The 57,671-nt window shown below is 40.6% G+C and carries 54 protein-coding genes and 1 pseudogene (2 of these 55 running past the window's edge); 42 read left to right on the plus strand and 13 right to left on the minus strand.

From position 1 onward, the window contains the following. Positions 1 to 55, plus strand: the 3' portion of a protein-coding gene (locus K9B36_RS07815) for a HesB/IscA family protein (RefSeq protein WP_223701458.1). It extends 308 nt beyond the left edge of the window; the window shows 55 of its 363 coding nt (coding positions 309-363); its start codon lies beyond the left edge, outside the window; the stop codon is at positions 53 to 55. Positions 56 to 219: 164 nt separating this feature from the next. Here the strand turns inward: K9B36_RS07815 and K9B36_RS07820 are convergent, their stop codons facing one another. Then, positions 220 to 768: a hypothetical protein gene (locus K9B36_RS07820; protein ID WP_223701459.1), complete on the minus strand. Its 549-nt coding sequence runs from the start codon at positions 766 to 768 to the stop codon at positions 220 to 222. A 200-nt stretch (positions 769 to 968) separates the two neighbouring features. Then, complete coding sequence (locus K9B36_RS07825; RefSeq protein WP_223701460.1) at positions 969 to 1,961, minus strand: NAD(P)/FAD-dependent oxidoreductase; 993 nt, start codon at positions 1,959 to 1,961, stop codon at positions 969 to 971. Between the two features lie 430 nt (positions 1,962 to 2,391). On the opposite strand from K9B36_RS07825, the gene K9B36_RS07830 reads away from it, so the two are divergent. The 6 genes from K9B36_RS07830 (at position 2,392) to K9B36_RS07855 (ending at position 7,078) form a co-directional block, all read left to right on the plus strand. Next, positions 2,392 to 3,609 carry an NAD(P)/FAD-dependent oxidoreductase gene (locus tag K9B36_RS07830; RefSeq protein ID WP_223701461.1) on the plus strand — a complete coding sequence of 406 codons (1,218 nt, stop codon included), beginning with the start codon at positions 2,392 to 2,394 and terminating at the stop codon, positions 3,607 to 3,609. Between the two features lie 92 nt (positions 3,610 to 3,701). Further along, positions 3,702 to 4,181, plus strand: coding sequence for an NUDIX domain-containing protein (locus K9B36_RS07835; protein ID WP_223701462.1), 480 nt, complete (start codon positions 3,702 to 3,704; stop codon positions 4,179 to 4,181). Between the two features lie 174 nt (positions 4,182 to 4,355). Then, positions 4,356 to 4,478 (plus strand): YuiA family protein, encoded by a 123-nt coding sequence (locus K9B36_RS07840; protein ID WP_223701463.1) that lies wholly within the window; start codon positions 4,356 to 4,358, stop codon positions 4,476 to 4,478. A gap of 211 nt (positions 4,479 to 4,689) precedes the next feature. After that, positions 4,690 to 5,013, plus strand: a complete 324-nt coding sequence (locus tag K9B36_RS07845) for a YuiB family protein (protein WP_223701464.1) — start codon at positions 4,690 to 4,692, stop codon at positions 5,011 to 5,013. Positions 5,014 to 5,229: 216 nt separating this feature from the next. Then, entirely contained in the window at positions 5,230 to 5,949 is a 720-nt protein-coding gene (locus tag K9B36_RS07850) for a 3D domain-containing protein (RefSeq protein WP_223701465.1), read from the plus strand. A gap of 280 nt (positions 5,950 to 6,229) precedes the next feature. Then, complete coding sequence (locus K9B36_RS07855) at positions 6,230 to 7,078, plus strand: phosphotransferase (protein ID WP_223701466.1); 849 nt, start codon at positions 6,230 to 6,232, stop codon at positions 7,076 to 7,078. A gap of 188 nt (positions 7,079 to 7,266) precedes the next feature. Here the strand turns inward: K9B36_RS07855 and K9B36_RS07860 are convergent, their stop codons facing one another. Together K9B36_RS07860 and K9B36_RS07865 are read right to left on the minus strand one after the other, a co-directional pair. Next, entirely contained in the window at positions 7,267 to 8,076 is an 810-nt protein-coding gene (locus K9B36_RS07860) for an ABC transporter substrate-binding protein (RefSeq protein ID WP_223701467.1), read from the minus strand. A gap of 9 nt (positions 8,077 to 8,085) precedes the next feature. Beyond that, the gene (locus tag K9B36_RS07865; protein ID WP_223701468.1) at positions 8,086 to 8,568 is read right to left on the minus strand and encodes a divergent PAP2 family protein; all 483 of its coding nucleotides are present in this window, start codon (positions 8,566 to 8,568) and stop codon (positions 8,086 to 8,088) included. A 190-nt stretch (positions 8,569 to 8,758) separates the two neighbouring features. On the opposite strand from K9B36_RS07865, the gene K9B36_RS07870 reads away from it, so the two are divergent. The 3 genes from K9B36_RS07870 (at position 8,759) to K9B36_RS07880 (ending at position 12,813) form a co-directional block, all read left to right on the plus strand. Then, entirely contained in the window at positions 8,759 to 9,139 is a 381-nt protein-coding gene (locus K9B36_RS07870; protein ID WP_223701469.1) for a DUF309 domain-containing protein, read from the plus strand. Positions 9,140 to 9,202: 63 nt separating this feature from the next. Continuing rightward, complete coding sequence (locus K9B36_RS07875; RefSeq protein WP_223701470.1) at positions 9,203 to 10,711, plus strand: leucyl aminopeptidase; 1,509 nt, start codon at positions 9,203 to 9,205, stop codon at positions 10,709 to 10,711. 770 nt (positions 10,712 to 11,481) lie between these two features. Continuing rightward, positions 11,482 to 12,813, plus strand: coding sequence for a Na+/H+ antiporter family protein (locus K9B36_RS07880; protein ID WP_223701471.1), 1,332 nt, complete (start codon positions 11,482 to 11,484; stop codon positions 12,811 to 12,813). 47 nt (positions 12,814 to 12,860) lie between these two features. On the opposite strand, the gene K9B36_RS07885 is transcribed toward K9B36_RS07880, so the two are convergent. After that, positions 12,861 to 13,460, minus strand: coding sequence for a biotin transporter BioY (locus K9B36_RS07885; protein ID WP_223701472.1), 600 nt, complete (start codon positions 13,458 to 13,460; stop codon positions 12,861 to 12,863). A gap of 263 nt (positions 13,461 to 13,723) precedes the next feature. Between K9B36_RS07885 and K9B36_RS07890 the strand changes: the two genes are divergently transcribed. Both K9B36_RS07890 and K9B36_RS07895 read left to right on the plus strand, forming a co-directional pair. Beyond that, entirely contained in the window at positions 13,724 to 13,963 is a 240-nt protein-coding gene (locus K9B36_RS07890) for a YueH family protein (protein ID WP_223701473.1), read from the plus strand. A gap of 28 nt (positions 13,964 to 13,991) precedes the next feature. After that, positions 13,992 to 14,755, plus strand: a pseudogene (locus tag K9B36_RS07895) (SDR family oxidoreductase). A gap of 154 nt (positions 14,756 to 14,909) precedes the next feature. Here the strand turns inward: K9B36_RS07895 and rodA are convergent. Together rodA and ftsW are read right to left on the minus strand one after the other, a co-directional pair. Then, positions 14,910 to 16,076 (minus strand): rod shape-determining protein RodA, encoded by a 1,167-nt coding sequence (rodA, locus tag K9B36_RS07900; protein WP_223701474.1) that lies wholly within the window; start codon positions 16,074 to 16,076, stop codon positions 14,910 to 14,912. Next, a complete protein-coding gene (ftsW, locus tag K9B36_RS07905) occupies positions 16,052 to 17,206 on the minus strand; it encodes a putative lipid II flippase FtsW (protein WP_223701475.1) in 1,155 nt (384 codons plus the stop codon). The genes rodA and ftsW overlap by 25 nt, the downstream gene beginning before the upstream one ends. Positions 17,207 to 17,903: 697 nt before the next feature. On the opposite strand from ftsW, the gene K9B36_RS07910 reads away from it, so the two are divergent. The 3 genes from K9B36_RS07910 (at position 17,904) to K9B36_RS07920 (ending at position 22,003) form a co-directional block, all read left to right on the plus strand. Then, entirely contained in the window at positions 17,904 to 19,316 is a 1,413-nt protein-coding gene (locus K9B36_RS07910; RefSeq protein ID WP_223701476.1) for a glycoside hydrolase family 28 protein, read from the plus strand. Between the two features lie 27 nt (positions 19,317 to 19,343). After that, positions 19,344 to 20,093 (plus strand): NAD-dependent epimerase/dehydratase family protein, encoded by a 750-nt coding sequence (locus K9B36_RS07915; protein ID WP_223701477.1) that lies wholly within the window; start codon positions 19,344 to 19,346, stop codon positions 20,091 to 20,093. Positions 20,094 to 20,500: 407 nt separating this feature from the next. Continuing rightward, positions 20,501 to 22,003: an extracellular solute-binding protein gene (locus K9B36_RS07920; RefSeq protein ID WP_223701478.1), complete on the plus strand. Its 1,503-nt coding sequence runs from the start codon at positions 20,501 to 20,503 to the stop codon at positions 22,001 to 22,003. Between the two features lie 525 nt (positions 22,004 to 22,528). Here the strand turns inward: K9B36_RS07920 and K9B36_RS07925 are convergent. Next, the gene (locus K9B36_RS07925) at positions 22,529 to 23,434 is read right to left on the minus strand and encodes a pectinesterase family protein (RefSeq protein ID WP_223701479.1); all 906 of its coding nucleotides are present in this window, start codon (positions 23,432 to 23,434) and stop codon (positions 22,529 to 22,531) included. A 258-nt stretch (positions 23,435 to 23,692) separates the two neighbouring features. Here K9B36_RS07925 and K9B36_RS07930 point away from each other — a divergent pair, with 258 nt between their 5' ends. From K9B36_RS07930 to K9B36_RS07970, 9 genes are all read left to right on the plus strand, one after another. After that, positions 23,693 to 24,658 (plus strand): ABC transporter permease, encoded by a 966-nt coding sequence (locus K9B36_RS07930; protein ID WP_223701480.1) that lies wholly within the window; start codon positions 23,693 to 23,695, stop codon positions 24,656 to 24,658. A 22-nt stretch (positions 24,659 to 24,680) separates the two neighbouring features. Then, on the plus strand, positions 24,681 to 25,556 hold the full coding sequence (locus K9B36_RS07935; protein ID WP_223701481.1) for a carbohydrate ABC transporter permease: 876 nt from the start codon (positions 24,681 to 24,683) through the stop codon (positions 25,554 to 25,556). 47 nt (positions 25,557 to 25,603) lie between these two features. Continuing rightward, on the plus strand, positions 25,604 to 26,707 hold the full coding sequence (locus K9B36_RS07940) for a prenyltransferase/squalene oxidase repeat-containing protein (RefSeq protein ID WP_223701482.1): 1,104 nt from the start codon (positions 25,604 to 25,606) through the stop codon (positions 26,705 to 26,707). Between the two features lie 13 nt (positions 26,708 to 26,720). After that, positions 26,721 to 27,926, plus strand: a complete 1,206-nt coding sequence (locus K9B36_RS07945; RefSeq protein WP_223701483.1) for an MFS transporter — start codon at positions 26,721 to 26,723, stop codon at positions 27,924 to 27,926. A 14-nt stretch (positions 27,927 to 27,940) separates the two neighbouring features. After that, entirely contained in the window at positions 27,941 to 28,246 is a 306-nt protein-coding gene (locus K9B36_RS07950) for a cupin domain-containing protein (protein WP_223701484.1), read from the plus strand. Between the two features lie 115 nt (positions 28,247 to 28,361). Continuing rightward, positions 28,362 to 29,894 carry a glycoside hydrolase family 28 protein gene (locus K9B36_RS07955; RefSeq protein ID WP_223701485.1) on the plus strand — a complete coding sequence of 511 codons (1,533 nt, stop codon included), beginning with the start codon at positions 28,362 to 28,364 and terminating at the stop codon, positions 29,892 to 29,894. Positions 29,895 to 29,907: 13 nt separating this feature from the next. Next, positions 29,908 to 30,942: an alpha/beta hydrolase family protein gene (locus K9B36_RS07960; protein ID WP_223701486.1), complete on the plus strand. Its 1,035-nt coding sequence runs from the start codon at positions 29,908 to 29,910 to the stop codon at positions 30,940 to 30,942. A 5-nt stretch (positions 30,943 to 30,947) separates the two neighbouring features. Beyond that, a complete protein-coding gene (locus tag K9B36_RS07965) occupies positions 30,948 to 32,519 on the plus strand; it encodes a glycoside hydrolase family 43 protein (protein WP_223701487.1) in 1,572 nt (523 codons plus the stop codon). Then, entirely contained in the window at positions 32,516 to 34,093 is a 1,578-nt protein-coding gene (locus K9B36_RS07970) for a glycoside hydrolase family 43 protein (RefSeq protein WP_223701488.1), read from the plus strand. Before K9B36_RS07965 ends, K9B36_RS07970 begins: the two co-directional genes overlap by 4 nt. Before the next feature lie 203 nt (positions 34,094 to 34,296). Here the strand turns inward: K9B36_RS07970 and K9B36_RS07975 are convergent, their stop codons facing one another. Then, complete coding sequence (locus K9B36_RS07975) at positions 34,297 to 36,594, minus strand: helix-turn-helix domain-containing protein (protein ID WP_223701489.1); 2,298 nt, start codon at positions 36,592 to 36,594, stop codon at positions 34,297 to 34,299. A 309-nt stretch (positions 36,595 to 36,903) separates the two neighbouring features. Here K9B36_RS07975 and K9B36_RS07980 point away from each other — a divergent pair, with 309 nt between their 5' ends. The 12 genes from K9B36_RS07980 to K9B36_RS08035 all read left to right on the plus strand — a co-directional run bounded on the left by K9B36_RS07980 (position 36,904) and on the right by K9B36_RS08035 (position 49,516). Further along, complete coding sequence (locus tag K9B36_RS07980) at positions 36,904 to 38,004, plus strand: glycoside hydrolase family 88/105 protein (RefSeq protein ID WP_223701490.1); 1,101 nt, start codon at positions 36,904 to 36,906, stop codon at positions 38,002 to 38,004. Positions 38,005 to 38,032: 28 nt separating this feature from the next. Then, positions 38,033 to 38,584, plus strand: coding sequence for a hypothetical protein (locus K9B36_RS07985; RefSeq protein WP_223701491.1), 552 nt, complete (start codon positions 38,033 to 38,035; stop codon positions 38,582 to 38,584). Further along, positions 38,581 to 39,858, plus strand: a complete 1,278-nt coding sequence (locus tag K9B36_RS07990; protein ID WP_223701492.1) for a Gfo/Idh/MocA family protein — start codon at positions 38,581 to 38,583, stop codon at positions 39,856 to 39,858. Before K9B36_RS07985 ends, K9B36_RS07990 begins: the two co-directional genes overlap by 4 nt. A 205-nt stretch (positions 39,859 to 40,063) precedes the next feature. After that, positions 40,064 to 40,723 carry a YesL family protein gene (locus tag K9B36_RS07995; protein ID WP_223701493.1) on the plus strand — a complete coding sequence of 220 codons (660 nt, stop codon included), beginning with the start codon at positions 40,064 to 40,066 and terminating at the stop codon, positions 40,721 to 40,723. Between the two features lie 17 nt (positions 40,724 to 40,740). Then, the gene (gene kduD, locus K9B36_RS08000) at positions 40,741 to 41,505 is read left to right on the plus strand and encodes a 2-dehydro-3-deoxy-D-gluconate 5-dehydrogenase KduD (protein ID WP_223701494.1); all 765 of its coding nucleotides are present in this window, start codon (positions 40,741 to 40,743) and stop codon (positions 41,503 to 41,505) included. 190 nt (positions 41,506 to 41,695) lie between these two features. Then, a complete protein-coding gene (gene kduI / locus K9B36_RS08005; protein WP_223701495.1) occupies positions 41,696 to 42,526 on the plus strand; it encodes a 5-dehydro-4-deoxy-D-glucuronate isomerase in 831 nt (276 codons plus the stop codon). Between the two features lie 253 nt (positions 42,527 to 42,779). Beyond that, positions 42,780 to 43,733 carry a sugar kinase gene (locus tag K9B36_RS08010; RefSeq protein WP_223701496.1) on the plus strand — a complete coding sequence of 318 codons (954 nt, stop codon included), beginning with the start codon at positions 42,780 to 42,782 and terminating at the stop codon, positions 43,731 to 43,733. 28 nt (positions 43,734 to 43,761) lie between these two features. Next, on the plus strand, positions 43,762 to 45,258 hold the full coding sequence (locus K9B36_RS08015; RefSeq protein WP_223701497.1) for a UxaA family hydrolase: 1,497 nt from the start codon (positions 43,762 to 43,764) through the stop codon (positions 45,256 to 45,258). Positions 45,259 to 45,271: 13 nt separating this feature from the next. Then, the gene (locus K9B36_RS08020; protein ID WP_223701498.1) at positions 45,272 to 46,804 is read left to right on the plus strand and encodes a tagaturonate reductase; all 1,533 of its coding nucleotides are present in this window, start codon (positions 45,272 to 45,274) and stop codon (positions 46,802 to 46,804) included. A 12-nt stretch (positions 46,805 to 46,816) separates the two neighbouring features. Then, positions 46,817 to 48,082: a glucuronate isomerase gene (locus K9B36_RS08025; protein WP_223701499.1), complete on the plus strand. Its 1,266-nt coding sequence runs from the start codon at positions 46,817 to 46,819 to the stop codon at positions 48,080 to 48,082. A 116-nt stretch (positions 48,083 to 48,198) separates the two neighbouring features. Next, a complete protein-coding gene (locus K9B36_RS08030; RefSeq protein ID WP_223701500.1) occupies positions 48,199 to 48,855 on the plus strand; it encodes a bifunctional 4-hydroxy-2-oxoglutarate aldolase/2-dehydro-3-deoxy-phosphogluconate aldolase in 657 nt (218 codons plus the stop codon). Beyond that, positions 48,833 to 49,516 carry a rhamnogalacturonan acetylesterase gene (locus tag K9B36_RS08035; RefSeq protein ID WP_317889865.1) on the plus strand — a complete coding sequence of 228 codons (684 nt, stop codon included), beginning with the start codon at positions 48,833 to 48,835 and terminating at the stop codon, positions 49,514 to 49,516. Before K9B36_RS08030 ends, K9B36_RS08035 begins: the two co-directional genes overlap by 23 nt. A gap of 149 nt (positions 49,517 to 49,665) precedes the next feature. Here K9B36_RS08035 and K9B36_RS08040 read toward each other — a convergent pair whose 3' ends face one another. Both K9B36_RS08040 and K9B36_RS08045 read right to left on the minus strand, forming a co-directional pair. Beyond that, entirely contained in the window at positions 49,666 to 50,061 is a 396-nt protein-coding gene (locus K9B36_RS08040; RefSeq protein WP_223701502.1) for a hypothetical protein, read from the minus strand. 90 nt (positions 50,062 to 50,151) lie between these two features. After that, positions 50,152 to 51,003, minus strand: a complete 852-nt coding sequence (locus tag K9B36_RS08045) for an SDR family oxidoreductase (protein ID WP_223701503.1) — start codon at positions 51,001 to 51,003, stop codon at positions 50,152 to 50,154. Positions 51,004 to 51,191: 188 nt separating this feature from the next. Between K9B36_RS08045 and K9B36_RS08050 the strand changes: the two genes are divergently transcribed. Then, positions 51,192 to 51,812, plus strand: a complete 621-nt coding sequence (locus K9B36_RS08050; RefSeq protein WP_223701504.1) for an SIMPL domain-containing protein — start codon at positions 51,192 to 51,194, stop codon at positions 51,810 to 51,812. An 89-nt stretch (positions 51,813 to 51,901) separates the two neighbouring features. On the opposite strand, the gene K9B36_RS08055 is transcribed toward K9B36_RS08050, so the two are convergent. Further along, the gene (locus K9B36_RS08055) at positions 51,902 to 52,216 is read right to left on the minus strand and encodes an ArsR/SmtB family transcription factor (RefSeq protein WP_223701505.1); all 315 of its coding nucleotides are present in this window, start codon (positions 52,214 to 52,216) and stop codon (positions 51,902 to 51,904) included. Positions 52,217 to 52,585: 369 nt separating this feature from the next. Here K9B36_RS08055 and K9B36_RS08060 point away from each other — a divergent pair, with 369 nt between their 5' ends. The 5 genes from K9B36_RS08060 to K9B36_RS08080 all read left to right on the plus strand — a co-directional run bounded on the left by K9B36_RS08060 (position 52,586) and on the right by K9B36_RS08080 (position 56,199). Continuing rightward, on the plus strand, positions 52,586 to 53,008 hold the full coding sequence (locus tag K9B36_RS08060) for a hotdog fold thioesterase (protein ID WP_223701506.1): 423 nt from the start codon (positions 52,586 to 52,588) through the stop codon (positions 53,006 to 53,008). A gap of 697 nt (positions 53,009 to 53,705) precedes the next feature. Next, entirely contained in the window at positions 53,706 to 54,119 is a 414-nt protein-coding gene (locus tag K9B36_RS08065) for a DUF4262 domain-containing protein (RefSeq protein WP_223701507.1), read from the plus strand. Between the two features lie 165 nt (positions 54,120 to 54,284). Then, a complete protein-coding gene (locus tag K9B36_RS08070) occupies positions 54,285 to 54,878 on the plus strand; it encodes a hypothetical protein (RefSeq protein WP_223701508.1) in 594 nt (197 codons plus the stop codon). 117 nt (positions 54,879 to 54,995) lie between these two features. Next, a complete protein-coding gene (locus tag K9B36_RS08075) occupies positions 54,996 to 55,562 on the plus strand; it encodes a suppressor of fused domain protein (protein ID WP_223701509.1) in 567 nt (188 codons plus the stop codon). Positions 55,563 to 55,662: 100 nt separating this feature from the next. Beyond that, positions 55,663 to 56,199 (plus strand): hypothetical protein, encoded by a 537-nt coding sequence (locus tag K9B36_RS08080; protein WP_223701510.1) that lies wholly within the window; start codon positions 55,663 to 55,665, stop codon positions 56,197 to 56,199. 713 nt (positions 56,200 to 56,912) lie between these two features. Here the strand turns inward: K9B36_RS08080 and K9B36_RS08085 are convergent. Then, on the minus strand, positions 56,913 to 57,671 hold the 3' portion of the coding sequence (locus K9B36_RS08085) for an MFS transporter (RefSeq protein ID WP_263399294.1). 432 nt of this gene lie beyond the right edge of the window; 759 of the gene's 1,191 nt are visible here — the last part of the coding sequence; the start codon falls outside the window, past its right edge — the gene reads right to left on this strand; it ends in the stop codon at positions 56,913 to 56,915.

Raw genomic sequence — 57,671 nt, forward strand, 5'->3', positions numbered from 1 at the left:
GTGTGGCTCTTCGTTCCGTACAGCGACAGAAGCTGGGAAACCTGAAGATTGTTAAATAACAGGACTAGTCAAAGTATGAATTGGCATAGGAGCTAAATGCTAAAAAAGGTAGACAGGAAAAAGGCGATCCCTATTCCTGTCTTTTTTTATTGTGTGGCTTTTTACATACTGGATGAAAATTGCACTCGATAAACAATATAATCTTAGTTTTAGAAGAGCTTAATTTTTGATTTTCCAACGATAAAGAAAGCTACTTCCTAGAACGAGAACAACCCCCAATGTGCCAAATACAATGTTATCAGTGGTAGGGTCACGATCAGTGTTTTTGTTGTCTGCATCAGGGGATTGAACTGGACTATTTCCTTTACCAAGTTGCTGCAGATCCTCTTGAGCGTTTGCCAATTCAGCCGTTCGTGAGCATAGTGAGGAGGTATAAATTCCATCCTCAAGGTTTGCATATACGATATACTCCTTGCCTAGTTCAAAATTCACTCCGCAACCTGCTGAATCCTTGTATGTGTATACGTTGACTTCTGTTATATTTATACCTTTCCAAGTATCTTTTACTTTGATTTTGACTTTTTTCCGATTACTGCTCCATTTTTCATCTACGTTTATGATTTCTCCTGCGAATACTGCATCATATTTTTGGAGTTCTTCTAAGGGGGAACCAGGTTTCAAACAGGAACAAGCTGAACTTGATTGAACAAAAGAGAAGGAAATGGCAACAACCATAAAACCTAAGATAATGATCTTCAAATATTTCATTGGTGTATCACCTCATTTGAATAGTTATTATTTTAGACGAAAAGAAGCAGGAAATGTTACAGCTCAAATGTGTTGGAGAAATCACAGTTTAGTGGAAATTGAATACATCAAAGCCGCGAGTGAAATAAACGCAGAGTTAAGCCTAGCCAACACAAAAAACCAACCTCCAGTTTTGAAGAGGTTGGTTGTATCAGGGTATTTTAAAACAAGCTTGTACTGTGTAGCGGTTGGATCTTCGCTTTTGGATCAATATAAGATTTTGCGTTATTCACGGCTGTTGGCGCTTCACCAAAACCGCATGCAATTAATTTAACTTTACCTTCATACGTACAAATATCACCTGCAGCATAGATTCCAGGAATATTTGTTTCCATTTTAGAATTTACAACGATCGAGTTTTTCTCAATTTCAAGACCCCAGTCTTTAATAGGACCAAGAGAAGAAACGAATCCGTAGTTGACGATAACGTCGTCAATCTCCAGAACTTCTTTATCTTCTGATTTAACCTTTTCAAGAACAACTTGATTAATCGCGTTGTCATCTCCTATTAATTCCACAGGTACAAATGGAGTTTTGACTTCGACTTTCGAATTCATTAAGTTTTCAACACTATGCTCGTGTGCACGAAACTTGTCGCGGCGATGAACAAGTGTCACCTTTTCAGCTATGGACTCAAGCATAAGTGCCCAGTCTACAGCAGAATCTCCTCCACCAAATACGACTACTTTTTTGCCAGCAAATTTGTTCATATCATCTACAAAATAGTGGACGTTCTTATTTTCATATTCTGTAGCATTTTCAAGTTCTAGGCGTCGCGGTTGAAAAGCACCATTACCAGCAGTAATAATGACTGCTTTTGAATAATGAGTTTCTTTGTCCGTAGTTATCTTGAATGTACCATCGCCCATTTTTTCTAAGGTTTGAACTGATTGTTCTAAGGCAACAGTAGGTTCAAATTTAGACATCTGCTCCTTAAGGTTGTTGATTAATTCCTGTGCACGAATTTTTGGAAAGCCTGCAATGTCATATATGTACTTTTCTGGATAAAGTGCAGATAGTTGCCCGCCTAATTGTGGTAAGCTTTCAATAATCTTGACACTCGCTTGTCTCATTCCACCATAAAAGGCTGTAAACAGACCGGTTGGCCCTCCACCAATAATGGTAATGTCAAATACTTTTTGTTCTTCGTTCATCTCTGTCTATCCCCCCAAACAATTGATATAACTTCCTTTTATTATAATATCACAATTTCAATAACAGGGTAATAGCTGTCACCTTTACGGAAATATCCTGTACTATATTAATAAGGAAGAACTATTGAGTGATCTGATTTTTAAATATTCAAAAGGTTTAAAAACAATGATTTAATCTTGAAAAATGTCAAGAAAAAGAATATGATGATTAATAGACAAATACATTTTTTGTGACAAATTATGCACTTTTTCGCCGTTCTTATTCGTGAAGTGTTTCACAAGCCCTTTTTTCTTTCTATTTTAAAATAAAATTTAACTTTTCAGTGGATAGTAAGAAGTAAGAACAGAATAGTGAATTTGACATGTCTAGCGTATTAATTTTTTCTTCTATATTTATAAAAATTTTATCGATAAAGGTGGATGTGATTCTTTGAAAAAGCCAAATATTGTTATTTTAGGTGCGGGTTATGGTGGTTTAGTCACGGCGGTACGACTTCAAAAATTAGTAGGTGTAAATGAAGCGAATATTACCCTTGTGAATAAAAATGATTACCATTACGAATCAACATGGTTACATGAAGCTTCTGCAGGTACCCTTCCAGCAGATCGTACTCGTTACAAAGTTTCTGATGTTATTGATAGAAGCAAAGTTCATTTTTTACATGATACAGTTACTGCAATCAATCGTGAAGCTAAAACTGTCTCTTTAGCTAAAGATGGGGAAATATCTTATGATTACTTAGTAGTTGGTCTTGGATATGAAGCAGAAACATTTGGTATTAAAGGCTTAAAAGAGCACGCTTTTTCCATTGCTAACTTAAATGTAGCTCGTAAAATTCGAGAGCATATCGAATACCAATTTGCTACGTATAACACCGAGGTAAACCGTCGCGATGATCGTCTAACCATCGTTGTTGGTGGAGCTGGATTTACTGGTATTGAGTTCCTTGGCGAACTAGTAAACCGTGTTCCTGAACTGTGCAGTGAATTTGATGTTCCACAAGAAAAAGTACGTCTTGTGTGTGTGGAAGCTGCGCCAACTGTTCTACCAGGTTTTGATCCTGAATTAGTAGAATATGCAGTAGCTACACTTGAACGCAAGGGTGTGGAATTCAAGATTGGTACTGCAATTAAAGAAGCAACCGAAGAAGGCATCCTCGTTGCTAAAGACGAGCAAATGGAAGAAATCAAAGCAGGTACTGTTGTATGGGCTGCTGGTGTTCGTGGAAACCATTTGGTAGAAGATTCAGGTTTTGAAAATATGCGTGGCCGTGTAAAGGTGGATCCTTACTTACGTGCACCAGGACATGATGATGTGTTCATTATTGGTGACTGCGCGCTAATCATCAATGAAGAAATTAATCGTCCATACCCACCAACAGCGCAAATTGCGATGCAACAAGGTGAAGTATGTGCGAAAAATCTTGCTGTCCTAATTCGTGAGCAAGGCGACTTGCAAACATTTACTCCTGATCTAAAAGGAACGGTTTGTTCATTAGGTGAAGATGATGCAATTGGTGTAGTATTTGGACGTAAGGTCATGGGTTCCAAAGCTAGCTTCATGAAGAAAATGGTTGATAACCGCGCGCTTTACATGATTGGTGGCGCAGGGCTTGTAATGAAAAAAGGAAAATTTAATATCCTTTAAGCTATAGATTTTAAAAAAGCTGTTCCTGTAAAAAGGGGCAGCTTTTTCTTTTCTTTGATATCATAGAAAAAAGATCAAAAGGGGTTGATTGCATGTCAAAGAGAGGCCGAGTTTGGCTTGCGGTAGCTGGGATTGTAAAAACAGAAGATGGAAGATGGTTAGTAGTTAAAAAACGCTATGGCGGGTTAAAAGATAAGTGGTCTTTTCCAGCAGGTTTCGTAGAAGCAAATGAAACCGTAGACGAAGCCGTGAAAAGAGAGGTTATGGAGGAAACGGGTATTGAAGTAAATGTAGAAGGTCTAATGGGTGTTCGAACAGGTGTCATTAAAGAAGAAATAAGCGATAATATGCTTATTTTTGTATGTACTCCTCTGCATTCAAATGTTGTGTACCAAAAATGCGAACTTTCTGATGCAGCCTTTAAAACAGCAGAAGAGCTAGCAATGGATCCCGATACATCACTGCTAATTCACTATTGTATAAAGCAAGTGGATAGTTCTTTATTAAAGCCTACCTCTCCTATGAATCCAGGGGAAGTGTTTGGTTACTCCTCGTACAAGTTATTTTTCTAAAAATTATGAAAACTTATGAGAAAACGAGTTCCCACGTGATTATGGCTTATGTATCCGTTTACATGAAGGATGCCAGACTTATTCGTCCCTTTTCAAGCTTTCTAAAAGATGTTATATTATCAGAAAATTAAATTAATTTCTGTTTTAAGATAAAAACATCTGGAGGGATAAGAAATGAAAAATCAACTTCAAACAGAGAATAAAGCATGTGTATATTGTTCAGGAAAAGGCTACTTTCAACTTCTCTTAGGCGGATCTGAGACCTGCTCTTGCTGTGGAGGCAGTGGCAGAAAATAAGAAGAGGCTTGTTGCTTCTTGTACAGGGGCACCATAGTATGAAAAAAAGCCTATTTATACTAACACCAACACTTCAAGTTATCGTCTAATGTTGACATAATCTTGACAAAAGTGTTGGTGTTTTTTTTATTGATCTTCAAATTTAATTGACTCGTCTCATGCCATTCAGTACACTTAGAAAAGATGTGTTATGGAGGTGTATGACAGGGGTATGAATATACCAATTTTACTTATTTCCGTTGTGCTTTTTTTCGTATTATTTTTTGGAATTGGATTCCTTCTAAATATGCTATTACGTATGTCTTGGATTATGGCTATTATCTATCCATTGGTTTGTATCTGGATTATTGGGCAGGATGATGTTAAGCTTATCGACTTTTTCACAAAACCCGGAGTTGCATTTTCCACATTGGGGAATGAAATCACCTCATTACAAGTAGCAGATATCACGATACTAATCAGCGGTTTCATTGGGGCAATATTCTCTGGGATTGTAATTAGAATGCTTCGTAAAAATGGGTATCAAATGTTTTAACAGACTGATTTTGATATTCAAACACAGCAAAGAAATAAAATACAAATTTTTGTGAATCGACTTAATGTCGATTCTTTTTTTTTGCTATGGAAATATTACTAGATTGTTAACATTTACTGGTAAAAAATAAAGGTTTACTAGAGAAAACTAATAAAAAAGGAATAATTTTTAGTGAAAGAGGGAAAGAATATCAAGTGAGAGGAGTGAATGTATCATATGAATACAACAAAAAAATTATTCCGAAGGACGGTTACTGGGGTTTTCTTTTCGTTAGCCTTGTTAGTAACCTTTCAATCGTTGTCGGGTGTAGAGGCGACAACGATTCAAAAATGGCTGGAAGAGAATGAGATATATGCAATAGATGAAAAAGCGGGAGCGAATGAGAATGGCAGCTTCTTCAAAAAGATTGGCCTGGATTGGAAGACTCTAAATTTTTCACTTTCTACACCAACAATGGTGTCTTCCGAAGAGGCAATCGAAGAACCGAAATCATTAGAAGACTCAATCGATTGGAGTCAATATGAAACACATACGGTCTCAGCTACAGGATACACGGCTGGGGTAGAGTCTACAGGAAAATCGATTGATCATCCAGCATATGGGATTACATATTCAGGGCTCAAAGTTAGAAGAGACCTATATTCAACCATAGCAGCTGATCCTAGAGTCTTTCCAATAGGTACAATCCTTTTCATTCCAGAATATGGGTACGGGGTAGTTGCGGACACAGGGAGTGCAATCAAAGGAAATAAAATTGATTTATATTATCATACCGTAGATGAGGTATTCAATGAATGGGGCAAGAGAACCCTTGACGTGTATATTGTGAAAAAAGGTAATGGGGAACTAACAGAAGAAGAATTGAATTTACTGAATGAAGAAGAAAGCATGCAAGTGTTCCGTCAACAATATTTAAGCGATAATAATAGTAGATAAAAATTGGACAACTTCTAATTCCATAACGAGTATTTAAAAAGGTCAATCCCATCTTACATTATGAGGGATTGCCTTTTTTTTAACTTATTGCTTCTGATAAAGGTGTTGTTTGAGAAAATCAGCATTTGAGAAATATTGCCACTATGTAAGAAAGGTTATTACAGGAGATAAAATACAAGAACACATGATAAAATTAGGTGTTATTGAAATAGACATTTTTACTATCTTAAAAACAGAAGAATAGGCTTAAAAGTACTTATCTGACAAACGGGGATGAAATATGGATATTCAAAAAATTATTAAAGAGCTTATTAACAACAATATAATTCCATCTGAACCAGATTACGAACAATTAAAAGGCGGTACTAACAGTGAATTGTATCTTCTAAAAAGTAATGGACTTAAATGTGTGGTTAAGTTAAATGAACCACAGGTGATTGAATCAGAAGCAATTTTCCTTAACACTTATAAAGATATAAATTTATTGCCGAAACTGCTATTCGTTGAGCCGTCATTCCATGCAATGGTTTATTCATTCATAAATGGTTCTACAGATTATGTAGCGATAAATAAAAAGGAAATGCTAAGAATTCTTGTGGAAGAGCTACTAAATAAATATAAGGATGCACCTTCTGCTGTTGGTTGGGGGTGGCCTGAAGATCCTGTAGAATCTTGGCAACATTTTCTTATGAATGAAGTTGTGGAAACGAATAGAATTTTAGCTTCAAGATTAGATAAGGGTGACTATGAATACATATGTAATTTGGTTTTAAAAAATAACACTGATAGTAAACATTTCTTATTACATGGGGACTGTGGAGTTCATAATTTCATTTTTGATAAGGGACAATTTTGTGGTGTGATTGACTCAACTCCAGTTATAGGTGATCCTATGTATGACTTAACCTATGCTTTTTGTTCTTCACCAGATGATTTGACAAAAGATACTATAGATTCAGGGGCAAAGAATATGAGGATTTATAGAGAGGGAGATTGTTCAGATTTATACGAACAAGTAGTTATTAGTTTATACCTAAGATTAGGGGCATGTATTAAACATCACCCAAAAGATTTTGAGAAATATTTAAAAGCGTGGAACTATTGGAAGGGATTGGTTAAGAACAGGTGATATCAACGTTAACCATTAACAGATCACAGTTTCAATAGGGTCATACATAACCATAGCTGATCCGCTTTCTTAGGGGATGTGTTGGAGCCTCTCCTCGGCTAGCCAAACGAGGCTCCAATCATCAGTTGGGGAATCACTAGGTTCAATACTCACCTTTAACAGAGCCCCTTATAAGAAGAAAGTATCATCTACAATAATGGATCATCCTTTGTATTGGTAGGATATATGTCAGGATGCAAAAGATGGGCTACTTTCTTTAAGCCGTGTAATAGTCTAGGTGAAGGTCTGCAGAACAATGCTTCCTCTAGACAAAATATTTTGTTTTCCTTAACGGCTGCGACATTTTCTTCCCAGCCTGGCCTCTTTTTGACATGTGCAGGTTTCATTTTCGATTCTTTTACGCCAACCCATATCATGCAAATGACGTCAGGATTCTTTTCGGCAACTTCCTCCCAGTCGGTCTGGTGGCTTGCCACATTTTTATCGGCAAAAACATTGGTGGCACCGGCTAGTTCACTTATTTCCGTGAGCCAATTAATTTTACCTGGAGTAAAAACTGGTTTTGGCCACCATTCCCAATAAACCTTGGTTTTGGAAGGAATGGTGGCTGCTAATTCTTTATAGGTATGTATCAACTCGTTCATGCAATCTGTGACTTCCATTGCTTTAGCTTTGGTGTTCGTTATTTTTCCTAAAGAGAGAAGATCCTTTTCTATATCTTTTAACGATTGTGGATTTAATACGATATAAGGGATGTTTCTTTTCTTTAATTCTTCAATGTTTTTCTCCATTCCGGGTACACTTAAACTTGCTAGAACTAAATCAGGTTCTAGCTTTTCTACTTTATCCATATCGATTTGGAGGTCAGGACCTAATTTGGGCAGATTTTGTATTTCTTTTGGCCAGTCGGAAAAATCATCGACACCGACAAGCATATGGGTCAAACCAAGGTAATGCAGGAGTTCTGTATTACTTGGGCATATTGAAATCAAGCGCAAAAAAATCACCTACCAAATTTCTGTAAAATAGTGAAGAAAAAGGGTCAATAATATTCCAGTTAAGCCCCCAAAGAAAACTTCAATCGGCTTATGACCTAATAGTTCTTTAAGATCTTTGACCTTTTCTTGTTCATTCATTTTTGGCCATTTTTTCGTTTCTTCTACAAATCGGTTAAAATCTATTACCAATTTATTTAGTACGATGGCTTGTTCTCCTGCGTGCCGTCGAACGCCTGTTGCATCGAACATTACGATGATGGCAAATACTGTGGCTACAGAGAAGATAGGTGAACCTACTCCTACTTCAAGAGCGACACCAGTTGCCAAAGCCGTTACTGCAGCTGAGTGGGAACTCGGCATGCCGCCTGTACTTGTTATAAGGGTCCAGTCAATCTTTCTTGTGGCAATAAATTGAATGGGAACTTTGACAAATTGAGCAAAACCGATAGCTGCCAAAGCAGCTAATAAAGGAAAATTAGTAAATAAATCCATTCTAAACCTAACGTCCTTTCTTTTTCAATATTAGACTTATCCCTTACTATACCCTTTCTTTAGAGAAGTAGCACCCTTATTAGGAAGGTTTCTTATAAAAGAATATGAAATAATTTCTACTTAATTATGAATCATTTTTAGATATTTGTTAAGATGAATTCAGTACATTCTGATTAAAGGGGTAAAATAAATGGTGCTATATCCAGAAGAATATTATAGTTTCTTTATCTCCTTTAATGAAGGAGATTATTACACCTGCCATGATTTGTTAGAGGAAATTTGGATGACGGATAAAGAAAATTATTTTCTTAAAGGTCTGCTTCAAATGACAGTCGCCATCTACCACTATGAATATGGAAATGTAAAAGGTGCCAGAGCGATGATGCGTGCGGGTTATGTTTATTTACAAAAATATCGTCCGAGGTATTGGGGAGTTGATTTAGAAGACGTGAATGGCTTTATAGAATCGTGCTTATCCATCCTGCCTCAAGATATTGATCGTGTACCCTTCGATGAAGTTTCTTCATTACCCCCACTTCCAACGTTGGTTCTTTATCTGGAAGATGATTAGAAACTCGAAATAATTCTTATAATTCGTTATAATGGAATTAGAATAAGCTGGAGGTGCTAAAGAATGTTCACAGTTCAAAATCAAATGAATTTCACTGATCAACAAGCCGCTTTAATCATTGGTTTATCAGAAAAAAACAAAAAAGTAGAAGGTTTGCTTGGAGAATTGGATGATCAACTTGATGGTCAAATTACTTCTTTATTAAAAGAAGGGGATATATCAGCAAGAAAAAATAATATAGCAAAAATACATACGTTTGGCCAAACAGCTTTTAAAAGAATTTTTGTAGTAGGTTTGGGAAGAGAAGAACAACTTTCCTTTGAAGAATTGCGTAAGACATTTGGCAAGGTGGGTAAGGCCGTTCAAGAATCAAAATTAAAAAATGTAGCTGTTGCACTTGATACGTTTTTAACAGAGTCGTTAGAAATATTAGATGCTGCACATGCTTTAGGAGAAGCTATTCCTTTGGCAACGTATAAGTACACTGGTTACAAAAAGCAATCAAATGAGCTAGAGGTTACATTAGAAAATGTAACAGTTATAACAACTGGCGATGCTGACGAAGTTCAAGCTAGCTTACAAGTAGGCTACCATTATGGAACGGGAACCAATTCAGCGCGTACGTTAGTAAACTTGCCGGGTAATATGCTGACAGCAACTGATATGGCTAATTACGCTGCAGAATTATCATCTCGATACGGATTCGAGTTAGAAATCCTTGAAAAAGAAGACATGGAAAAGCTTGGAATGGGCGCCATGCTTGCAGTAAATCAAGGAAGTGTCGAGCCTCCTAAAATGATTGTCATGAAATATCAAGGTAAAGAAGAGTGGACGGATGTAATCGGACTAGTAGGTAAAGGGATTACCTTTGATACTGGCGGATATTCCATCAAACCTAAAGATGGAATTGTAGGCATGAAGTCTGATATGGGTGGAGCAGCATCTGTGCTTGGAGCTATGGAAGTGATCGGAGAGTTAAAGCCTGAACAAAATGTACTAGCGGTCATTGCCTCTACCGACAACATGATAAGTGGTACTGCATTTAAGCCTGATGATGTCATTACTTCCATGAGCGGGAAAACAATAGAGGTACTTAACACAGATGCAGAAGGTCGATTAGTATTGGCAGATGCTATTACTTATGCAAAACAGCATGGAGCAAATTACCTTGTTGACGTGGCAACTTTAACCGGTGGTGTAGTGGTTGCTCTCGGTCATCACACAACAGGTGCTATGACTAATAACGAGGCACTATTCGAACAGATCCTTGAAGCTTCATATGAAGCGGGAGAAGAAATGTGGCGTCTTCCAATTTTTGAACATGCAAAAGAAAGAGTCCGTAATAGTAAAGTCGCGGATCTGAATAATTCACCTGGACGCGATGGACATGCAATTTTTGCTGCAACATTTATTGGCGAGTTCGCGGAAGATACTCCATGGGTTCATTTAGATATCGCTGGTACAGCAACTACCACGTCTAACTATGATTTAGGGCCAGCAGGGGGTACTGGAGTGATGGTTCGTACTTTGGTAACATTCGTGTTGCGATTTGGTCAGTTGGAAGAGGTTTGAAAAATATAGATTAATTGTAGCGCACCCTTTGAGGGGTGCGTTATTTTTTTTGAGGTTGGAGGAAGCGTTTTGGCTTATTTGGGGTTGGGGCTTTTAGTTCTTTGCATTTTGGTTTGGGGGTGGGAGCGCTTAAGACCGAGGCCAGACCCCTTGTTTGGATGGGGGAGGATTTTGTGAGGGGCGCTTATGTTGGTTAGGGGTGGATGGAGGTGGGGGGGTGGGGTCAGGCCTCAGGCAGCGGTGGGGTGTTTAGGTTTGTTGGTTGTGTTTTTGTTGGGTGGAGGATGGTTTGAGGTGGTGTGAGGCGCTTTGGGTATTTTGGGTTTGAGGGTTTATAGTTCTTTGCATTTTGGTTTGGGGGTGGGAGCGCTTGTGACCGAGGCCAGACCCCTTGTTTGGGTTGGGGAGGATTTTGTGCGGTGCGCTTAGCTTGGTTTGGGGTGGATGGAGGTGGGGTTTGGGGTCAGGCCTCAGGCAGCGGTGGGGTGTTTAGGTGGAGATGGGTTAGATGTGTGTTGGTTGTGTTTGTGTTGGGGGGGAGAGGCTGGTTTGAGGTGGTGAGGAAAGCGAAGCGCTGGGGGCGCTTTGGCTTGTTGGGGGGAGGGGTTTTGAGGGTTTGGGATTTTGGTTGGTTGTTTTGGATTTAGTTTTTTTATTTTTATTTTTTTTTGACAGGCGGGGGGAGGGTGTGGTATTTTGGTTTTATGCTTTTTTACTCTAATAGTTTAATAGGGTAAAGTGAAAGTGATTTGTTGAAAGGGTGTTGTAGGATGAATGCGGTTATTATTGCTGTTTTAATTATGCTTGTTTTGAGTTTACTTAGAATAAATGTTGTTTTAGCGCTTGTTACGGGTGCTTTAGTTGGTGGTTTGGTAGGGGGCTTAGGGTTAGAAGCCACTATTAATTCTTTTACCGAAGGGTTAGGTGCAAATGCGGCGGTTGCTTTAAGTTATGCGTTGCTTGGTGCTTTTGCGGTAGCTCTCTCTAAAACTGGCTTGCCTGATGCGTTGGTGGAAGGTGCGATTAAGCTGGTAGGCTCTAAAGGAGATTCTCGCAAAAAAGCACTCTCAAAAGCACTTATTTTAATTATTATTCTAGCAGTATCTATTATGTCCCAGAATGTTATACCAGTGCACATAGCGTTTATTCCAATTTTAATTCCCCCATTATTAAAGGTCTTAAATGAACTTAATATCGATCGCAGGCTAACGGCTACTATCATTACATTCGGCTTGACGGCCCCATATATTTTGTTGCCAGTAGGATTTGGGGGGATTTTTCACGATATTCTACAAACCAATATGGGGGAAAGTGGTTTGAGTATAAATCTCTCCTCGATTCCAACTGCGATGATTATTCCTGTTATGGGAATGGTTTTAGGGTTACTTGTAGCTGTATTCTTCAGTTATCGAAAAGATCGTTTTTATGAGCAGAAAAATGTTGCAGGGCAAGAAACGGCCGGCTATACAACAAAGTCGCTACTCGTTGCGGTTGCCGCTGTCGTCTTATCCCTCGCTTCCCAGCTATACTTAACAGAGGTAGTGGAAGTCCAAGGGATGATTTATGGCTCCCTAATTGGAATATTGGTTCTTTATATCGGAGGGGCAATGAAATTCAGTGAAACAGACATTATTTTAACATCAGGTATGAGAATGATGGCATTTATAGGCTTTGTCATGATTTCAGCTTCTGGGTTTGCCAGTGTAATGCGTGCTACAGGGCATATCGAAACCTTAGTGGCCTCTTCAGCCCAATGGATTGGGTCCAATCAGTTGCTTGCTGCCTTTGCCATGCTGATGGTTGGGTTATTGATAACGATGGGAATTGGTTCCTCGTTTTCCACTATACCAATCATTGCAGCGATCTTTGTGCCACTCTGTATAGAACTTGGCTTTAGTCCGATGGCGACGATTGCCATTGTTGGAACAGCTGCAGCTCTTGGAGATGCAGGCTCACCAGCTTCAGACAGTACACTTGGACCAACAGCGGGATTAAATGCAGATGGTCAACATAACCATATTTGGGATACTTGTGTACCAACGTTTCTTCACTACAATATACCACTTATTATCTTTGGTACTATTGCAGCAGTTATTTTATAAAAAATGCCTGAACCGTAAAGGTTTCAGGCATTTTTTTTCGTAAACATTTAAGCTATTTTGCTATTAATAGTAGAGATTTTTGTTGATTTATTTAAAGCATTGTAAAGCCTTGGCGCAATCATGGCACATAAGACTGTAAAAACAATATCCTTAACGGAGAACCAAGCCATAATTTTCCAAGCTGCCAGATAAGTCATATCCGCTTCTACTACATAGTTCACAATAAAATACATATAGGTAGTTCCAATAAAATAGATTAAGATAATTCCTGCGAAGGAAGCAGTCATGAAAGTGGCAAGTCCTGGTTTTGCTTGTTTTTCAACAATCAACCCTACTACAAAAGCTGTAACAATATAAGAAAGAATGAATCCACCTGAAGAACCAAGTACAGCGCCCATACCAGAGCTAAATTGAGCAAATACAGGTGCGCCAGCAATCCCTACTAGTAAATAAACAAACATAGACATCGCTCCAAGTCGTGAACCAAGTAGAATTCCTGCTAGTACGCAGAAAAATGGTCCCATGGACAAAGGAATACCCGCCACTTCTAGAAATGGTAACCAGGAGGTGATATTCGCACCAATAGCCATTAATGCCACAAACATTGCGGCATACGTAATTTCAATTGTTTTAAATGAACGCTTCATAATGTAAACCCCTTTATATATATAGTTAACAATAAAAATGATAATCTATTATAGGTTCATATGTCAACATAAAATAAAAAACAGTTTACAATAGATGATGTTGAAACGAAACCATATTTTGTATAAAATCGATATAGGTTAATCAAAGGCAGTTTTCGTATAAAGATGCGAATGCTAATTCCCTATTTTAAAAGAATGGGCAGATTGTTTACAGGTATAGTGCAACTTATGAAAAGAGTTTAATCAAAAAAGGAGTGAGAGCAATGAAGATAAGAAAAGCCCATTTAGTGAAAAATACATTTAATGTTTATATACATGAAAATAAAAAGGAAGAGCAAACATTGGTTGCGATTCCTTTCATCAAGTGGTCCACGATTATCCCGTATGAAGAAGATAATACAACCCTTACAACACGGCTGGAAGAGGAATTTAAAGAGCACTTAGAGAATGAAGAACCAGAGCATCTTGCTTTGAAATTGGTGCAATGGGTTCGCGAGATGTAATTGGACATAGGTTTTAAAGAAAGGAGGGATGCCCATGTCTAAAATAGCAATTGTAACTGGAGCTAGTCGTCTAGAGGGTATTGGGGCGGAGATTTGCAGAGAACTTGCAGATGCCGGATATCATATATTTTTCACCTATTGGATGCCGTATGATCGTGAAATGCCCTGGAATGTCGATCAGGAGGAGCCATTAAAATTGAAGAACGAACTGCTTAAGGAGTTAAAGTAGTAGGGATGGAATTGGATCTTTCACAGGCTGATCAAGCAGAAAAGCTGATCAGCCATGTAATATCTCAGCTTGGTAAACCTGAAGTTCTTATCAACAATGCAGCTTACTCAACGAATAATGATTTTTCAAATTTAACATCTGAAGAACTGGATAAGCATTATATGGTAAACATTCGGGCAACTACTCTACTAAGCATACACTTTGCCCGGGTTTTTAATAAAGGTAGCGGGGGAAGAATCGTAAATTTAACTTCGGGACAGTCACAAGGTCCGATGCCTGGTGAATTAGCCTATGCCACCACAAAGGGGGCAGTAGATGCGTTAACCCTTACGCTTTCGGCAGAACTAGCTCCATTAGGTATAACGGTTAATGCGATTAATCCGGGACCAACCGATACAGGATGGATGACCGAATCTATTAAACAGGAGCTGCAACCGATGTTCCCTTTTGGTAGAGTAGGAGAACCAAAGGATGCAGCCAAAACAATCCGATTTTTAGTAAGTAACCAAGCGGACTGGATTACGGGACAAATCATCCACTCTGAGGGTGGCTTTAGACGTTAAAGAATAGGAAGGTTCCAAAGGGATGAGCAAGTGTGCCTAGTTGTAACAACTTACACTGAAACCACCATGTATACCCAAATACAAAAAATCTATAAAACTTAAACAAATAAAAGCGAGTTTCATCCTTGATGAAACTCGCTCCTCTAACTATATTCTAATCAAACATAAATTGTTTTGTCCGATATTTTACATTCATGACAATTCCCAATGCAATCATATTGGTTAACAGCGCGCTACCGCCATAACTCATGAAAGGCAGGGCTAATCCAGTAATAGGCATTAAGCCAAGGGTCATGCCGATGTTCTGAAAGATTTGGAACGCAAATAATCCTACGACACCTGTTACTAAATAGGTACCAAAAGGGTTATCACAGCTAATGGCAATAATGATTAATCTGTAAATCAAGATAAAATAAATAGAAATTACAAGTGTTGCTCCAACAAAACCAAACTCTTCACCAATTAGAGCGAAAATAAAATCTGTTTGAACCTCAGGAATTCGACCACTTTGGGATTGGACTCCTTCGAATAATCCCCTTCCAGCTACCTGTCCGGAACCAATACCTTTTAAGGCTTCTGTTAATTGAAAACCAAAGGAAGAGGCATATTCTTCTCTGCTTAGCCACCCATATATTCGCTCGAGTTGGTGAGGGGCAATGAAATTAGTAAACAAATCAAAATGCTTATTGTGCAAATAGACTAGAGTTCCCAATGCCGAGATAATTAACCCGGCTAATAGGGTAAGCACTCTCCAGGAAGTTCCGCTAATGAAAATCATCGTTACCATAACTGCTGCGATAACAAGTGCGGTTCCAAGATCAGGCTGCATTAGTATTAATAAAAAAGGAGGCATAGAATAGCCGATGATTTTTATTACGACAATAGGCGGCGTTTTCGTATCTAACTCGTGCTTTTCCTTTGCCCATTTATAAATTACCCCAGCAAGTAGGATAAGCAAAAATATCTTCATAAACTCGGATGGCTGTAGCATAAAGCCTCCGAGGTTAATCCAACGTTGCGAACCGTTCCTGATGGTGCCGACAAAATGGACGGCAACCAAAAGAATGAGTCCTAGTGAATAAAAAGGAAGGGCGAGGTTCTCCAACAGCTCGTAATCAAAGAACATGATGGCAACCATGATTCCAATCCCTATGATGTACCAAATTATCTGCCGTTTTACAAAATAATAGGGGTCATTTGGAAAATACTGACCCGATGCACTATAAACTGCTACTAAACTAATAATAAATAGTAAAAACAGCAGAAATAACAATGTATAATCAATGCGACTATACTCTAACTTGTTATTTTCTGTCCCCATGATGTATGTGTCTCCTCTCGAGCTTCAATAGCTAATTTCGCATGTTTCGATAGGTGGACTAATATACCAGCTGCAAAAATTGTGATGAGTAAGGAGGAACCCCCGTAACTGATGAAAGGTAACGTAATACCAGTGATAGGTAGAATCCCGCTTACTGCTCCTGCATTTAAAAACACTTGACTGCTTATTTGAAAAGTAATCCCGAAAGCCAAAAGCTTTGCAAAAGGATCTTTAATTGCTACCCCGATTCGAACTCCGCGTACGAGAACAATTAAATAAAGAACAAATAACAGCAAAACTCCAAAAATCCCTAATTCTTCCGAGATAACAGCAAGAATAAAATCGGTATGTGCTTCAGGTAAATAACCCAGTTTCTGGATTCCTTGAGAGAGTCCTCTTCCTAATAATCCACCTTCGCCAATGGCGATATAGGAATTAATTAACTGGTAGCCATCTCCGGCCGGATCTGCAAATGGGTCAACGAAGGAGGTGATACGTCTTAAGCGATAATTTGCTGAAGTTGCCAAAATACCTATACCAACTACTGCCACTGCACCGAGAAGCAATATATGTTTTAATCTTGCTCCAGAACAAATTAAAATCGCACCACATGCTGCAACAATAGTAGAGGCTGTACCTAAGTCTGGCTGTAAAACAATTAATCCAAAAACTAATCCCAGCACTAGTAATGGTGGAGAGACTCCTTCACCAAACTGATGTATGTAAGGTTGCTTTCGGGCATAAACCCTCGCAAAATAAATAATCATCCCTAACTTAGCGATTTCGGAAGGCTGAATGGTCGCATTTCCTATAGCAAACCAGCTTCGAGCCCCATTTACTTCTTTTCCGATACCAGGAATCAGGACTAATATTAATGCGATTATAATAACACCAAGCATTAGGGGAGTTAACTTATCGTAAAGTTTATAAGGAGTGATGATAGCAGCAATAAAAACAGGAACTCCTAAATAAAGCCAGATCAACTGCCTATTAAAGAAATATCCAGGGTCATCATAATCTTCTATCCCTAATAGCATCCCTGCACTATAAATCATTACCAACCCATATAAACATAACAGTATTATAGCTGTTATTAGAACCCAATCCAACTTCTTGAAATGTGTAATCATTTTATTAGCTCCTTTAAAAACAAAAGGCTTTTTTCGCATACTTTATATTTTATAACGTATCTTGAAACTAACCTTAACACCAATTATTACCGTGCTCTTTCTGTGAACCCAAGAACTTTCAACTAGATAGAACAGTAAAAAAACAGTTTTCATATCTTTTTGCAAGTTTACAAGAACAATACCCTAGGAGCAAATAAAAAAAGCTAAACAAAAAGAATATCCCAAAATAATTATACAATATATGCCCATTACAAAGATATGAAAAGAATATTACAAAAAGAAAAGCGGAAACTGGCTTATGACTCGAGGAGCTAGCCGTTGAAGCTGGACAAAGAAAAGCAAAAACGGCTCGTTCAGCTCCGACAATGGAAACTATGAAGAAAGACGGAAAATTCTTCTCCCTGAAGAGCTGACCTACAGGGAAATGGAAATTACTGTTCATAACCGAAGGGAATAAATTCGAGAAGTTGCCGAAGAATTGTTTATTGCTCATAAGATTTTCAAGGCCCTTGTAAGCAATATCCTAACTAAACTAAAAGAACAGGACTGGAATACGCGTCCATTTATGCATTCATTGTTTAACTAATTGGTGTTTTTTTGTGTAGAAACGAATAATACTAAGGAAATGATTATTAAGATATGGATATACCTCTTATATAATAATTGATAAGCGTGCTTATTGTTAGGAGGCAAGTCCATGAGAAGTAAATGTGAAGAAAATAAAAAAGTGATAAAACCAATCTTCCGCAATGCTCATTATGACATCCGAAGTTATGGTGCATTAGGGAATGGGCAAAAGATGAATACGGAGGCTTTTGCCCAGGCGATGGAAGCCTGTGCTTCTGATGGAGGAGGAAGGATTACCGTACCATATGGTGTTTGGCTTACCGGACCTATCCGTTTCAAAAGCAACGTGAATCTTCATCTCGAAGATGGTGCCATTATATTATTCAGCCAAAATATAGAGGACTATCAACTGATACTCTCATCTTTTGAAGGGGTACAAGCTGTAAGATGTCAATCCCCACTTGATGGAGAGGGTCTTGAGAATATTGCGATTACCGGCTTTGGTATATTCGATGGGGCAGGGGAAGTATGGCGGCCCGTAAAAAGATTCAAAATGACTGATAACCAGTGGGGTAAATTAATTCACTCATCCGGAGTTTTGGACAAAGAACAGGAAATTTGGTGGCCCTCTGAAAATGCTTGGAACGGTTCCAAGTTGGTCCCGAAGCTACAAAAAAAAGGTTCTATGAATTTCAGTGATTATGAGAACGTTAGACACTTCTTACGACCAAACCTGCTCAGTTTCAGAAAAAGCAAAAACATTCTGATAGATGGACCTACTTTCCAGAATTCGCCTGCTTGGTGTTTGCATCCCTGGCAATGTGAGCATGTGACCATCCGTAATATAACGGTTAGGAACCCTTGGTTTTCACAAAACGGTGATGGCTTGGATCTTGAATCATGTAGCCTTGTTAAGGTGGAAAATTGTACATTTGATGTTGGTGACGATGCAATCTGCATTAAGTCAGGTAAAAATGAAGAAGGAAGACGGCTTGCGAAGCCTTGCAAAGATATTGATATTAGAAATTGTAAAGTCTACAGTGGGCACGGAGGTTTCGTCATTGGTAGCGAAATGAGCGGTGGCGTGAAAAACGTAAAGATTTCTGGGTGTACATTTTTCGGAACTGATACCGGTTTGCGCTTTAAAAGTACAAGAGGGCGCGGTGGTACGGTGGAGAACATCAGTATTGATAAAATTAACATGGTAGATATTAAAAAGGAAGCGATTGTTTTTCATATGTTCTATGAACTTTCAGATGAGGACATGAAAGGGGATAACGTTCCTTTTTCTGAAGAAACTCCTATATTTCGGGATATACACATTCAGAACATTATCTGTAACGGAGCAGAAACTGCAATTTTATTAAAGGGACTTCCTGAGAAGCCATTACAGAACCTAACATTTCGGAACATTTTCATTCAGGCAATACACGGTATATATTGCTCCAACGTCCATTATGCGGAATTCATAAATGTAGAAGTTGAAACGGAAAAAGGGGAACCTATTATAATGGAGGACTGCCAAGAGATTTCGCGAAGGTAACATCATACTTTTGGAGGGAATGTATAAATGAAGAAAATCGTACTTATTGGTGGAAATGGCACTATAGGATCTGTTTTGAAAAATGGACTGAGAAATGAATATGAAGTCATCGTGTGTGATAAGCAAGAACAAACGGATGAGTCAGGTTATCTTCAACTTGATGCAACAAATTACGAAGAGCTCTACGAGAATATCCCTTTGGATGCAGACGTGTTGATAAATCTGCTTGCCACTGAGACCGATGAACATGTTGAGGATATTGAGCAGTTTGACAAAATGACCGAAGTATTCTTCAAGGCCGGGTATTACCTTTTAGATGTTGCGACAAAAAGGAACATCCCGAGAGTGATTATTGCAAGTAGTAACCATGTAACAGACGGTTATGAAAAAGATGGAGAGTCCCTCCTAGGGAGAAAAATAAATGTGCAGGATTATCCCTATTCCAAAGGACTATACGGAATTCTTAAATTGGCCTCGGAAAATGTGGGGAGATTGTTTTCGGATGAGAAGGAGGTTTCTGTTATCAATTTAAGGATCGCTTCGGTCCCAAAGGATGAAGTGGAGGACATAGAGGAGAATGACAGGCTAGTTCATACGTTGCTCTCAAGGGAAGATGTCGTTAATTTATTTGAAGCGGCAATCGAAGCTGATGTGAAATTTGGAACCTATTATGGTGTATCGGATAATCCTGGTGCTCCATGGGACACAAGTAATGCGAAGAAGGAACTTGGATTCAAATCCGAACAGAATTCAAAGGATATTATGGAGAAGAGCTGACAGAACCTTGTCAGCTTTTTTTCTGGGTAAACCCTCCTTTCCAGGTATCGATTGTTGGCTTACTTGAAGAAACTCATATATGATACCGTAATCATTTTATAAGTTCACACTAGACAAACCTTATGATATCAATGGTTCTCTGATATGATATGAGCAATTGATTATATTCTAATTGAAAATTCTGAATTAAATTAATGTTAGACGGATCAGGATGACGCTGAAGTGTTTTCAGGCGTTCGTCTCAATAAAAGAAGAAAGGGGGCAACTGGAACATCTTAAAATGAAAGCGCATTCTTTCTGAGTGGATTGTCGGAAAAATTCTCTAAGAGATAACTAGTTGTATACAAACAGGACTTTTGTAATCTATCATTAAAGTAGTTAAGAAATTAACGTGGGGGTAATCAAATATGAATGTAAAGAAAAAACCGTTTGCTTTTCTTCTTCTTTCCTTAATGTTGGTGTTCGTAAGTGCGTGTAGTGATGAAAGCGCTTCAAATACAGAAATAGACAGTGACGAGGAATTCACTATCTCAATTATGGCGAATCTTCATACACCAGAAGTACCACAAGAGAAAGTAGAAGAGCTGCTGGAAGAGAAGACGAATACTAAATTAGAATTCCAATGGGTTCCTGACAATAACTATGAAGAAAGATTGAATACTGCTTTTGCGACAGGATCTCTTCCTCAAGCGGTGTTTATGAAAAATCAGACAACATTCAACCAGTTCAAGGATGCCATCCGTGATGATCAATTCTGGGAGCTCGGCCCTTATTTGGATGAGTACGAAAACTTAAGCAATTTAAAAGAGCAAGTTCTTGAAAATACAAAGGTAGATGACAAAATCTATTCCTTATACCAGGGAAGACCACTGTCTCGTCAAGGTATCATTTATCGTAAGGATTGGGCGGACAACCTAGGTTTGTCAGCACCGACTACGACGGAAGAGTTTTTTGAAATGGCAAAGCAGTTCACAGAGAACGATCCTAATCAGAGCGGTAAAAAGGATACTATTGGTCTGACTGACCGCAGCGATTTAGTTTATGGTGCATTCTATACAGTTGCTTCTTGGTTTGGAACTCCGAATGAGTGGGGCGAAGATGAAGATGGCAAATTGAAGCCTGCATTCATGTTTCCTGAGTATATGCAGACATTGGATTATTTCAAAGACATGCATGAAAATGGCTATATGAACCAGGATTTCCCTGTGACAAGTAAGAATGACCAGCAAGCTTTATTCATCAATGGTACTGCTGGAATATATGTAGGGTCAATGGGAGACGTACTGACTCTTCATAATGACCTTTCCAAAGTACACCCTGATGCAGAGGTAGACGTCCATAACTATGTGGAAGGCCCGCATGGAGAATATGGAATCTGGAGCCTGCCAGGATACGGAAACGTTGTAATGTTCCCTAAATCCTCTGTAAAAACGGAAGCCGAGTTAAAGAGAATTTTGGCATTCTTTGATGATTTGATGACTCCTGAAGTATCGAACTTGATCTTCTGGGGAATTGAAGGAGAGCATTATAACGTTGAGAATGGAATGGGTATACCTACAGATGATACTGCGAAGAACGACCGTGAAGTAAAGCCGTTCCAGGCTATTGAAATCGGTGAACCTGAAAACAATGGCCGTTATGAAGGGTTCCATACTTTTGAACCGAAAGCGAAATCCGAAGAGTTGTTCATTGATAATGAGAAGTATTTAATCAATGATCCTACTCTAACTCTTGATTCTGACGCTTTCCTTGCTAATGGAGAAAGATTGAGAACCATCATTCAGGATGCGACATATCAGTATATTCTTCGCCAAATTGATAAGGATGGATTTGAAAGCGCAGTACAAAAATGGTTGGACCAAGGTGGTCAAGAAATCATCGACGAGTTTAACGAATCAGCTGGTAATTAAAAAATGATAAGAGGAACTGCCACTTCATTTGTGGCAGTTCCTTTTGTTTTTTAAAGGCTCTCTTCTTAAAGCTTGTTGCTATAGCCCCGTAATAAATTGGAATTTGGATTTTATACTGTCCTATTCACACATTAGTAAGAATTATTTTAGGATTAACAGGAAAAGAGCACGACAGCAACAAGGTTTTGGAACAGGAGCATAGTAAGTACATGAAAAGCAAGGAAGCCGAAGAATGATGTACCAACAAGAGCGAAGTAAGTACATGAAAAGCAAGATAGATCAAAAATGATGTATTGGAGTTTGCGCATAAACACACCAATAGCCCAGCACTGCAAAGATTCTCCATGAAGCTTAATAGAGGTTTAATACAAACTAACACATTCCTCACCGATATACTCTTTTTATATCACATGCAACCCAAATATCTATAAACAACTAAACTAAAAAAAGGACCGGGCGGTTTTTGCCCGGTTTTTGTTAAAACAGTCTTACATACATCAGTGGTTATATACTTTGAGTTTAGCTCTATAAAAAGTACCAGTTCGCCAGATCAGGAAAAAGTTTTTCAACAGTCAAGGATTCAGCTTCGTCACGTGTCAGTTGCTTAGCCCATCGTACACGCCGTTCCACCAAAGCGCCTGGTCCATATGAGTCATACTCCCCGTACCTTGCTGTCTTTTCATTAGCTTCGTCTCTCCAATTATCCCAGCCATCCTTTTTAATATGCTCACCCATCCATGTACGTACGAAAAATGTGTGAGCATAGGGTCTCCAAGGTCTGCCCAGATATACACTTTCGATATCGGCAGCACCTGTCAAGCGGCAGTCTAGAAAAATATAACCGAAACTCTGATCTTCTGGGGTAGAGGCAGCAGTGATATATCCTTTTCTTAAGCTATGAATCTCACATTGGTCGAAAATGGTGGATGCAGCTCCAAAAATGAAGTCGACATGCCCTTCTATATAACACTGCTGAAAGAGTTGTCTTCCTCTAGAGGTATAAAGTGTATCTTGGTTCCCAAGCAAGCTTACATTTTTAAAAATAGATCTATCACCTGCAACATACAATGCCAACGCCTGTCCAACGTCTTCCCCATATCCTGCCGTATTATGAATAGTAAGGCTCTCCATCTGAATACAATCTGCCAAGGCAGTGACAACAGGAGTCCGGAAAGTTCCAAGGGATTTTCCCGTTGAATCTTTCATCCTAGCAGATTCATGAAAGGAAATGATAGTCCCCTCCCTGCTTTCTCCTACTAGTTTTACATTATGCTTATTATCCGGAATAATGAGCTTTTCCTGATAGTTTCCGTTTTTGATAAAGATGGTGACTGGTTCCAGTGGGTGAACCCTCACATGATCGATGGCATCTTGGATACAGGTGAAATCTGATGTACCATCTTTTGAAACAGTAAAAGATTGAAACAACATAACTTCCTCCCTTCAAAAATGAAATAGTAGTAACCTCTCTTCAGTATAAGTTAATTTTCAGTATTTTCGAATAATCAATTTATTAGGTATTGCATTTAACCCCTTATCCATCAAGGAGTTTCCTTCCAATGTACTGTATTGATTATAGACGTAATGAAAGCGCTTTTTTACACTTGGAGTAATCGAATGGGAGGAACTAGCTATTTTCACAATGGAGAAAGGATTAAGAGAAAAACACAGGGGAGAGGTAGAGAGGCCATGAAAACGGAAAACAACTTAGCACTAAATAATAATCCGATACCACCTAAGGTCGATCGACGTGCAGAATTGAAAAAACAGATTTGGAAGAACAGAATGTTTTATTTAATGATTTTGCCGGGGTTATTGTACTTTTTTATCTATAAATACGTTCCGATGTACGGTTTGATTATTTCATTCCAGGATTATAAGCCTTATTTAGGAATCTTGGGAAGTGAGTGGGTGGGATTCGAGCATTTCAACAGACTTTTTTCAGACCCGGATTTTTGGAAGATTTTCCGAAACACGCTCATTTTATTCGCGCTGAATCTATTCATCTTCTTTCCAATACCGATAATCATTGCATTGATGCTTAATGAAGTGAGAATAGAGTTTTTCAAAAGAGGAGTACAGACACTTATCTATATCCCTCATTTCATGTCCTGGGTAGTTATTGTTTCCATTAGCTTTGTCATGCTGACCCTTGATGGGGGATTAGTCAACGGAATCATTGAATGGCTTGGTTTTAATAAAATAAATTTCCTATTGAATCCTGATTGGTTCAGGCCGATGTACATTCTTCAAGTAATCTGGAGAGAAGCGGGTTGGGGAACCATCATCTTTCTCGCAGCCATTGCAGCCGTCAATCCACAGTTATATGAAGCGGCAAGGATCGATGGAGCAAGCCGGCTTCAGATGATGTGGCATATTACGCTTCCTGCGATAAAGGGAGTCATCGTCGTATTGCTGATCCTTAAAATCGGTGATGTCCTTGAACTTGGGTTTGAGCATGTATATCTGCTCCTTAACGCATCCAATCGTGAGGTAGGGGAAATATTTGATACGTATGTATATCGCGTCGGTCTCCAGCAAGGGGAATTCAGCTACAGTACGGCAGTAGGGTTTTTCAAGGGTATAGTTGGCCTTATTCTGGTAATCGGAGCTAACTGGTTAGCGAAAAAGTCTGGAGAAGAAGGCGTTTATTAAAAGGCCAAAGGAGGCAAAAAAAATGGTGGATGATAAAACATTAGGAGGTCGTCTCTTTAACTATACGAACCTCTTTCTATTAGGACTCATTGCTTTAATAACAGTATTGCCATTTCTTCATGTTATTGCAGCATCCTTTGCTACCAATGCGGAGCTGGCGGAGAAGAAATTCCTCTTGTTTCCTACCGTGTTCAGTTTGGATGCTTACAGGTATATATTTTCGACCGATACCATCTTTAAAGCGATGGCTGTATCCATCGGTGTGACCGTATTAGGTACAGCATGGAGTATGTTTTTTTCCATCCTGACGGCATACGGTCTTTCCAAAAAGGACCTCGTAGGAAGAAGGTTTCTATTATTCTTCGTCGTATTTACGATGCTTTTCAACGGTGGAATGATTCCTACGTTTCTTATTGTCAAATATACCGGGTTGTTAGATACATTGGCTGCTTTGGTCATTCCGGTAACATTGAATGCGTTCAATCTGATCATCTTAAAGAGCTTTTTTCAGAATATGCCTGATTCATTGGAGGAAGCGGCCAGGATAGATGGTTGCAGTGATTTCGGCACGTTATTCCGTATCGTCATTCCATGTTCCATGCCTGCGATTGCAACGATTTCGTTGTTCTATGCTGTTACCTATTGGAACACGTACATGCATGCCATCCTTTATCTCAATGATGCCTCAAAATGGCCGGTACAGGTGCTATTGAGGCAAATTGTAGTATTGGCAACGGGTATCAACTATGACGGTTCAGAAATGATGAATGTTGCCCCACCGGAAATCACGGTGAAGATGGCGGTAATAGTAGTAGCGACGGTACCGGTTCTACTGGTATATCCGTTCCTTCAGAAGCATTTCACGAAGGGGGCATTGCTTGGGTCGGTAAAGGAGTAAAAGGATTAATTGTAAAGGAGTACCAAACTAACTAAGGAGGTGGATCAATGAATAGTACAAGGTTATTGGAGGGATTGGAGAAGATCGATGTCTTGTTTGATGGGTTTATTCCCTGGTTGGCAGGACAATACGATTCCACTACAGGTGGATTCTATTATGCACGCAGTTCCATGAACGACAGACATTTTGGTCCTGACATCGAATCGACTTCCCAGGCGTTGAATATTTTAATTCGGAACAATTTGCTTCAGCATATGCCTACAAATATGAAGCAGAGGATGATTTCCTTTTATCAACAAAAGCAGCATCCACAAACAGGCTATTTCTTTGATGACAATCCAGCAATGAAAAACGATGAGGTGATGGTGCACCGGGCATTAAGCTATACCACCGGCTCCCTGTTGAAGCTTGGGAGTGCTCCACTCCACCCGCTTCCCCTGGTATCCAATGCAGCACCGGAATATGTAAAGTCTCCTGAGAGTTATTTGGAGAAGTGGAGGAGCATTGATTTACGCAACAGCTGGCGTGGCTGTGACTTGCTAGCTACTTCTTGTGTGTACATCGAAGAGATGAAGGAGGAGGAAAGGCAACCTTTCCTTGATGAAGCAGTGAAGTATTTGGAGAGTATTCAAGATCCTTTTACAGGTTTATGGGGAGAAGGAAGTCTATATGTGAAAATTTCCGGAACCTTCAAGCTGCATACCTTTTATAGCAGATTTAATATCCCGATGCCAAATACAGATAAAATCTATCAAAGCATCTTAGCCTGCCTGCGGAGGGAAGAAGCTCACGATATGTGCTATATTCGCAACCCTATTAATCTGCTTTCCTATATCAAACCAGAAATACCACAAGAGGAACAAGAGGAAATCATCCGTATTACAGCAGCAAACATGAAAAAGCTTAAACGTCCTGATGGAGGATTTTCCAGAGAGTCTGAAAACTCCCCTACCGCCCCTAATGTTGCACAGGTTAAAGGGGAATATTACCCTGACATGCCTGAACCTGTCCATTTGAGCCAAGGGCTATATGAAGGGGATATGAACGCAAGTACACAAGCTGTACTGATAAGGATGCAGTGCTATGAACTGGCAGGTGAGACCTGTCTTCCGGTTTATGGATCAAGTAACTTTTATAAACTCTTAAGGTGAGAGAAGTGTTCAAATGAACATAGATAGATTTAAAGTTCCAAAGGAAAAAAGGTTTTCAGAACAGGCTGTCATCACACTTATGAATCAAAGCATCTTTCAGTTCGGAAACTCATTGTCCATGATTTTTATCAATTTATATTTATGGAGATTGACAAACAGTTTACTGATTAACGGATTATTCAACCTGATTGCCATCCTCTCGCAAGGAATCATGACCATTTTCTTAGGGAAGATGGCGAAGCAGCGGGACAGGTTAACCATGTATAGATATGGTATTTTTCTGACGGCGTTTTTCTATCTATGCATTGTGCTTACTCAGGAATTGATGGTCGAGTATTTTTATCTATTTGCCCTATTAAAGGGAGTGTCACAGGCGGCCTATTGGGTAGGCTACTTCACTCTTGTTTATGATGTATCAAACAACGATAACAGGCACCGTTACCTGGGATGGAACCAGATAACAATGAGTGGAGCCAATCTATTGGGGCCGGCATTGGCAGGGTTCATCATCACCTTATACACAGAATTGACCGGCTACATCATGGTCTTTTCACTGGCGTTCATGATGTTTCTATTTGCAGCCCTTGGAAGTTTAAGAATGAAAAAGGAAACGACCCATCACAAAACTTATTACATGAAATTCCTGCCGCTATTGTTGGCGAAGAAGCCCGGGTTCGCATTTGTGCTCGCCGGCTGGTTTATCATTGGTTTTCCGCAAGGGGTCCTAATGTATATACCGCATATTCTTCTTTATGACATTTTTCCCGATGAAAGCTTTGTCGGCTATATGAATGTGGTGTTTTTAAGTCTATCCATCCTTGCAAGCTATGTGATCTCACGCTTCGCCAGGCTGGATGCGACCAGGACCTATCTGTTTGTTGCAGCATTCGGAATGACATTCTCTACCGTCTTCCTTCTATGGGATATTTCCATCTGGACGGTCGTGCTGTTCATGTCGATCGGCTCTCTCTTCAAGCCGTTGCAGGCGAATACATACGCAGCCCATTACTATAAGTGGCTTGATTTGATTCCGCTGAAGGAGAATTTCCGGGTCGAATCGGTAGTGTTAAGAGAATCCATTATTAATGTAGGGCGTGGACTTGGTATTATTATTTTCATGATTTTTTCCACTGAAATCAATACAACAACCATTCCGTGGATCATTGTATCCCTTTTGGCGGTACAGTTGTTGATTCCATGGATGGCAAAAGAAAAATAAAAGGAGTGAGACGCATGGTTGGAATTTGGGAAGAAGTAGATCTAGGTGTTAAAAGAAAGATTCATCCACCAGGAAAGAGCTTGATGATGATGGAGGTTCAATTCGAAACAGGGGCCATCGGGGCGGAGCATAGTCACCCCCAAGAGCAGTTTACCTATTGTCTGAAAGGTAAACTGGAATTTAACCTTGGGGGAGAGACTGTTCTTATTCAGGAAGGGGAATCCCTGTTCATTCCAGGAGATGTCATTCACGGAGTCAAGGCGTTGGAACCTAGTATTCTATTGGATACGTTCACTCCCTTACGTAATGACCTTTTATAGTGTTTTGAATGATTGTGAAATAGAGGCATGTTTTTCTCCTGAAAGATAGGCGAAACTGCCTCTTTTGTTTAGGTGTTTATGAAAAATATTTTTCAGTCGAAAAGGGGGACTAAATATGTTTGTGTATGACATTACCAGTTATGGTGCAAAAGGTGATAACCGTACTGATAACACAAATGCAATAGCAGCAGCAATCAGGGACTGCGCGGAGCAAGGTGGAGGAACGGTGTTCTTCCCGGCAGGAAAGTTTGTGACAGGCCCGATTGTCCTGAAGAGCAATATTACCTTATTTCTTGATGCAGGTTCAAAGGTGATTTTCAAAGATGATTTTGATGCTTACCCTGCAGTGAAAACCAGGTGGTCAGGCTATGAATGCTATGGTTTTTCACCGCTCATCTTTGGTGACGGGCTGAAAAATGTGAGTATCAAGGGGAATGGAGTGTTTGATGGACAAGGGAAAGCGTGGTGGGAAATCAATAAGCGATTGAAAAAAGGGGAAAAGTATTCGACCTCTGTGGCGGAGAATATCCGACGTCATAATAGCGCATTACTCGATCCCCTTTCTACCAATCTTGTAGAATGGGATTCCCAATTCCTGCGACCCCCTCTCCTGCAATTCAAGGACTGTGAACATATAACGATAGAAGGGGTGACTCTTCAGAACTCGCCTTTTTGGAATACTCATCTCGTTTACTGTCAGGATGTCCAAGTGAGGGGTGTGACTTTCAAAAATCCTTCCGATACACCTAATGGAGACGGATTTGATATCGACTCGTGCTCCAATGTAAGAGTTTCTGACTGCCATTTTGATGTGGGGGATGATTGTCTTTGCTTGAAGTCCGGCATTAACGAAGATGGCAGAAGGGTAGGAAGACCGACAGAAAATGTGACAGTTACCAATTGCACCATGCTTCATGGACACGGAGGGGTGGTGATGGGAAGTGAGAATTCAGGCGGGATCCGAAATGTGACCATATCCAACTGTGTCTTCATCGGCACAGACAGAGGCATTCGCATTAAAACAAACCGCGCAAGAGGAGCTTACATTGAAAATGTTCTCGTGAACAATATTTACATGGAAAACGTATTCTGTCCTTTTTCCATTAATTCCTTCTATCGGTACGGAGTCGACGAGAATGATCTATCCATGAATCTGTTGGAAGCGATTCCTGTCACTGAAAAAACCCCAAGAGTAAAACATATAAAATTAAGCAATGTTACAGCTAAAAACTGTCGTGCAGCGGCAGGGTTTGTGTATGGACTTCCGGAAATGCCTGTCCAGGATATCTCTTTATTCAATGTGCACATAGAAATGACAAATGATCCGGATGAAGAGGGGGGCGAACCTGATATGGTAAAAGAGGTCATTACCATGGCGGGGGAAGGTCTTTACGGGAAATTCATTGATGGGTTGGAATTACACCAAGTACGAATTGAGACAAGGCAAGGTCCTGCAATACATCTCGAAGAGGCGTCAGATGTAGAGATACAAAACCTGCGCATGAAGAAAGTGCATGGCAAAACTCCAGTTGTCATATTGAAAAATGCAAAGGATATCTATATCACTGGCAGACAATCTGCAGAGTTGGGTGCTCTCTATGTCGAACATGAAAATAGTGTGAGCAATTTGCTGCATACTCACCGATAGGAGGGACTATTCTATGTGGAAGCCGGATACCTTTCTTGAAAAAATGTATATAGAAAAGACACAAAATCATGCCATCCACTATGGTCCGGAATGGCAAAAGGAACTGCTGGGGAATTTTCAAAACGCACTGGGAAGATATCCTGATTTTGCAAAAGAAATGAACCCTGTGATCCTTGAGGTTTGCGAAAAGGAAGATTACACAAGAGTAAGATTGCAGCTGCAGACCTACCCTGAACTTACCATGCCTATTTATTTTCTAATTCCGAAAACACATGGAAAACAGGTAAAAAAGCTTCCAGTTGTTATGGCGTTACATGGGCACGGCTATGGAAGCAAAGAAGTTGTGGGACTGAAACCTGACGGAAGCGAGATAAGTGGAGAGAAGGGGATACATAAGGATTTCGGTGTGGAGTTAGTGAAAAAAGGCGTGATGGTGGTGGCACCGGAGCTCATCGGTTTTGGGGACAGGAGAATGAGCAGGGATCAGCATTCCGGAAATGTTACAGATAACTCCTGTTTTGCTCTTGCAAGCAGTTTGTTGTTGCAAGGCAGAACGTTGGCAGGACTTAGAATAAATGAGTGTAGAAGACTGTTGGATTACCTGCTTACAAGAGATGACACGGATATGGAGCGGATAGGTTGTATGGGACTTTCTGGAGGGGGGCTTGTTGCAGCATACACCGCAGTCTTGGATAAACGTATTAAGGCTGCAGTCATCAGCGGGTATGTAAATACTTTTAAAGGAAGCATCCTTGACCGAAATCATTGTCTGGATAACTATATCCCATCCATTCTGGAGTATGCAGAGATGCCTGAATTAATAGGGCTTATAGCACCTCGCCCCCTTTTTATCGAATCAGGGTTAGGAGACAAGGTTTTTCCGAGCAATCATGCTATGGAAGCTTACTCCAAGCTCAGGGAAATCTATTCAGTCTTTGGAGCAGAGTCGGCAGTAGATACCCATTTCTTTGATGGTGCACATGAAATCAATGGGGAAAGGTCCTATGATTGGCTAATCAATCATTTAAAGCTAGGAAGGGATGTGTAAGCTAAATGAAAAATCAAACAATCGAAACAATATGGAGGGAGAATGTGTGGTCTCCGGATTTAGGGAAAGGTTTTTATAAAAACCCCATCATTCATGCAGATTACTCTGATCCTGATGTCATCAGGGTGGGAGAAGACTTCTTTATGGTCGCTTCCAGCTTCAATATGTCTCCCTGTCTGCCAGTCTTACATTCCAAAGATCTTGTAAACTGGAAAATTATCAATCATGTAAGTAGTACCTTTCCATTTCCCCGGTATGACAAGCCGCAGCACGGGGAAGGGGTGTGGGCGCCAAGTATCAGGTATAATGCCGGATTCTATTGGGTGTTTTTCGGTGCACCGGACGAAGGGATATTCATGAGTAAAACGGATGACCCATTCGGGGAATGGTCTCCCTTCCATCCTGTAAAAGAAGTTAAAGGATGGATAGATCCATGTCCTTTTTGGGATGAAGATGGTAGAGCATATTTGGTAAACGCTTTTGCCAAAAGCAGAATCGGTTTTAAGAGTGTCCTTCAGATTACCAGAATGAAGGAGGACGGAACGGAACTAATAGGGGAAGGGAAAATTATATTTGATGGTAACATACATCATCCTACCATTGAAGGACCTAAGATGTATAAGCGTAAAGGATATTACTATATTTTTGCTCCGGCAGGCGGAGTGGCTACAGGTTGGCAGACGGTTCTTCGCTCCAAAAATATTCTTGGTCCATATGAGGATAAGGTCGTTTTGGCCCAAGGTTCAACCGCAATAAATGGTCCGCATCAAGGGGCCTGGGTGGAACTTGAGAACAGAGAATCCTGGTTCATCCACTTTCAGGACAAAGGAGCATACGGGAGAATTACTCATCTTCAGCCTATGAGTTGGAAAAATGAGTGGCCATGGATGGGCATCAATCAGGATGAAAATGGTGTAGGGGAACCTGTTCTACAATGGAGAAAGCCTAATATAGCTGAAAGTCATCCCCCGGCGGTACCTCAAACAAACGATGAATTCAATGAGGGGAACTTGGGATTGCAATGGCAATGGAAAGCGAACATGAAAGAGGAATGGTACTCCATTGAAGAAAGAAGGGGGTGGCTGCGTCTATACGCAGTCAACCAAGCTTCTAAAGAGCCTGGGGAACTTCCGAATATCATCACGCAAAAGCTGCCGGCTGAAGCTTTTACTGTCACAGTGAAATTTGACTTTACGAGTGATGCCCAAGAAGAGTCATTTGGATTTATTCTGTGTGGAGATATTTATGAAGGGCTTATTTTGCAAAAGAAAGGGGAAGGTTATACCGTATCCTACTCAGTTGACGGAAAGACAAAAGAAAGTGTCAACGTGAAAGCTTGTAAAGGATATTTCCGAATGGAAGTCAGGGAAGGAGCAGTATGCCGTTTTGCCTTTGCCATGGACGAAAAGGAATTCAACTGGATCGGAAGGGAAGCGAAAGCTCTTCCCGGGAGATGGGTAGGAGCGCAAATTGGATTGTACTGTAAGAGTGAAAAGGAAGGTAACAGCCATGTTGACATTGACTGGATCCGATTTTCTGCAAGTTTTCCAACGCAGAAAAAGGGGGATCTATCATGACCTTGTTATACCAGAATCCGATATTACCAGGCTTTTATCCAGACCCCTCGATTTGCAGAGTGGGGGATGATTATTATTTGATCACCTCCACATTTGAATACTTTCCGGGCATTCCGATTTTCCATAGTAAGGATCTGGTGAACTGGCAGCAGATCGGGCACGTATTGGACAGGGCGTCACAATTGAATCTTGACGGAACTCCGGGGTCGAAAGGAATCTATGCCCCTACCATCCGTTACCATAACGGCACCTATTATGTGATTACGACATTTGTTGTGAGTAAAACAGGGGCTAGGAGGAATTTTTTCGTTACAGCCTCCAATCCTGCAGGGCCCTGGTCAGAGCCTTACTGGCTGGAAAATGCACAAGGAATTGACCCTTCCCTGTTTTTTGATGAAGATGGAAGAGCTTATTATACCGGCAATCGCGTTCCTCCTTCCGGCCAGATGTATCCAAAGCATATGGAAATATGGATGCAGGAGTTAGATCTGGAAAAAAAGCAGTTGGTCGGCCCTACCTATAGCCTGTGGGAAGGTGCCCTGAAAAATGCCCACGCCCAGGAAGCACCCCATCTGTATAAAATTAAGGGGTTCTATTATCTAATAATTGCGGAAGGCGGTACAGGCTTCACCCATTCTGTCACAATAGCCAGAAGCAAAAGCCTTACCGGCCCTTACGAAGGTTGCAAGATGAACCCGGTTCTTACTCATCGTCATTTAGGGAGAAATCATGACATAACAAGTATCGGCCATGCAGATATTGTGGAAACACAGCATGGGGAATGGTGGATGGTTTGTCTCGGTTCCAGACCGTATGGGGGAGAGTATCGAAACTTGGGGAGGGAAACCTTCCTTGTTCCTTTTGTTTGGGAGGAGGGCTGGCCAGTCGTAAACCCGGGAAAAGGAGTTGTGGAGCCGAGGATGCCTTTTCCGAATCTGCGGGTTAATGAAATTCCTACAGTTCTTACCCGTGACCATTTCAATGCTGAAGTTCTTGATATGCAATGGAATACCATACGTACGCCACGTAAGGATTTCTGGTCGCTTACGGAGCGTGAAAGTCACCTGAGACTAAAGCTGAAACCGGAACGAATAATGGATGAGGTGAATCCCTCCTTCGTTGGAAGAAGGCAGCAGCATAAGAACTTTTCCGCCTGTCTGGCAATGGAATTCACTCCCCGATCTGTAAGGGAGGTAGGGGGACTTGTACTGCTGCAGAACAATGATTTTCAGTTCAGGATGGAGATGACTCTTTCCCGGGATGGTAATTCAATAGTGCGTCTTGTTGAAAGAAATGGAGGTTTGGAATGTACTCTGGTGGAAATGCCGATCCGGGAAGCCAAACTCTATTTCAAGGTTGAGGCTAAAGGACAGGACTATAGCTTTTTCTACGGTGAAAATGAGGATGAGTGGAAGGCATTATATCTTAATACGGACGGCAGGATCTTAAGCAGTGATGTAGCTGGTGGATTTGTCGGAGCATATATCGGAATGTATGCCAGCAGCAATGGAATTGTAAGCGATAATTATGCAGACTTTGATTGGTTTGAGTATAAAGAGCTGAATGAAAGTTAATTCCTTTAACTCCCGTAGATTTCCGTTCCAGGTGTTCGCATTCCGCGGGGCGGTGCTTGAGCCTCCTCGGCTTTGCCTGCGGGGTCTCAAGTCTACCGCTATCTCCCGCTGGAGTCTCACACCTTGCACTGCAATCTCCAGGTGGAATTACGCTACAATAAAAGCAATGTCCATTCTTTATAGGTGAACATTGCTCTTATCTTTTACTGCGCTCTCTTTAAGTCACGATATTTTCCAGGAGTGATGCCTTCCACTTTTTTGAATGAACGGATGAAATTTTGGGAATTGGTATATTTCAGCCTCTCGGAAATTTCCCTAACTGATATGTTCGTCTCCTCCAACCATTGCTTGGCTGTTGTCAGACGGTAGAGGGAAAGGTATTCACTGAAGGACATATTTGTCTCCTTCCTGAAAATGCTGCTTAAATAGTTCGGGTTATAGTGAAGTCTTGTGGCAATTGACTCCAACGTGATATCCGAATCAAATTCCTGTTGAACAATATGGATGATTTTATCCGATAGGTTTTTATATTGAGAATTTGTCCGTTCTTCCACATTATCTATTAATGGATAAATGATCATGTCCTTAAACCAGTTTTCAATTTCCTGTAACGTTTTCAATTCATATAACTGATCGAACATGGACATCTTGTACTCCTTTTTTAGCACGTCGATCCCCAGTGTTTGCATCAGCTCCAAAAGATTGTTCAAGAAACGGACGATGGAAATATGGTATTGGGTATGATTAAGATTTTTCTCAAGGATGACCCGCAATAGCTTGTTTAATTCCTCGTCCACTTTCTCCTTGTCACAAACTTTTATTGCATCAAATACTTCGTTCTCGACCTGTTTAGGGAAGTAGGTATGAAAAGCGGTGCTCCGCTCCAAGTTTTCGAAGAAGATGATCGCCTCATTCTCGAATTTGATCCGGTACTTCAGCGCTTCCACACCTTCTTTATAGGCGATATTGGTCTCTATGATTTTTTTATAAGGCAAACTTATTCCTATGCTGATTGGAATATTCAACTCTTCTTTCACTTTTGATTGGATGGTTTGCGCCAGTTCATTCAAATAATGCGTATATTCTTCGTCTGTTTCATGTTTACTTATCACCACAGTCACCTGGGTTTGATTCATGATAATCGGAGTCAATCTGCTCTGCTCTGGTATCAGGTCCTCGATCATGGTATTAATAGCAAAAAGCAGGAGGTCCTCCTCTTTTACATTAAACATGGATTCTTCAAGAGAATCAATTTGGACCGTGAACACACAGAGGCGGGTCCAATCCTGTTCATATCCATAAGAAATCATTTTAGAATGAACTTCGTGCTCACTTACTTTCCCTTGCAAAAGCTTGACCATGAAAAACTGTTTCAACTGTGTCACTTGTCCCTGCAGTTTGCTTTCAAGCTGGTCATTCTTGTCCAACATTAAATGAATTCGTTGCTCTATCAGGTCAAACTCATTTTTATGGGCCATTCCTGTTTTGGTCTCTACATTGGAAGAGACCATCTCTTGAAGACGGTGAACCGGTCTGTATATTCTGCGGGAACCGATCAGGGAAAAGACTAGGGAAAGAAACAGGAATGTGGAACAAATGATCAAAGTGAACCAGCCGATGGAAATGGATTGCTGATTCAGATTGCTGACACTGATCAAGGAAACATAGGTCCAATTATTATAATCAGACTTTCTGTAGGTGATTTTGTAAACGGTTCCATTAATGTCAACATTGAACTGCCCCGCTTTATCATCGGCATCTCTCAGTTGATTCAAGTATTCGAATTCGGAAAAGTCATCCGAAATCTGACTGAAATTGCTGTGCCCAACCACCTGAAACTTATCATCTAATATAATGGTAGTTTCCGTTTCCGGCTGTTGGGCCATAATTTCATTGAAGGTACATGCAGGAATCTTGGCAATTGCCATCCCCGTTTTATTGGAACTTGTAAAGGGGAGGTGCTTCACGAGATTAATATGGTAGGAACAAGAACTGCTTCTGCTATTTGTAAAAACGGTTTTATCTTTTTCCTCTAACACCCAGGAAGCGCCTTCGGGATCTGTAATATAAGTTTGATAGATTTCATCGTTCTCTTCTTTCGTAAGACGTTGCAACCCCTGGTTGTTGATGGCCCACTTTTCCTGAAGGCTGACAAGTAGGATATCTTCCACTCCGGTCTCTTTCGTCTGCAGACTGCTCAACTCCTGTTTTGCTTGGTTATAGAGTTGAAATTGATAGGGGGTTAAGGGCTCCCTTAAAATCTGATTGAGATGAGTCGTGGAAACAAAGTAGGTTAACGAGTGATCAACCGTCTTTAATACCTGCTCTATGTTTGTCTGAATCTGAAAAATACTTTGCTGCTTTTCCTCTGCCAAATTATCCTGAATCACTTCTGAGGATTTCAAATAGGAAAATAACCCGACAATAATTACTGGTATCGTCGCCAATAAAAGGGTAAAAGTTATTATTTTGTAGTAATAGTTTTTTGGCGCGTTTGACATAACAACCCTCCGTCAATAATCTGAAAATTTAATATTTGTAAACTATTATAAGCTATTTTCCCTATAAATCTACATAATCATTTTCTAACATCGGGTTCATTATGTCATATCATTTCATGGAAACTGCTAAATACGGCAATTTTTAAAGGTTATCATTTTATGATTGTATCGGTGATGAGCAGAAAGAGATAAGTTAGAAATAACAAAAAGACAGAAATATCGAAAAATAGTTTCGAACCGACTAACTTCTGTCTTAGAAGAATCAAATAGTAAAATGATATCGCTTACAAAGAGAAAAGGAGAATGAAAATGACAGATGCCATTAAAGTGAAAACGCCATTATACTATGCAGAAAAAATAAGTGAGACGCTGATGAACACATACACCACCTCCGAGCTGCCCCCGGCTAACCGCTGGCACTACCATCAGGGAGTGTTTCTTTGCGGAATGCTTCGAGTGTGGGAGCATACTTCCGAGGAAAAGTATTATGACTATGCTAAATCCTATGTGGATCATCTAATTGATGACAATGGAAACTTCTACTTTGCACGTGATGAACTGGATTCCATTCAGGCAGGACTGCTATTATTCTCCATCTATAAACGTACAGGGGAAAAGAAATACGAAGTGGCAGCCCGAAAGCTCCGCGACCTCTATCCCACATTGAATGTAACGAGTGAAGGTGGCTTCTGGCATAAAGACAAATATCCTTACCAAATGTGGCTGGACGGTTTGTATATGGGCGGACCCTATGCATTGACCTATGCAAGGGACTTTCAAGAACCTGAACTTGTAAATATGGTCACTCATCAGGAGCAGTTGATGAGAAAGTACACAAAAGATGCTAAAACAGGATTGTACTATCACGGTTGGGATGAAAAGGGTGCACAACCCTGGGTGAATAAGGACAATCATTGTGCACCTGAATTCTGGGGAAGGGCACTTGGCTGGTATGGACTGGCGGTCATTGACATGATCGACTTGCTGCCTTCCGGTCACCCGAAGCGTGATGAATGGATCCATGTCGTTCAAGAATATGTAAAGTCCGTTTCAACCTATCAGGATGATAAGAGCGGGTTATGGTATCAGGTGATTGATAAAGGACATTTGGAAGATAACTGGTTGGAAACATCGTGCTCCAGCTTGTTCATCTACACCATAGCAAAAGCGGTTTCAAAAGGATATGTAGGAAAAGAATATGCCGATGTGGCGAAAAAAGGGTTTGAAGGAATAATTCAGTACAAAGCGGAGGAAACCGAAAAAGACGGATTGATTCTGAAAGATATCTGTATTGGGACATCTATTGGCACCTACGACTACTATGTGAACAGGGAATGCAGCCAAAATGACCTGCATGGTGCAGGTTCCTTCATCTTTGCTTGTCTGGAAATGGAGAAACTGCTCGGATAGAACATTAACTTTTTGGGGAGGAAGATCGATGTCTTCAGTTAGAAAAAAACAGCCGATTTTCTTGTGCCTGCTAACAGCATTCCTATTACTGATGCTTACGGCATGCCAGGGGAAGGAAGAAGGCTTTCAAATCCTCGTTTATGCAGATCTTCCCCAAGAGTCTGTCCTGTTGGGCAAGAATGTTCTGGAAGATGTTGATCTTGATGAAGAAGAGATTAATATACAGTTGTATCCAGGAATGTTGGAGAGACTTATGGTGGATATCGTCGGTCACACAGGAGACATTCTAATTATTGAGAAAGAAATGCTTCCTGCCATCCTGGATCCGGTGGGGCTTGAGCCTCTTGATACAGTGGTGGATTTAAAGAGTTTTATGGATAGTAGTGAATTGAAAGCACAGGATGAAAATGGGGATGAACACATCTATGCGCTTCCGGTTTCTGCCGATTTGCCGATTTTTAATGACTTACCTATCCAATCCGAATTGGTTGCGGTTATTCCGAAGTACAGCAGTCATAGAGAAGAGGCATTGAAGATTATCGAGCAATTCATGGACGAAAGAAAGCTGGTGCTCCGATGAAAAGATATGCAATCTGCGGTATAAGCAATCGGGCGTTGAACATGTTTATAAAACCATTGTTGACAACCTTTGCTACGGATAATTGCATTGTCGGCCTGTTGGATGGTGATCCATTGCGATTTGAAGTATGTAAACAACAGTATCCCGAATTGGCTGTCACCCCTATATTCAGGCCTGGGGATTTCGAACAGATGATCCAGGAGACTAAGCCGGATGCCATCATTGTTGCGGGGAGAGATGATACTCATGTCGACTATATTGTGCTGGGACTAAAATACGACCTCGAAGTCATCACCGAAAAGCCGATGGTTACAACTATGGTTGATGCCAATCGGGTTCTTACAGCAGAAAAGTTGAGTAAAGGGAAGGTTGTCGTCACTTTCAATTACAGATACAGTCCTATCCATCGCAAAATTAAAGAATTTATCCAGAAAGGGCACATCGGAAGAGTAACTTCGATTGATCTAAACTGGACCATCGATACATATCACGGAGCAAGCTATTTTAAAAGGTGGAACCGTCAAAGGGATTTCTCTGGAGGGCTATCTATCCATAAATCGAGCCATCACTTCGACCTTGTAAATTGGTGGATTGACCAGAATCCTGTTCAGGTATTTGCAATTGGTGACCGTCATTATTATGGGGAAAATGGGGAGCATAACCCTTCCAAAAAAGATGGCCGGCATTGTGAAAGCTGTGCCGAAAGACAGAAATGCTCCTATCATATGCGTTGGAGTTCCAGAGGTAGTAGTACAAAGGTTAAAGATGATCACCTCCTTGAAAGTTTGGAAAACACCAATCTATACACAGACTATCGTCCAGATGCATGCATATTCGACTCCGGAATTGATATCGAGGATACATATGCTGCTGTTGTGAAGTACGACCAAGGGGCCTTGCTCAGTTATTCAGTGAATTTCTCAGCTCCTTATGAGGGCTACAGATTGGCGATCAATGGTACAAAAGGAAGGATTGAAACGACGGAATACCATGAACCAAGCCGTATTCCTTTTCCGATTCCAATGCAACAGACAATCGATTATTTCCCGCTATTCGGCTCGAAGGAAATCATTCATGTGGTACATACAGAAGGCGGACATGGCGGGGGAGACCCTTTGCTTCTGGAGGATCTGTTTCTTGGCCCCGACCCGGCAAGGGAGTATGAAATTTTGGCGGGAGCAAAAGCTGGAGCGTACTCCATTGCTGTCGGGGAAGGGGTTTGGCGTTCCTGTGTGGAGAACAAACCCTATGATATAAAACGAATTGATGTTTAAAAAAGGCTGTTTTCGCATTGATTGTTGCTTTTACGTATGTTTGTACAACATGTTACCACCGTTGCTGTCGTGCTCTTTTCCTTTTTAACTTAAAAAGCTACCACTTAATTTGAAGTGAAAAGGACAGTGAAAAATCCAATAGCCGATTTTTTACGGGCTTACAGCAACAATCTTTACGAAAAGAGCTTTAAAAAAAGAAGAAAGGATGATTGGAATGGATATGGGAGGGCTTTGGGGAGGGTTCTATAATGTCAGTCAAGTTATTGCCAGGTTGGCCTACCTTAACCTGCTGTGGATCAGCTTCACAGTGTTGGGAGGAATCGCATTCGGGATAATGCCTGCAACAATCGCCGTTTTTTCCCTGATCAGAAAGTGGCGTCAAGGAGAGAGCGATCTGCCTATCATCAAGACGTTCTGGCACTATTACAAGAAGGAATTCCTTAAATCCAACCTCCTTGGCATCGTGCTCGTTATACTTGGATACCTTCTCTATCTTAATTTGACCCTTTTACAGGGGGATGCATTAGTTTTGATCATTTTGAGATATGTAATGCTATTCTGTTGTATCCTTTTCTTCATTATGTCGCTGATGATTTTCCAAGTGTATGTGAGTTATAAAATGCCATTTTTGCAGTACTTAAAATCGGCATTATTGATCGGGCTTACTTACCCTCACCTTTTACTGCTAATGGTCGTCGGAATTATTCTTCTGCAATATCTCTTAATGTTCATTCCGGGCATCATCCCGTTTTTCAGCATAAGTCTTCTGGCATATATGATGACCTGTGTGACAGATTTCATTTTTATCAAAGTGGAAAGTAAAGATCAATCAATGGAAAGCAACAATGAGGTAGTTCCAACTTAAACAGAGGAGGAATGGAAATGGACACTTCTAATAAATGGTTTTCGTTACATGGTAAGACAGCCTTAATCACAGGAGCAAGAACCGGAATCGGTCAGGCAATTGCCGTTGGCTTGGCAAAAGCAGGTGCGAAAGTTGTCCTTGTAGGCCACAGGGATAATATGCAGGATACAGAATTAAAAGTGGAACAGCTTGGTGGAAGCTATGAAACGTTCTTAATGGACCTGTCCAAGGTGGAAGAAGTAAAGGGGAAATGTGAAGAGATTCTGGCTTCCCTTAGCATCGACATTGTCGTGAACAACGCAGGCATTATCAGAAGGGAACCTGCTGTTTCCCATTCCCTGGAGGATTGGCAGGCGGCGATGGACACAAATATTAATTCCGTGTTCCTTCTCTGTCAAGCATTTGCCAAACCTATGCTGGAGCGGGAAAAGGGGAAAATCATCAATATAGCCTCCCTGTTATCGTTTCAGGGGGGAATTACCGTCCCTGGATATGCAGCAAGTAAACATGCGATAGCCGGATTAACTAAAGCTTTGGCAAATGAATGGGGAGCATCAGGAATTCAGGTCAATGCCATTGCTCCGGGGTATATCGCAACAAATAATACGGAAGCACTTCGAAATAACGAGGAAAGAAATGCATCCATTCTTTCTAGGATTCCTGCAGGGAGATGGGGAAAACCCGATGACCTGGTAGGTGCGGCAGTTTTTCTCGCATCAGATGCTTCCGACTATGTGAACGGTCATGTACTGATGGTGGACGGCGGTTGGATGGCAAGATAAAACTGATTTAATAGAGTTTTTAGCTTTTGATTGGAGCAAATGGCGTAGACTCCAGCGGGAGAGTAGCGACAATCTTGAGACCACGCAGGGCAAAGCCCGAGGAGGCTCAAGGTCGCCCGCGGAAAGCGAAGCCATTTGCGGAGATCAACAGCGGAGTTTAAGAGAATTAAATAAAAGGAGAGATGTAGAAATGGAAGTTAGATACGCAGGAAGTCCTCAAGAAGCGAAAACATTTACAACAGAACGTCTAAGAAGTGAATTTTTAATAGAATCATTGTTTGTACAGGGAGAGATCAATATGGTCTATTCCCACTATGATCGTGTAGTGATGGGAGGGGCCATCCCGACTGATTCTCCATTGAAGCTTGAAGGAAGTGCAACACTTCAGACTGACTACTTTTTAGAAAGAAGAGAAGTGGGCATCATCAATATCGGAGCTAAAGGGAAAGTGATGGTGGACGGCGAGGAATATGAGCTAAACAAACGTGATTGCCTTTATGTGGGACTTGGAAAAGAGGCTGTCACTTTTCATAGCTTGGATAGTGCAGATCCTGCCAAATTCTATCTTGTTTCGGCATTGGCACATAAAGAGTACCCAACCCGTGTTCTTCCAATCGAAGATGCAGAACCAGTCAAGCTTGGTTCTGACAGCGAATCAAATAAAAGAACCATTTATAAATACATCCATGAAGAGGGGTTACAGAGCTGCCAGCTAATGATGGGGATGACATTGCTTGAGCCGAACAATATGTGGAACACAATGCCGGCCCATATCCATGACCGTCGAATGGAGGTCTATCTGTATTTTGATATGGATGAAGAATCAAGAGTCTTTCATTTGATGGGTGAGCCAAGTGAAACACGCCATCTTGTGGTGAAAAACGAGCAGGCTGTCATCTCCCCTCCATGGTCTATCCATTCCGGAATGGGTACCAACAATTATACCTTCATCTGGGCAATGGCCGGAGAGAACTATACATTCAAGGATATGGAATTTGTCAAAATGGAAGATCTAAAATAAAAAATTGTAACTTATATCTCCTGTAGATTGATGTGCAAGGGGTGAGACTCCTCCGGGAGGTAGCAGTAGACTTGAGACCCCCTCATGCGAAGGGAGGATGCTCAAGCACCGCCCCGCAAAAAGCGAACACCTTGAACGAAGGGAAACAGGGAGTTAATTGGAATGTTCAGTAAAAAAGAGATCGAGAAGCATATTCTCGGTCTCTACTACTATCAACTATAAAAGACTATGAAAAACAGGAGGAGGCAAATGGATGGATGTTGTAACAATCGGAGAATCAATGGTGCTCTTTACACCTGAGTCTTCTCCTTTAATGAGGTATTCCCACACCTTTTCAAGAAAATTCGGTGGTGCCGAGTCCAATGTGGCAATCGGTCTGGCAAGACTTGGGCATCGGAGCGGCTGGATCAGCAAAGTGGGGAATGATGAGTTCGGAAAAGCGATGGTCGGATTTATTCGGGGGGAAGGAGTAGATGTGAGTCATGTCACCTTCAGTGATGAAGCAGCTACAGGCATTTATTTTAAAGAAGTAAGACGTGCTAACGATGTAAGGGTTGAATATTACCGGAAAGGATCTGCTGCCAGTACCATGCAGCCATATGAACTGGATCCTTCCTACATCGCCACATCCAGATTTCTTCACATTACCGGCATCACACCCGCTTTAAGCGATTCTTGCTACGAAACGGTGAAAAAAGCTGTTGAAATTGCTAAGCAACATGGCATAAAGGTGGTATTTGATCCGAATCTGCGAAGAAAGCTTTGGTCAGAGGAAAGGGCTAGGGAGGTATTGCTAGAGCTAGCCTCACTTGCTGACATCATTTTACCAGGAATAGATGAGGGCAGGTTCATGTTTGGAGTTGATGATCCGGAGAAATTGGGGAATCTTTTCCTTCAAAACGGCAGTGCATTGGTCATTTTAAAGGTTGGAGCAAAGGGGGCCTTTTATTTTACGGAAAAAGAAAGTGCACTAGTTCCGGGGTATCCGGTCGAAGAGGTGGTAGATCCCGTTGGAGCAGGAGATGGCTTTGCTGCTGGAGTCCTGTCTGGTTTATTGGATGGGATATCATTAGACGCCGCGGTAGCAAGAGGCAATGCTGTCGGAGCCATGGCAACCATGGTTCAGGGAGATTTTGAAGGGTTGCCGGAAAGATCGGAAATCGAAAGGTTCACTCAACAGACAAACCTGGAAGATGTCCATAGATAACAAATTCTGAAGATACTAGGAGGTCCTTATGAAACCGGATTACATTGCAGTCCACAAAGAAGACAATGTACTTGTCACATTAAAAGAGTTTCAAGAAGGAGAGCAAATCGAAGTCGCCGAGCAGAGCATCACCTTAAAACAGAGGGTTCCTGCGGGTCATAAAATTGCTTCAAGTGATATACAGGCAGGGGAAAATATTGTGAAGTACGGCTATCCGATCGGGCATGCGAGTGAAAAGATCGAAGCCGGGGAGTGGGTTCATACCCATAATACAAAAACAAACCTTGCAGGGACATTGGAATACGAATATGCACCTGTTAAAGAAAAATTGGAACATGCCTATATAGAGGAAAAAACCTTTCAAGGATTTGTACGTGCAAATGGGGATATCGGAATCCGGAACGAAATTTGGATCATCAATACAGTAGGCTGCATCAATAAAACCGCCGAATTACTCGCAAAAATGGGGGATGCGCAGCTGAAGGATGAGGGCATTGATGGATTCTATCATTATGCGCACCTTTTCGGGTGTTCACAATTGGGGGATGACCTCCACAATACACAAAAAATCTTGAGCAATCTTGTTCATCATCCCAATGCTGGGGGTGTGCTTGTACTTGGATTGGGATGTGAAAACAATCACCTTGCAGAGTTCAAGAAAGTGCTTGGCGATGTGGATGAGAACCAGGTGAAGTTCCTTGGGGTCCAGGATGCCGAGGATGAGATCGAAGAGGGATTTGCCTTGCTTAAAGAGCTTACCGATTATGTGAGAACCTTCAAACGCCAGCCGGTTCCCGTTTCGAAACTGAAGGTGGGGTTGAAGTGCGGAGGGTCGGACGGTTTCTCCGGAATTACTGGTAACCCCCTTGTCGGAGCTTTTTCTGACAAGTTGATTTCGTATGGTGGCACAACAGTCCTTACAGAAGTGCCCGAAATGTTTGGCGCCGAAACCATTCTGATGGAAAGGGCCAAGGATGAGCAGGTGTTTAGCAAAATCGTGGACCTTGTCAATGATTTCAAGGAATACTTTATCAAGCATGACCAGGTAGTCTATGAAAACCCTTCTCCTGGGAACAAGGCAGGAGGCATTACGACATTGGAAGAGAAATCCCTGGGTTGCGTTCAAAAAGGCGGATTTGCCACCATCGAGGATGTTCTGCCATACGGAGGGAGAGTGACGAAGCCCGGGCTGAACCTACTGCAGGGCCCAGGTAACGACCTTGTATCGGTTACGGCATTATCCGCAGCTGGCGCGCACATTGTCTTATTCACAACCGGAAGAGGGACACCATTCGGTGGACCTGTTCCAACGGTGAAGATCTCGACCAACTCGGACCTTTACAAGAGAAAAAGCAATTGGATCGACTTTAATGCAGGAGAGCTTGTACAAGGAAAAAACATCGAGAGGCTGACAGAGGAGATGTTTGAATATGTTCTGAAGCTTGCCTCAGGTGAAATACGTACCCACAACGAAAAGAATGGATTCAAGGAAATTTCCATTTTCAAAGACGGAGTTATTCTATAAAGGAGGTGCTGAAATGAATCAGTTTAAGTTGGGAAAATCACTACATCCTGAAGAAGTTGCAGCAGGGGTCAACTATGAAGTCCAGGATAACCTGCCTGAAAGAATCATCCAATTCGGGGAAGGGAATTTTCTCAGGGGATTTGTGGACTGGATGGTTCATGAGATGAATAAGCAGGGATTGTTCAACGGTAAAGTGGTGGCCATTCAACCTACACCACATGGAAAAGTGGTCCCGAAATTGAATGCCCAAGATGGCCTGTACACGCTCACTCTCAGGGGAATGGTCAACGGGGAGAAGGTTGATAAGAATGAGATCATCTCTTCCATTTCAAGAGGCATCAACCCCTATTCAGATTGGCGGGAAGTATTAAAGGTAGCCGAATCACCCGATATTCGGTTTGTGTTCTCCAATACTACAGAAGCTGGTCTCACTTACTTGGAGGAAGATTATGACGGAAACTCATCGCCTCTTTCTTTTCCAGGTAAATTGGCTGCTTTTCTACAACATCGTTTTCAAGTGATGGGTGGGGGCAAGGAGAATGGACTGACCATCATCCCATGTGAGCTTGTCGAGAACAATGGGGAGGTATTGAAGAACCTGGTGCTTCGCTATGCAGAAGAGTGGAGTTTTGCAAAGGAATGTGTGGAATGGATTAAAACGGACAACAGATTCTGCAATACACTTGTAGATCGGATTGTAACAGGCTACCCAAGGGACAATGAAGAGGAATTTCGTCAAAAGCTCGGATATGAAGATGTTCTCATGACGGTGGGGGAACCTTATCACCTGTTTGTGATAGAGGCCGGTGAAGAAGTGTCAAACAGCCTGCCTTTTACACAAGCCGGATTGAATGTGAAATGGGGAGATGTGACACCGCAGCGAAACATGAAAGTAAGACTGCTGAATGGACCTCATACAATGATGTTTGCAACCTGCTATCTATCAGGAGCGGAAACCGTGTTGGACGCTATGAAGGATTCTGATTTGCGGGAGTTTGTTGAGAAGGGGCTCTACCAGGAAATCCTTCCTTATGTTGCTATGGATGAAGAGGAAAAGAAAAAGTTTGCCGATTCTGTCGTCGAGAGGTTCTTGAATCCTTTTACAAAGCACTATTTAAATGATATTGGGATGAACGCTGTATATAAATTCAAGTCAAGACTCGTACCATCGCTTAAGGACTATGTCAGGGAGAGGAAGGAGCTCCCCGGTGCCATCGCTTTTTCCCTGGCAGCATTAATCGTGTACTACAAGCCAATTAGAGTCGAGGGAGACTTCCTTATAGGAAAAAGAGAAGATACTGAATATGTCATACGCGACAACAAAGAAGCTATTTCCTTGTTCCAATCTGGTTGGAATGAGTTCAAGGAAGATGAGATGGATGTGAAGGAACTGGTTTCTTATGTACTGCAGGAAAAAGAGCTGTGGGACATGGATTTAAGGGAAATCCCCGAATTAAAGGAAGCAGTTACACAGCATGTGGAAAAAATATTGTCGGCCGGGATGAAGGAAAGCGTTAAACAGCTGCTGCAAAAAGTTAATAAATAGGAGGAATGGAAGATGAAAATTACAAATTACGATTTACTGGTAGAAACGGTTAATGAGGTAGTCCAAAACCAGCATGTTACAGATATGCATACCCATCTGTACTCACCGAACTTCGGGGACATTCTATTATGGGATATTGATGAGCTGTTGACCTATCATTATCTGGTTGCAGAAGTGATGAGATGGTCGGACCTTTCCGTTGATAAATTCTGGAAGCTGTCCAAGCAGGAACAGGCAGATCATATTTGGCAAAAACTCTTTATCGAGCACTCGCCAGTGAGTGAGGCCTGCCGCGGTGTCCTTACTTGTTTAAAAGGCTTTGGACTAGACCCATCTACAAGGAGCCTGGAGTCTTACAGAGAATATTTTGCTTCCAAAACAAGAGAAGAGCATGTGGATAAAGTATTGGAACTGGCAAAGGTGGATCATGTGGTGATGACGAATGATCCATTTGACGATAAAGAGCGGGAAGTTTGGTTGAGCGGAGTAAAGCCGAACGAACGCTTTCATGCTGCATTAAGAATCGACCCCCTGCTGAATGATTACAAAAATGCCAAAAAACGTCTTGTGGAATGGGGCTACAAGGTGGAAGAGGAATGGAATGAGCAGTCTGTAAACGAAGTGAAGCGTTTCTTAACGGATTGGATGGGCATCATGAATCCACTATACATGGCTGTTTCCCTGCCACCTTCCTTTGCCTTCCCGGAGGAATCGGACAGAGGAAGAATCATCAAGGATTGTATCCTGCCATTGTGCGAGGAAGCGGGCATCCCATTTGCAATGATGGTCGGTGTGAAGAAACGAGTGAACCCGTCCCTTGGTGATGCAGGAGACTATGTTGGAAAAGCGGGCATGGAAGGGCTGGAGTACCTTTTGGCTAATTACCCGAACAACAAATTCTTCTGCACGATGCTAGCCCGTGAAAACCAGCATGAACTGGTCGTCCTGGCGAGGAAGTTCCGCAACCTGATGGTATTCGGATGCTGGTGGTTCACTAATAACCCTGTACTGATTAATGAAATGACCCGCATGCGTTTAGAGATGCTCGGAACCAGTATGATTCCACAGCATTCGGATGCACGTGTGCTCGACCAGCTTATCTATAAATGGGATCACTCAAAAGAAATCATTTCCGGTATTTTAATAGAAAAATATAATGATCTACTGAGAACAGGGTGGGAGCTTGAACGTTCTGAAATTGAACGGGATGTAGCCGACATGTTCTACAATAACTTCTGGGAATTTGTAGGGAAGAAGGAACTGGTTCCCACAAAATAAGAAGGTTCTGCGGAAAGCAAAGTCTCTTACGGAAAGCAACAACGATGTTTAAAAGAGCCTATAAGAAAAGCTCACTCTTTTGGAGCTGGGCTGCATGGTTTGAAGGAGGAACACGGATGAGTCTAGTAAATAAAATAAAAGATGTCGGGGTGGTAGCGGTCATTAGGGGGGCAACGGAATCCAACATCCTTGCCATAGCCAAATCATTAAGTGCAGGCGGTGTAAAGGCACTTGAAATAACAGTGGAAACACCAAGAGTATTTGCATTGATTGAAAAGGTCGCATCGGAAATGCCGGAGGATGTTATTGTAGGGGCAGGAACCGTATTGGATCCTGAAACAGCCAGATCTGCTATCATGGCAGGTTCTAAATTCATCTTTTCCCCCACCGTGAATACAGACACGATAAAAATGACAAAGCGCTACGGGGCGATAAGCATTCCCGGTGCCATGACCCCAACAGAGATACTCACTGCATATGAACATGGGGCAGATATGATCAAGGTGTTCCCTGCAAACATTGTCGGAGCAGGATACTTCAAAGATGTACGAGGACCGCTTCCACACATTCCACTCATGGCAACGGGAGGAATCTCTTTGGAAAATGTGGGTGACTATATCCGGGCCGGTGCGGTAGCGGTAGGAGCTGGAAGTACACTCATAAATACAAAAGTAGAATTTACGGAAGAGCATAGCCGCAATGTAACGGAAACTGCTGCAAGTTTTGTACGCAGGGTCGAGCAGGCAAGGGGTGGACTGCTTGAAAAAGTGTAAAGTTTTCCTTGCAGGTGATTCCACAATGAGCGAATATTCGGAGTCGGTGGCTCCCAGGACTGGATGGGGACAGGTGCTAGGTAAGTACCTGCCTCCATCCATCCAGGTTATCAATAAAGCAACAAGCGGACGAAGCTCTAAAAGCTTCATCGATGAAGGAAGGTTGGAAGAGATTTCAACAGATATAGAGCAGGGGGATTATCTTCTTATTCAATTCGGTCATAATGACCAAAAAGAAGATGAGTTGAGACGGACTCTTCCGTTCTCCACCTATCAATCCTATTTGCTAGAATATCTCGAAGTTGCCTTTCGTAAGGGAGCCACTCCTATCCTGATTACACCAGTTCAGAGAAGAAGCTTTGATGATCAAGGAGAGTTTTATGACACACATGGGGAATATCCACAGGCAATGAGAGAGTTAGCTTCTGAAAAGAATGTAGTGTTAGTGGATTTGTCCACATTATCGAAAGACTTATTCACTTTGTTGGGGAGTGAAAAAACAAAGAGTCTGTTTCTTTGGCTTTCTCCAAAGGAGCATCCCAATTATCCTGATGGTGTGGATGATAACACACATTTCTCCTCGTATGGCGCGAAAAAGGTGGCGGAGTTGGTGGCACCGGCTTTGCAATCCATTATTGGAATAGGAAAGATGAAGGAATAGAAAGGTTTATCTACTCTTTAAGAGGAATCATCCATGGACAAGCGGTGAAAGTTGCCGGTTGTCTTTTGTGTAGTCCATCGACTTATCAGCTTGTCAAAATCATATCGCTTTATAGCCGTACTACATTGAGCAGGAAAGTAAACTCCTGCTTAAACCTTCCAACGAAGCGCTATAGTCAAATGGCAGCAGTCTGTTTCTCCTGGAGCGGAAGATAGCTTTAAGTTAATGCCGTCGGGGGTGTAATTGATTTCCATCTTGCTATGAATGCCTGTAGATTTTAAAAGCTCCTCCACTTTCTCCATTTTTCCTTCTTGGGCTGCATTCATTACAGAGGAGGCAAATTCCTTTGATTCAGAAAGTTTTTGAAGAATTTGACTTGCCTCCTTCATCAGGCTTTGCATCTTTACAGCAGATTCGGTAAAAACAGTTGGATCTACTTCCGGGTAAGGTCTAAATGACGGATTCGGTCCATAATACGCCGGATATACAGGCAAATAACTTCCTTTTGGATAATAGTGGGGCTGTGGGTATTGGTGATAGTACACTAGAAACCCTCCAATAACGAATTTTTGTACACCTTACACTATATGAGTAAAAAATTGTTTTGGAGAGTTGTCAGCAAAAGGAATAGAAGGTTACTTGTTTTTTCCTTTAAGTTGGTTCCTTACTAGTAGCTCCCACCATTTCCATGGGAGAAGCCTTTTGACAAATAAAGAAAGCTTGACGCCTTTTCCTACTTTATAACGGAGTGCAGGTGACCTCTTTGAGTTTGCTACCCTTACTACTACATCCGCTACAGCTAAAGGATCGCCATAGCTGCTTTTTTCAGCTTGTAATCTTTCATTTATACTTGTAAACATAGATTTATAAGGAGAGGTAGGGTGATTTGTCATTTTTGCTAAATGGGTCCCGCTTGTCCAAATATTAGTTTGAAAGGAACCAGGCTCAATTAGGACTACGTCAATTCCAAAGGGTTGTACCTCTATCCGCAGACTTTCGCTATATCCTTCAAGGGCATGTTTACTTGATACATATGGCGAAAGAGATGGGAAGCCAATTAAGCCGCTAATGGAGCTGATATTTATTATTTTTCCGCCACCTTGCTTCCGCATCATCGGAAGTACAGCATTGGTTACACGAATCACACCGAAGAAGTTTGTCTCAAATTGCAATTTATATTCTGCTATAGAGAGTTCCTCAGCAAACCCTGCCATGGCAAAGCCGGCATTGTTAATTAACACGTCAATTTGTTTAATTTTCTCTAACTGAATCTTAAAGCGCTCGATTGAATGGTCCTCTGCTACGTTCAATATTAAAATGGTCAGATTCTCCTGTTCTTCTTGTGTTAAACCATCTAACACCAAATCCCGTTTAGCTTCCTGTCGAATAGTAGCAATAACATGGTATCCATCCATGAGAAATCTTTTTGTAAAAGCTTTACCGAAACCACCGGAAGCTCCTGTAATGAGTACGGTTTTTTGGTTCATATACAGTCACCTTTCTTACATCGAGATTGTTAGTATTGTAGTTTTCGATAATAAATACATTGATCCATTCATAGACTAAAAGATAAGAACTTTATATTTTTTACGGGGAAAAGTGTCTCGCGATTTATATTTTATGCGCAAATAGCTTATAACCTATATTGCCTTTGCAAAAGAAGGGGTGAATGGTCGTGCCTAACCGTAAGATGCTCGTCGAGGGAACTGCTAAGAAAGAGGTGCAGCCAGACATAGCCTATATTCAAGTCGGGGTACTAACCTCTAGTCCAGATGTTCAAATTGCTCAAGAAGAAAATAGAATAAGAGCCAATCGTATGGTAGGAGCACTCCTGCAAACGGGAATACAGCAAAAAGATATAGAAACTGCTTCGTACACCTCGTTTCCTAGGTATACGGAACAAACAGGTGAACAAGTTTTGACTTCCTATGAAGTACGTCATATTTTTCGTATAACTGTGCGAGAAGTTCAAAACTCGGGTTCCGTTATTGACACTGCTTTTGAAAATGGAGCGAATATTTCAGAAAGCTTGTCATTTGAGGTTTCAAACTACCAGGAGATCTACAAATATGTTCTTCAGAAGGCAATGATAAATGGCTATTCAAAGGCATGTGCCATTGCTCAAACACTTGGTGTCCCATTGGATCCAATACCAATCAAAGTGGAAGAAGTGACCCAACAGGTCTTTTTTGGACCAAGATACACTAGTTTTGCTTTACAAGAAGAAACAAGTACTCCTATTGAGCCCAAAGAAATAACGGTAACAGCTTCAGTGAATCTGGAATATGTTTATTAACAATTAAAATAAAAATTCACAATAAAACAGACCGATCCTAATTCATGTTATTTATCATGAGGGAACGGTCTGTTTTTACCCTAAAAACACTATCTGAACAAGCAGCAAAGTTCTTCTGATAAAAGGTTGTTCACCTCTTGCTGATTCAGAGAATAATAGCTCCATGTTCCTCTCGTTTCTTTTATAATTACTTCCGCATCAAGTAAGATCTTGAGATGATAAGAAAGTTTCGATTGAGTCATTCCAACTATTGGAACCATATCACAAACACACATGGCACCATTTTGGCAAAGAAGGTTCATAATATGCAGCCGTTTTTTATCCGCTACCGCCTTGTATTTCGCTTCGTACTTCTCAAATGTTTCTTCTAATGAAATATCATTTAGAGGGATTTCTTTTTCCATTTATTACACCTCTATACTTCCTATATTGGATAGTTCCATTATATGCGATAAGTTTGTGGTGCTCAACAACCATCACCTATTAGAATCAGAATTACTGAAGGAGGGAGCAAAATGTGGGACTGGTCTGCCTTACTTCCCGTTTTTATATTCTTTACTGTATACTTCCTTGCAGCAGTAGTATTATTAAGAAAGAAATAATAAGGTTTTTTCGTAAAGTTTGTTGCTATAAGCCTGTGAAAAATCGGCTAATGGATTTTTTACTGCCCAATTCACATTAAATTAAGAGGTAGCTCTTTAAGTTAAAAAGGAAAAGAGCACGACAGCAACGATGGTTACGTGTTGTACAAACATACGTAAAAGCAACAATCAATGCGAAAACAGCCAATAATAAAAAGGAGGAGAAAAAAGGTGGAGCTTAACAATACACTAATTGAACTATTAGGAATCGAAATAGTGGAACTATCAGAAGAAAGAGCAATAGCAACAATGCCGGTTGACAAGCGAACACACCAACCCTTTGGATTGCTACATGGTGGCGCATCGGTAGCGTTAGCCGAAACCGTTGCAAGTATTGGGACATTTAATCTTATTGATAAAGAAACAGAGATTTGTGTCGGTCTTGAAATTAATGCCAACCACTTAAAAGGGAAAAAAGATGGGGTGGTTACAGCCATTGGGACAGTATTGCATAAAGGTAAAACTACCATGGTATGGGACATTAAGATTGTTGATGAAAACGAAGCACTTATCTGTGTATCCCGTTGCACGATGGCCATCTTAAAGAAGCGGTAACAAACGTAAACACTGCGAATCCCCTCACATATAAAACTTCACACCAAGAAAAATAAAAATTCTACGGCTTTCGTTGCGAACAACAGCGAGGGGGAATGGGGAATTAAAGTATGCTCTTGAAAGAGTCTGGATATTTAAGGATTCCTTTATAGACCGCTGTTTCTCTCCACGAAAGGCTTCGCGTCCGCGGGGTGCTTGGGAAGCCTCCTCGGCTAGCGCCTGCGGGGTCTACCCTAAGCACTACCTCCCGCAGGAGTCTCCGCCTTTCGTTCCAATCCACAGCTGGGAGCACTAGAACTAGATGGTGTTTAAGAAAGACTTTTTAAGAGATTTTATAAGGCACTTATAACTTTAAGTGGTGTCAATCTACTTTGATAAGAGAACACAACATCATCTGAACCACCTTTCTTAGTTTCTGAGTAGTCCTATCTGGGGCATGGAAATAAATAAAAGTCATTAACTTTAAGTAGTTCAGTTTTGGAGTACATAATAAAATAGCAGTCCAAAAAGGACTGCTATTTTATTATGTATTCGTTGATATATTCACTGTTAAAATCGCAGGAATTTCGTAGATGTCACTTTTTATAAGATTATTCTGTAAAAATGTTATTCTTTAAACAGAGCTTATTCAACTAACGAAGCAGGTTAGTTCAATAAGGATTGTTATAATGAAGAAAATACATTGGAGGGAACTCTCTTGGAAAATGAACAATGGGAAAAACAAATGTTAGAAGAATATGGATGGTATATGGATGCAATTTACGCAAAAGAATACGATGAAATTCACGCTAATTATCATACTCACGGAGTTCAAGAAAACTTTAATCATATGGATTTTCAAATAGTGCTTAATATAGACCCTGAAGTTGCAAATGGTATTTTCTTTACCTTAACTGAGGACATAGGCAGTGGAAGAAGGTTTGAGGAAGGCAAAGAATACTCTGACATAATAGAAGGCTTTAAAGTGGCATTTAAACCTTATAGAGAAATGGGACGGGACGTGTTGAGAGTTCTTTTGCCTGATGAAAACGGAGTACTTCCAACTGAAGAGAGTTGTGATGAATTTTATAAAACTCAGCTTGATGATTATGATTTTGATAGTATTGATTAAAAAGTTCTTCTTCAACTAACGGGGGCTTATCTGCAACAAGATAAGCTTCTTTTTTATGGAAATATATCTTGAGTAAATGTCTGATATTTGAAATAATTGGTATTAAGTAATAGGTGCAGAAGAGTTGAATAAGTGAAGTCAGAGGTTAGGAGTTGAAGTAAACGAGTGAGCATTGAAAAGGACATTCAAAAGCAGTTTTATAAAATTTATAAAGGGTTAATTAGCGTTTCAGAATTCGAAGAATGGCTTTATAATACACCTGAAATTGAAAAGGTTTATGGTGATGACTTCTACTTCAACCTACTTGATTTGAATTATAGAGATAGGCACATTAAAAACGAATTAGAGAAAGTTATTGAAGTTAAAATTCCATTTGGTGAGTTTGAACAAATGAGGATTGTTTCACTATTAGAAAATATAATTTATGAAAAAGGTGATTTAGTAGAGGTTTTAGAGCAGGTTTACGACGATTATTGTAAAGGATATTCATTTCTTCGATATTTAGGGTTTAATTATGTTACTGGGATTGATAGTCTTCCTAAACTACAACAAAAAGAAAAATGGGATAAAAACGAATTTGATAGTAAGAGAGAAATCTTAAAAAAATATAAACCTAAAATGGTTAATGAAGCATGTAGATTGTTATCTTTCTTTCAGAATGGACTGTTAAGAATTACTGTTGAAAACGAATATGACGATTATCGTACAGAAGAAGAAAAGATAGAACTAAACAATATTGAACAAATGTTTAATGACTAAATCGTTGTTGTGCTAACGGGTAGCGTTTGTTTAGTCATTTTGTGCTACCGATGCAGGATTGTTGAAGAAGAACGTTTAATTGGTAATGACTGTATTTAAAAAGCTTCGGGAGGAAATATGGATAAATTCATAAAGTTCTTAGAGGATTACTTAGGTGAAATTAAATACGGATGGTCTAAAAACGCAAATGACGAGGAACTCCCATTTCAAGTTATCAAATATGGTAATGGACCTTTTGAGTGCACTGTAACATACTCAACATTAGGTTTGAGTAAATATCCATTGCAATCGTATATGAACGAAAAAGAAATACATCAGGAACTTATATTTGTTTCTGACTCAAGTATGGGAGATATAAATATACCAGCTATATTACAACAAGTTGGGAAAATGTTACTTCAAAAAAATCGTGCTCTTTTAAGGGGAGATGTTATTGGACCTTATGGGGCTTTGTCTACCAACTCAAAATTAGAAGCTCTTTACTCAACAATGCCAGTTTATTTTCCAGATGACTTTCACTCTTATCAAGTGAATGAAGAGTTGACTATTGTGATGACTTGGCTTATACCGATTACTTCACAAGAAGCTCTGTTTATTGAAGAAAATGGATGGAGTAGCTTTGAAGATAAGCTCGAAGATTTAGACCCTGATTTAATTGATTTCAGTCGAGAAAGTATTATTTAGCATTATCATACTTTTTCACTAACGAGGAGCGTTTCTGTAATAAGGCAGGACCGCTTTTTCTTTAACGGGCTGTTAAACATTACAAGCTGGGAGGTAGCTGATGAAAAAAAGAGTAATACTTATTAGTTTGTTAATTATGGCATTATTCTTTGTAGTTTTTTTATATACAATTGTTGACCGACCGAACAACATTGAAGAAGCAATGAAAGAGGTAGGTATAGAAGGTGCTGAAGTATTACATCATCAAATAATAAATATCAATAAGAATGATTCAGTTGTGATATACAAGTTAAAAGAGATGAATGGAATAAGGTTTGGATTAGTAAATGAAGATAGGTATGGCTGGAAGTGGGAACAGCATTTAGGCGATATTAGAATGATTGGTGAATTTAAAAATGGATTTTCATCAGAGTATATATCACTTCCAGAAAGAAATTATTCTGTAATATTCGGTTCAATAATGAATCAAGAACTTGAAAGAGTTACTGTAAGCTATCCGTTTGGATTAGAAAAATACGTTGAGTTAGTCGAGATTGATGAAAAATTAACTGTCTGGTTTACTAAGTGGAATTTCGATGACCGCAGAATTATTATTAAAGCTGGTGGTAAAGAAAATTTCATAAATGAAGAATTGTGAAATATTGTACTTAAAGTAAAGGGAGCTTTAGTTGAAGAAAGAGTCACTTTTCAAACAGTGAACTTGCTATGGATTTTAATCCCTATAAGAGAATGAATTAACCATAATGGATAAAATCCGTTATGGTTTTTTGCTACCATTCCGCAAGTGAATTCGCTACATAAATCACAAGAATAATATAATATTTATTTCAGTGTTTTGAAAAGGCATGGGAATTAACGTGAGAAACCATTAAAAATGAATCAATCGTTATTATATCAACAAAAAATAGCATACTAAATATGTCTATGAATTCGTATGTTAAAAGTATTATTTTTCTTGTTTTGTACTCCAAAACTGAATTACTTACTATAAAGTGATCTACCATGTGGAATGAAGTGGCAGGTGATCGACTCCGGCGGGAGATAGCGGTAGACGGGAGACCCCGCAGGCAAAGCCGAGGAGGCTCCCGCACCGCCCCGCGGAAAGCGAGCACCTGAAACGGAATGGAGCAGGGAGTTTCAACGGAACCCAACCTATTTTGAGTCGAGTGAAAACTCTCATAAACATTGAGTAAAAAGGGCTCGGCTATTAAGTCCTCCCACCCTGTGGAACGGAAAGGAACAGGGACTCTTACCAGCACCAAGTTACTATGTGTTATTTGTAACTGTCTATAAAAAAAGAGCAATTAAGCGGGAAAACCCACTTAATTACTCTTTTTTTTCACCTTATGATTATGATTCCACTGTTTTCTCCGCTCTCTCTGGATGGGTAATGCTATAAAGAAGAATAATCCCCGAACATAAAAGGATAAAGCTAGTTACATAGAATACGGAAGTTATCCCATAAAAACTAGAAATAATTCCCCCCATAGCTGGACCGATCACATTGCCTAAAAAGCGGAAGCTAACATTGTATCCAAGAACCTCACCCTGCATCGATAAAGGGGCAGCGGTACGAATATAGGCTGTCATGCAAGGGATCAATCCTCCGACAACCATTCCGAATAGAAAACGGAACAATACAAGCTGCCACAATGAAGTGGCAAGAGCTTGCGGAATGAAAAGCAAGGAGCTTGAAAACATCAGAATCACAATCACTTTTTCATGACCTATCTTATCCCCAAGCTTTCCCCAGTTACGAGCCGCAAGTAAATTTCCGAAGCCTGTTGCTGAAAAGGCAAATCCAGCAAGTAAGGCGATGTTGCCTGCGCCAGTTAATTCCCCGACATAGAGTGCTAGAAGCGGCTGAATGCTAAAGTTGGCGGCCTGGATCAATAATGATAGAATCATAATCTTTAATAGAATCGGTTTGTGTAATATATAGGATACTACTTCTTTACGAGTATATTGCTTTTCTTTTGAATCTAATTGTTTGTCCCTATTCTCATTGATGCCGAATGCTACGAGTATCACAGCTAAGTATATAATTCCGGCTGTAATAAAAAAGGTATAGGTAAAGCCAAAGGAGTCTGCTAACATGCCTCCTATTAA

This window comes from Sutcliffiella deserti (genome assembly GCF_020037475.1).
GTDB classification, from domain to species: domain Bacteria; phylum Bacillota; class Bacilli; order Bacillales; family Bacillaceae_I; genus Sutcliffiella_A; species Sutcliffiella_A deserti.

Coding starts and splice junctions, on each gene's coding strand:
- K9B36_RS07820 (WP_223701459.1), bottom strand. CDS start 768: ATGAAATATTTGAAGATCATTATCTTAGGTTTTATGGTTGTTGCCATT.
- K9B36_RS07825 (WP_223701460.1), bottom strand. CDS start 1,961: ATGAACGAAGAACAAAAAGTATTTGACATTACCATTATTGGTGGAGGG.
- K9B36_RS07835 (WP_223701462.1), top strand. CDS start 3,702: ATGTCAAAGAGAGGCCGAGTTTGGCTTGCGGTAGCTGGGATTGTAAAA.
- K9B36_RS07840 (WP_223701463.1), top strand. CDS start 4,356: ATGAAAAATCAACTTCAAACAGAGAATAAAGCATGTGTATATTGTTCA.
- K9B36_RS07845 (WP_223701464.1), top strand. CDS start 4,690: ATGAATATACCAATTTTACTTATTTCCGTTGTGCTTTTTTTCGTATTA.
- K9B36_RS07850 (WP_223701465.1), top strand. CDS start 5,230: ATGAATACAACAAAAAAATTATTCCGAAGGACGGTTACTGGGGTTTTC.
- K9B36_RS07855 (WP_223701466.1), top strand. CDS start 6,230: ATGGATATTCAAAAAATTATTAAAGAGCTTATTAACAACAATATAATT.
- K9B36_RS07865 (WP_223701468.1), bottom strand. CDS start 8,568: ATGGATTTATTTACTAATTTTCCTTTATTAGCTGCTTTGGCAGCTATC.
- K9B36_RS07870 (WP_223701469.1), top strand. CDS start 8,759: ATGGTGCTATATCCAGAAGAATATTATAGTTTCTTTATCTCCTTTAAT.
- K9B36_RS07875 (WP_223701470.1), top strand. CDS start 9,203: ATGTTCACAGTTCAAAATCAAATGAATTTCACTGATCAACAAGCCGCT.
- K9B36_RS07880 (WP_223701471.1), top strand. CDS start 11,482: ATGAATGCGGTTATTATTGCTGTTTTAATTATGCTTGTTTTGAGTTTA.
- K9B36_RS07885 (WP_223701472.1), bottom strand. CDS start 13,460: ATGAAGCGTTCATTTAAAACAATTGAAATTACGTATGCCGCAATGTTT.
- K9B36_RS07890 (WP_223701473.1), top strand. CDS start 13,724: ATGAAGATAAGAAAAGCCCATTTAGTGAAAAATACATTTAATGTTTAT.
- rodA (WP_223701474.1), bottom strand. CDS start 16,076: ATGGGGACAGAAAATAACAAGTTAGAGTATAGTCGCATTGATTATACA.
- ftsW (WP_223701475.1), bottom strand. CDS start 17,206: ATGATTACACATTTCAAGAAGTTGGATTGGGTTCTAATAACAGCTATA.
- K9B36_RS07910 (WP_223701476.1), top strand. CDS start 17,904: ATGAGAAGTAAATGTGAAGAAAATAAAAAAGTGATAAAACCAATCTTC.
- K9B36_RS07915 (WP_223701477.1), top strand. CDS start 19,344: ATGAAGAAAATCGTACTTATTGGTGGAAATGGCACTATAGGATCTGTT.
- K9B36_RS07920 (WP_223701478.1), top strand. CDS start 20,501: ATGAATGTAAAGAAAAAACCGTTTGCTTTTCTTCTTCTTTCCTTAATG.
- K9B36_RS07925 (WP_223701479.1), bottom strand. CDS start 23,434: ATGTTGTTTCAATCTTTTACTGTTTCAAAAGATGGTACATCAGATTTC.
- K9B36_RS07930 (WP_223701480.1), top strand. CDS start 23,693: ATGAAAACGGAAAACAACTTAGCACTAAATAATAATCCGATACCACCT.
- K9B36_RS07935 (WP_223701481.1), top strand. CDS start 24,681: ATGGTGGATGATAAAACATTAGGAGGTCGTCTCTTTAACTATACGAAC.
- K9B36_RS07940 (WP_223701482.1), top strand. CDS start 25,604: ATGAATAGTACAAGGTTATTGGAGGGATTGGAGAAGATCGATGTCTTG.
- K9B36_RS07945 (WP_223701483.1), top strand. CDS start 26,721: ATGAACATAGATAGATTTAAAGTTCCAAAGGAAAAAAGGTTTTCAGAA.
- K9B36_RS07950 (WP_223701484.1), top strand. CDS start 27,941: ATGGTTGGAATTTGGGAAGAAGTAGATCTAGGTGTTAAAAGAAAGATT.
- K9B36_RS07955 (WP_223701485.1), top strand. CDS start 28,362: ATGTTTGTGTATGACATTACCAGTTATGGTGCAAAAGGTGATAACCGT.
- K9B36_RS07960 (WP_223701486.1), top strand. CDS start 29,908: ATGTGGAAGCCGGATACCTTTCTTGAAAAAATGTATATAGAAAAGACA.
- K9B36_RS07965 (WP_223701487.1), top strand. CDS start 30,948: ATGAAAAATCAAACAATCGAAACAATATGGAGGGAGAATGTGTGGTCT.
- K9B36_RS07970 (WP_223701488.1), top strand. CDS start 32,516: ATGACCTTGTTATACCAGAATCCGATATTACCAGGCTTTTATCCAGAC.
- K9B36_RS07975 (WP_223701489.1), bottom strand. CDS start 36,594: ATGTCAAACGCGCCAAAAAACTATTACTACAAAATAATAACTTTTACC.
- K9B36_RS07980 (WP_223701490.1), top strand. CDS start 36,904: ATGACAGATGCCATTAAAGTGAAAACGCCATTATACTATGCAGAAAAA.
- K9B36_RS07985 (WP_223701491.1), top strand. CDS start 38,033: ATGTCTTCAGTTAGAAAAAAACAGCCGATTTTCTTGTGCCTGCTAACA.
- K9B36_RS07990 (WP_223701492.1), top strand. CDS start 38,581: ATGAAAAGATATGCAATCTGCGGTATAAGCAATCGGGCGTTGAACATG.
- K9B36_RS07995 (WP_223701493.1), top strand. CDS start 40,064: ATGATTGGAATGGATATGGGAGGGCTTTGGGGAGGGTTCTATAATGTC.
- kduD (WP_223701494.1), top strand. CDS start 40,741: ATGGACACTTCTAATAAATGGTTTTCGTTACATGGTAAGACAGCCTTA.
- kduI (WP_223701495.1), top strand. CDS start 41,696: ATGGAAGTTAGATACGCAGGAAGTCCTCAAGAAGCGAAAACATTTACA.
- K9B36_RS08010 (WP_223701496.1), top strand. CDS start 42,780: ATGGATGTTGTAACAATCGGAGAATCAATGGTGCTCTTTACACCTGAG.
- K9B36_RS08015 (WP_223701497.1), top strand. CDS start 43,762: ATGAAACCGGATTACATTGCAGTCCACAAAGAAGACAATGTACTTGTC.
- K9B36_RS08020 (WP_223701498.1), top strand. CDS start 45,272: ATGAATCAGTTTAAGTTGGGAAAATCACTACATCCTGAAGAAGTTGCA.
- K9B36_RS08025 (WP_223701499.1), top strand. CDS start 46,817: ATGAAAATTACAAATTACGATTTACTGGTAGAAACGGTTAATGAGGTA.
- K9B36_RS08030 (WP_223701500.1), top strand. CDS start 48,199: ATGAGTCTAGTAAATAAAATAAAAGATGTCGGGGTGGTAGCGGTCATT.
- K9B36_RS08045 (WP_223701503.1), bottom strand. CDS start 51,003: ATGAACCAAAAAACCGTACTCATTACAGGAGCTTCCGGTGGTTTCGGT.
- K9B36_RS08055 (WP_223701505.1), bottom strand. CDS start 52,216: ATGGAAAAAGAAATCCCTCTAAATGATATTTCATTAGAAGAAACATTT.
- K9B36_RS08060 (WP_223701506.1), top strand. CDS start 52,586: ATGCGAAAACAGCCAATAATAAAAAGGAGGAGAAAAAAGGTGGAGCTT.
- K9B36_RS08075 (WP_223701509.1), top strand. CDS start 54,996: ATGGATAAATTCATAAAGTTCTTAGAGGATTACTTAGGTGAAATTAAA.
- K9B36_RS08080 (WP_223701510.1), top strand. CDS start 55,663: ATGAAAAAAAGAGTAATACTTATTAGTTTGTTAATTATGGCATTATTC.